We start from the raw sequence: 53,857 nt of genomic DNA, 5'->3' as shown, positions 1-53,857 counted from the left end.
CACCGCGCTCGACACCCAGCCGGCCTTGCCGCCACGGTAAAGCTCGCCGCCGCCTTCGTCGCCGTCGGGCGAACCGTGTTCCAGTAGCTGTACCAGGGCGCGGATCGTGGTGCCGCCCTGGCTGTGGCCGATCAGGTGGACCGGGTGCGCCGCATCCCATTGTGGATAGAAGGCGAGGGGATAATCGTGCGGATTGTTGTCCGGATCGGCGGCCCAGCACTTGCCGGCCGGCTTTTGCGGCTGGCCGGGATAGCCGTGGCGGGCGACGTGGGTGGCGCCGTAGTCGACGCAGCCGCCCTTGATCTGGGCGTACAGTTCGGCGGCGCGGTCCCAGTTCGAACTGATCGCGCCGACGCCGGCCGTGTAGACCGCATGCGGCCCCTTGTAGCGCTGCATGCGGGCCGCGATGTCGTGGTAGCCGCCCCAGTACAGGAAGCGACTGAAGGGAAAGGTATCCGGCCCGAAGCCGAGGAAGCCGTGCACCAGTACGACAGGATGGTTGTTGGCGGCCCCGGCCGTTGCACTGCCCAGCAGGCAGGCCAGGGCCAGCAGCGCTCGGGTGCTTGTTGTGTTAAACGACGGCATGTAGCTCTCCCTTGGTGGCGGACGCTACATTGTCGAATTGGTATTGGGTAGGGGGTTTGCGCGGTACCAAACGTCGGCCTGCGCCCTCAAACGTCGTCCCCGCGAAGGCGGGCACGGCGTTTGCACTTAATTCGCTACAACCGCGGTACCACCCATCTGCGCAGTACCCGCCGAATCGGCCGCGGGCGCCGGCACCGGCGTATTCGATGCCGTGACCGCGGCCTTCTCGGCCAGGTCCGGATTCCACACCACGTGCTCGTCGACGGAATACAGGCGGCACGGCTTGTCGCTCTTGGCCGAGCAGGTGGCAAGGGCGCGCGCTTCCGGCGCTTCGCCTTCCTCGGCCCAGCACCAGGCGCCGCTCGGCGACACCGCGAAGGCGCGCGGGGTCATCTTGGTCAGGTATTCGGCATAGGCGCGCTTGCCGTTCTCGCTGAGGAAAGGCACGGCCTCGACGTCCTCGATCTTTGCGAAATTGGTTGCCTGCGGCATCGGTGGCTGGGGCACCTTGTAGACCACCTTGGTCGGCATGCCGACGCGCTCCAGGAACTGCATGGTGTCGGCCAGCCAGACTTTCTCGCCGTCGCGGCTGGCCAGCATGCCGTGCGCATCGCGCTTGAACGCCGCGTACTCGACCAGCTGGGCCTTGCCGCCGGCCTGTTCGAAGGCGTCGTGCATGCGCGCCACCAGTTCCGGGCCGAACAGCGAATCGTTCTGGCCGTACATCCACAGGCTCGGAATCTTGTTCTGCGAACCGTATTCGGCAAAGGCCGAGACCAGGGCCGAGCGCCAGCCGCAACCGTTGCTGTCGTCGCGCAGGCCGCCGGCAAAATTGATCAGGCCGCGCACGCCCGGCAGTTCCCGGGTGCCCAGCGCCATGGTCGCGAGGCCGCCGTAGGACTGCCCGGCCACCACGATGCGGTCGGCGTCGATCCATTTCTGCTCGCGGGCGTATGCCAGGGTGTCCATGATGTCCTCGGCCTGGATGTAGCCGTTGGCCGTCATGTCGCAGCCGCGGTCGCGGTAGCGGCCGGTCGAGTTGGCGAAGCCCTGGCGCATCGGCACCATCACCGCGTAGCCGCGGGCAACGAAGGCATGGGCCATGTGATAGAAGCGGTCGCGCGGCTGCAGGTTCGGGTGCCCCGGATCCTTGCCGTGGTTGATGATGATCAGCGGGAAGGGGCCCGGGCCATTCGGCGAGAACACCGTCGTTTCCAGGCGCGCCTGATGATTCTTGCCGGCCGGGATCAGGATGATGTGCTCGTTGATCCGGTAGTCGAGTTGCAACTCCTGCTCGACGGAAAAGCCCGGCAGCATGGCCAGCCCGATGATCAGTGCGGACGTAAGGTGGCGAACAAAAGCGCGTACTCTAAACATGGAAGACTCTGGGAACAGCGGCCTTACGGATGCATCCGGCAAGAACCAATTGCTTAGGGGAATAAATTGATTCTAAGCACTGTAATTTCTCAGAGCAATATCCGAATAACCAATTCGCGCATTAAATCTTTGTGTGTGGCCAGATTTGTCAGAACAGGCAGATAATTAGAATGTCCAACGATTGGGTGGCCCCATGGTTACTTTCGATGAACGGCTCAATGACCGCCTTGGCGAATTGTTCACCCAGGCCCTGCAAGGCGGTGGACGCGCATGGAACAAGGCGCTGGAACGCCAGTTGAAGCCTTACGGTCTGACGGTGGCCGGCTGGAGCGCCATCGCCGCGCTGGCGGAGCTTCGGCGTGGCGTCGGCGAGCATGAGGCACCAGGACCCTCGCAGACGGCCCTGGCGCAGCAGCTCGGCGTCGATGGCGCCACCCTCGTGACGACCATCGACCGCCTGACCGCCGCCGGCCTGATCGAGCGGGTCCCGAGCCAGCAGGACCGGCGGGTCAAGCTGGTCGTGCTCACGCAGGAGGGCCGGGAGATGGAGGACAAGCTCAGGGAGCACGCCGATGCCATGCGGCGCGAGGCACTGGCGCATCTCAACCCCGGTGAAGTGGCGATGGCCGTGAACGTGCTCGAGCAGTGGCAGCAGGTGCTGGAGAGTGCATGAGCGATAAATATGCGCCGCGCGAATGGCACCCGGACGAACGGCCGACCATGCCTGGCGGCCCATCCTTCCCCAGGCATTCCACGCCGCGCCGCATCGCCTATTTCCTGGTCGGCAGCCTGGTCAGCCTGACCGGCGGTCTCGGTAATGCGCTGGTGACGGTCAACCTGGTCAACCTGCAGGGCGCGCTGGGCGCCTTTGCCGCCGAGACCAACTGGCTGCCGACCGCCTATGTCATGACGAATGTCTCGATGAACCTGCTGCTGGTGAAGTTCCGCCAGCAGTTCGGCCTGCGCGCCTTCACCGAATTCTTCCTGGTGCTGTACGCGCTGGTGACCTTCGCCCACCTGTTCGTGAACGACCTCGGTTCGGCGATCGCGGTGCGGGCGGCGCACGGCATGGTGGGCGCCGCGCTGTCCACCCTGGGCCTGTACTACACCCTGCAGTCATTCAAGAAGGAGTGGCGGCCGCGAGGCATCATCATCTCGACCGGCATCTCGCAGCTGGCGCAGCCGATCGCCTACCTGTTCTCGACCCGGCTGCTGGAAGTGGCCGAATGGCGCGGCCTCTATTTGTTCGAGCTGGGCCTGACCCTGGTGACCCTGGGCGCCGTGCTGTGGCTCAAGCTGCCGCCGGGCGACCGCTTCCGGGCCTTCCGCCCGACCGACTTTCTCACCTTCGCGCTGTTCGCACCCGGCATGGCGCTGCTGTGCGCGGTCCTGACCTTCGGCCGGGTGCTGTGGTGGACCCAGGAGCCCTGGGTCGGCGTGGCGCTCGCCGTGTCGGTGGTCCTGCTGCTGGCGGCCGTCGCCGTCGAGCACAACCGCAAGAATCCGCTGCTGAACCTGCGCTGGCTGACCAACGGCATGATCGCGCGCCTGTTCATCGCGATGGTGCTGGTGCGCGTGGTGCTGTCCGAGCAGAGCATCGGCGCGGTCGGCTTCCTGCGCATGGTCGGCCTGAACAACGACCAGCTGCAGACCCTGTTCCTGGTGGTGCTGGTCTGCACCCTGCTCGGCATCGCCATGTCGGCCCTGGTCTACAACCCCAGGCACCTGATGGCGCCCCAGGTGGTTGCCCTCCTGATCATGGCCATGGGGGCCTGGATCGACTCGCACGCGACCAGCCTGACACGCCCCGAAGAGATGTACGTCAGCCAGGGCCTGCTGGCCTTCGGCGGCGTGTTCTTCCTCGGGCCGCTGCTGCTCACCCTGCTGGGTACGGTGATCACGAATCCGGCCAACCTGATCACCTTCTCGGTGCTGTTCGGCCTGACCCAGAACCTCGGCGGCCTGCTCGGTTCCTCGCTGCTCGGCACCTGGCAGGTGATGCGCGAAAAATTCCACTCCTCGAACCTGGCCGATGAGCTCAGCAGCCTCGACCCGCTGGTGGCGGCCCGCATCCAGCAGGGCGCGGCGGCCTATGGACGGGTGCTGGCCGATCCGTCCTCGCGCACGCGGCAGGGCATTGCGGTGCTGGGCCAGACCGTCACCCGCGAAGCCAACATCCTCGCCTACAACGACGTGTTCCTGGCGATCTCCATCCTCGCCGCGTTGCTGGCGGCCTGGATCTTCGGACGCGCGCTGTGGCTGACCTATGTGGCGCCGCCCGCCGCGGCGCCGCCGCCGTCGTCCACCCCCGAGACGGTGACCGACTCGCCGATCGCCAACGCCGCCGGCGAACCGCCCGAGCCGACCGCCGACGGCACCATCCGCCCGACCTGATCCTTTGAATACGACGACAATATGGCCGAGACCACTACCAACGCTTCCCAGGACAAATCGAACCGCCACGTGATCGCCAGCGGCGCCGTGTTCGCGCTGATCGCCCTGATCGGCGTCCTCATCGTCCTGTACGCCTGGGACCTGCCGCCCTTCCGCAGCACCATCCAGAGTACCGAGAACGCCACCGTGCGCGGGCAGGTGACCATCATCAGCCCGCAGCTGTCCGGCTACATCGTCGAGGTCGACGTCCAGGACTTCCAGCATGTGCGCCAGGGCCAGCTCCTGATGCGCATCGACGACCGCATCTACAACCAGCGCCTGGAGCAGGCGCGCGCCCAGCTGGCGACCCAGCGCGCGGCGCTCGCCAACTTCGCCCAGAGCCAGCAGAGCGCGCGCGCCACCATCTCCCAGAACCAGGCGGCGGTGGCGAATGCGGCGGCCCAGGCCCAGCGCGCCCAGGCCGACCTGCGCCGGGTCGAGGAACTGGCCGCCGACGGTTCGCTGTCGGCGCGCGAGCGCGACGCCGCCCGCGCCGCCCACGCCCAGGCGGTGGCGCAGACCGCGCAATCGCGCGCCGCGCTCGAGATCTCGCGCCAGAGCCTCAAGACCGTGGACGTCAACCGCGCCTCGCTGGAAGCGGCGGTGGCCAACGCCGAGGCGGCCGTGCGCCTGGCCGAGATCGACCTCGCCAACACCCGCATCCTGGCGCCGCGCGACGGCCAGCTGGGCCAGGTGACGGTGCGCCTGGGCGCCTTCGTCAACGCCGGCGCCCAATTGACCGCCCTGGTGCCGCAGACCATGTGGGTGGTGGCCAACATGAAGGAAACGCAGATGGCCGACGTGCGCCTGGGCCAGCCTGTCAGCTTCACCGTCGACGCCCTCAACCACGCGAAGATGCGCGGCCACGTCGAGCAGATCTCGCCGGCCACCGGCTCCGAGTTCTCGGTGATCACGCCGGACAACGCGACCGGCAACTTCGTCAAGATCGCCCAGCGCATCCCGGTGCGGATCAGCATCGACCCCAACCAGGAACTGGCGGCGCGCCTGCGGCCGGGCATGTCGGTGGTGGCCAGCATCGATACCGGCGCCCCCGCCGCCGCGCCGAAAGGGCAGCAGCGATGAAGAGGGCCGTGCGCGCATCGTTCGCCTACGGCGCTGCCATGCTGCTGCTGGCCGGCTGCCGCATCCCGGTGCAGGACCGCCCGGGCTCCACGCTCGAGGTGCCGGCGGCCTGGCGCGCGCCCCTGCAGGTGGGGCCGAACGCCGCCGTCGAGCAGGAATGGTGGCGGGCCTTCGGCGACCCGGCGCTGGACGCCCTGGTGGCCCAGGCGCTGGCGCGCAACGGCGACATCCGCAGCGCGCGCTCGCGCCTGCAGGAATACCAGGCCCGCATCGGGATCGCGCGCTCGGCCTTGGCCCCGAACCTGTCCGTCAGCGCGGGGCCGACCCGGGCGCGCAGCATCGGGCCCTTCGGTACGCCGATCGAATCGACCAGCATCACCGGTAATGTGCAGGCGGCCTACGAGATCGATCCCTGGGGCCGGCTGGAGGCCGCGACCCGGGCGGCGCGCTTCGATTACGCGGCCCAGCAGGCGGCGGCCGAGGCGACCGCGCTGTCGGTGGCGGCCAGCACCGCGTCCGGCTACCTGAACCTGCGCGGCCTGGATGCCCAGCTGGCGCTGGCGCGCCAGACCCTGGCCTCGCGCGAGCAGTCGCTGGCGCTGGCGAAGCGTCAGTTCGAGGTCGGCTACAGCTCGCGCCTGGAACTGTCCCAGGCCGAGGCCGAGTACCGCGCCACGGCCGCCGTGGTGCCCCAGCTGGAACGCTCGATCACCCAGCAGGAGAATGCCCTGGCCCTGCTGGCCGGCGCCAATCCGGGACCGGTGGCGCGCGGCGCCGGCCTGGTCGCGCTGCGGGCGCCGGGCATCGCGCCGGGCCTGCCGTCCGAACTGCTGCGCCGCCGGCCCGACATCGCCCAGGCGGAAGCGGCCATCGCCGCCGCCGACGCCAGCCTGGCCGCCGCCCGCGACCAGATGCTGCCCTCGCTGCGCCTGACGGCATCGGTCGGCGGCTATGCGCACACGCTGCCCGACCTGCTGGGCGCCGGCACCACCTTGTGGAGCGTGGGCGGCAGCGTGCTGGCGCCGCTGTTCGACGCCGGCCGCCTGCGCGCCCAGGCCGAGATCTCGGCCTCGCTGCGCGACCGCGCCGTGTTCGCCTACGAATCGGTGGTGCGCAACGCCTTCGCCGAGACCGAGAATGCGCTGACGGCCGTGCAGCGCCTGCGCGAGCAGCTCGACCAGACCGAGGCGCGCCGGGTTGCCACCGCCGAGGCCCTGCGCATCGCCCACAACCGCTACCGCAACGGCTACTCCTCCTACCTGGAAGAGCTGGACGCCCAGCGCAACGCCTTCAGCGCCGAAACCGCCGTGCTGCAGTTGCGCGCCAGCTGGCTGGCGGCGCACGTGGACCTGTACCGGGCGCTGGGGGGAGGCTGGCGCGTGGCACCATGAATCACCAATCGCATGGATGGAGGGGAGCATGATCAATGTGGGAATCATCGTGGGCAGCACCCGCCCCGGACGCAAGGCGCCCGACGTGGCGCGCTGGGTGATGGAATGCGCGGCCGCGCGCGGCGACGCCGCCTTCGAACTGGTCGACATCGCGGACTTCGGCCTGCCGCTGCTGGACGAGCCGGTGCCGCCGTCGATGGGCCAGTATTCGCAGCCGCATACGAAGGCCTGGGCGGCGAAGATCGCCGGGTTCGACGGCTTCGTGTTCGTCACGCCGGAGTACAACCACGGGACGTCCGGCGCGCTGAAGAACGCCATCGACTACCTGTACAAGGAGTGGAACAACAAGGCGGCCGGCTTCGTCGGCTACGGCAGCGCGGGCGGCGCGCGCGCGATCGAGAACCTGCGCCTGGTGATGGGCGAGCTGATGGTGGCCGACGTGCGCGCCCAGGTGATGCTGTCGCTGTTCACCGACTTCGAGAATTTCACCACCTTCAACCCGGCCGAGCACCACGAGCGCGCGGTCGAGACCATGCTCGACCAGGTGGTGCGGTGGAGCGGGGCGCTCAAGCCCCTGCGCAAGGACGATCCCCCGGTGCCGGAGCCGGACAATATGCCGCCGCGCGGGGAGCGGGTGGGCGGCAGTTTTTGATGTTTCGTCCGCCGGGCGGAGAGTACAATCGCCGCCCATGACACCTTCAGCTTCCCGGCGCGCCACCTGCGCCGCCTGCCTGCGCGCGCGGAGCGCCTGCATCTGCGGCTTCGCGGCGCCGCTCGCCAGCCGTGTCGAGCTGCTGGTCCTGCAACATCCGCTCGAGGTGCATCACGCCAAGAACAGCGCGCGGCTGCTGCACCTGTCCCTGCCGTCGAGCCGGCTGCTGGTCGGCGAGGCGTTTGCCGCCGCCGAGCTGGACGCGGCCCTGAATGCGGACGGACGCAGGCCGCTGCTGCTGTACCCGCACACCCCCGGCGAAGCCGCGCTCGGCCTGCCGGCGCCGCCGCCGCTCGATCCTGCCGGCTTGGCGCAGCCGGAGGCGCTGCGCCTGGTGCTGCTCGACGCCACCTGGCGCAAGAGTCGCAAGATGCTCTACCTGAACCCTGCGCTGCAGTGCCTGCCGCGCCTGGCTCTGCAGGAACTGCCGCCTTCGGCTTATCGGATTCGCAAGGCCCATGCGCCGGACCAGCTGTCGTCGCTGGAAGCGGCCGTGCATGCGCTGTCCCGCCTCGAAAACCGGCCTGAACACTACACTTCGTTGCTCGACGGATTCGATCGGTTTGTGGAACAACAATCCCGTCTATTTCGCGCTTGAACCAACAATAAAGCAGGTGTACGATACTGTATATCCATACAGTACTCGGGAGCGCCATAGTGAATCGCCAACAAGCTTGGGCAGAAGACGTGGAATTGCAAGGCCAGGTCATGATCCCCCCGCGGCCGCTCGCGCCGCACAAGGGCCGTGGCGCCGTGTCGAACCTTCAGGGCCGTTACGAAGTCCACGGCCGCGAGCGTTTCGACGACGGCTGGACGGTCCCGGGGCTGAAGGATGAAGGACCGGCCGCGCCGAAGACCATTGTCACGGATGAGTTTGCCAAAACCATCCTGACCCGCAATGCATCGCCGGACATTCCCTTCAATGTCTCGCTCAATCCCTACCGGGGATGCGAGCACGGCTGCATCTATTGCTTCGCACGTCCCTCGCACAGCTATCTCGGCCTGTCGCCCGGCCTCGACTTCGAAAGCCGCATCTTCGCCAAGGTGAATGCGGCCGACCTGCTGCGCCGCGAACTGGCCCGCCCCGGCTATGTGCCCGAAAGCATCGCCATCGGCGTCAACACGGACGCCTATCAGCCTTGCGAGCGCGAACGCGGCATCACGCGCGAAGTGCTGCAGGTGCTGGCCGAGTGCAAGCACCCCTATGGCCTGATCACCAAGTCGGCGCTGATCGAGCGCGACGTCGACCTGATCGCGCCGATGGCGGAGAAGGGCCTGGCGGCGGCCGCGATCACGCTCACGACCCTGGACGGCGAGATCGCGCGCACCCTCGAGCCGCGCGCGGCCGCGCCGGCACGCCGCCTGCGCGCGATCCGCACGCTCACCGAAGCCGGCATCCCGGTCAGCGTCAGCGTGGCGCCCATCATTCCCTTCATCACGGAACCGGAGATCGAGCGCATCCTCGAGGCCGCCAGGGACGCCGGCGCGGTCGGCGCCCACTACGTCGTGCTACGCATGCCGTGGGAAGTCAACCCGCTGTTTCATCAATGGTTGTACGCTCATTTTCCAGACCGGGCTCAACGCGTCCTGAATCGCATGAAAGATATGCGCGGCGGCAAGGAATACGATAGCGATTTCGGCAAGCGCATGACGGGCGAAGGCGTGTGGGCCGACCTGATCCGCCAGCGCTTCACCAAGGCGGTCAAGCGGCTCGGCATGGACGGCTTTAATGGCCGCTTCAGCAAGATGGACGGCACGCAGTTCCGCCGCCCGCTGGTGGTGCCCTCGGCCGCGGCCTGCCAGCGCCGCGACGAGGACGTTACCCAGCTCGACCTGTTCGGCGGCGTGCCGGCGGCCGAGGCGGGCGGCAAGCCGCAGGGCGGGAAGGCCAAGGCGAGCCCGCAGATGGACCTGTTTTGAGTTAGGATGGCGCCTCGCATCTTTCTGGGATGCAAGTAATTCATTACGATCACGGGATTCATATGGAAGAGCAGGGCAGCGCAGCAGGCCGGATCAGGCGGGTGGTGTTTGTCGGTGCGGAATCGACCGGCAAATCGACCTTGTGCGAATACCTGGCGCGCCAGTACGGCAGCGTGGCCGTGCCCGAGATCGGCCGCTACATCTGGGAAGACAAGGAAGGCCAGCTGGATGCCGGCGATTATGTCGACATCGCCCTGCGCCACCGCGAGGCCGAGGACGAGCAGATGCCCTACGCCAGGTGCTACCTGTTCGTCGACACGAATGCCCTGACCACCTTGCTGCTGGGCCTGGAATTCGGCCAGGTCGGCAAGCCGGTCCCGCCCGAGCTGCTGCGCTGCGCCGACGAATGCCGCGAGCGCTATGCGCATACCTTCGTCTGTGCCGACGACATCCCCTATGAGGAGCAGGCCGCGCGCGAGAACGAAGCCTGGCGCGGGCGCATCCACCAGCTCGTCCTGGAGGACCTGGAGGCGCGCGGCATTCCGTATACCCTGGTGAGCGGCAGCGTCGAGGAACGCGGGCTGCAGGTACGCCGGGTGATCGAGGGCGTGGTCTGACTGCGGGCCGCTGTAAACGAACAAATCCGCCCGAGGGCGGATTTGCTTTATTGGCGTGTCAACTTATTTCTTCACGCATTCCATACTTACGATGCCATCTCGAATTTCAACTTTGATGTTCCTGTTGACGCTGTTTCGAGCGTCATCCATGGACTGAATTGTGTTGTTCGCGGCTTCGCAGGAGTCCTTGCACGTGAACTCCTGCATAAAACGCCACCGTACACAACGGGACGATAGCTATCCTGAATACCAAGTTTGCGTGATCGCATCAAGCACGAGGACCAAGCCGAGTGTTGTTGCGCCGTCATTCGGAATGCATATTTGATAAAAAAAGTTTCCCTTTTTATACAATTTTTCTCAGGATCCTTGTATGTTTGTGTTGCTGATGCATTCCGATACACAGACCAGGTCCCATGCCAAGCAACGTCCCGCTCTACAAATACCGTGCGCTGTTGTTGTCGCAGAGTTTCTTCATCAAGGACAACGCTGCCGAGTTGCGGCTCCACGCCCACAAATATGACTTCGACATGGCTTTCTTCAGCGAAGTCAGCGAGTTCGTGGCGGCGGTGGAGGGCGATGCCGGCAACGGCCTGTTCGTGATCGATCTCGATGCCCTGCACAATATGCAGGCCGACATGCAGGACAGGCGCAAGACCCTGATGCTGGGCGAGCTGCTGCAGCGCCTGCCGCCGGGGCGCGAATACGTCTACCTGCAGAGCTCGCGCCAGGGCGGCCGCTACCTGCTGCAGCAGAAACTGGTCGACTCCCACTGCCTGGCCTATGCCGAAAAGCCGATCGCCAACGACGTACTGGTCGACAAGCTGTTCAATCTCTTCGTCCAGCAAAAGCGCGGCGAGCTGGTACGCCTGCTCCACCTGGGAGAAGCCGGCGGATTCGACGAGGATTGCCTGCGCCAGGCGCGCATCGAGCTGATCCCGCACGATCAGGCCCAGACCCTGCACCTGCGGGTGCGCGAGCTGCAGCCCGACCTGGTGCTGGTCAGCGATGCCGAGTTCGCGCGCACCGATTCCCTGGCGCGCGTACTCAAGAAAAACATCGAAGCCGACCCGGTGCGCGAGATCGTGCTGCTGCAGCGCCAGCCGGACGCCGCCCTGATGCAGCGCGCCCTGGCGAACGGCTTCGACGCGGTGTTGCCGGCAGGCGACCCCGGCCTGCTGTGCGCCCAGCTGGTCAACCGGGCCAGCAAGATCCGCATCAGCAAGGACCTGATTGCCAAGGACCGCGCGACCGGCCTGCTGAACAAGGTCGGCCTGCAGAAGAAGGCCCAGGAACTGATCCGCCAGGCGGCGCGCGAGGAGTGTCCGATGGCCTTCGGCGTGATCGACATCGACAAGTTCAAGACCATCAACGATAGCTGGGGCCATTATTTTGGCGACATCGTCATCAAGCGCCTGGCGGTCTGCCTGGCATCCCACCTGGGCGAGCGCGACCTGCTCAGCCGTTTCGGCGGCGAGGAATTCGTGATCGTGTTCTGGGATTGCACACTGGAGCGCGGCTGGCACCGGCTGAATGCGATGCGCCAGGCCTTCGGTCTGCTGCCTTTCGAGGTGCGTTCGGGCGACGTGCGGCGCTTTTCCTTCAGCGGCGGGATGGCCGCCTATCCGGCCTGCCAGACGGAGAACGCGCTGTTCCTGCGCGCGGACGCCATGCTGTACGAGGCCAAGCAGGGCGGGCGCGATCGTATCTGTCCGATGCCTTCGGCCTGATTATCTTTCGTTGGTGCTTGCGGCCATCAGCTCCATGGTGTCGGCGGCCCCCATCCTGCGCGCCGCGTCGAGCATGGAATTGCCGTCGGCATCCAGCCGGAAGGGATCGGCGCCGCGCGCCAGCAGCAGCCGGGCGATGTCGGCGCGGTTGAACATGGCGGCGAACATCAGCGCCGTCTTGCCGTTCGGGCCGGCGGTGTCGACCTGGGCGCCATGGCTGAGCAGCAGGATGGCGATCCGCAGATCTCCCTTGAAGGCGGCGCCGTGCAGCGGGGCCTGGCCGACATCGTTCATGAGGTCCGGATCGGCGCCGTGGTCCAGCAGGACTTTCGCGGCATCGTGGTGGCCGTGGTAGCAGGCCAGCATCAGGAGGCTGTCGCCGCGCTCGTTGCGCAGGTTCGGCGGCAGGCCCTGGCCCAGCAGGGTGGCGAGTTCCGCGGCCTCGCCGGCGCGGGCGAAGCCGAATACCCGGCGCACGAAGGCGAGGGTGTCCTCGTCGAGTTCGTCGCTTGACGGCGGCCGTGTCGGTGCTGGTTGCATGCGGCGATTAGACCACAGGCGCCGGAATCGGGGCGCAGGATCAGCCGTGGAACGCTACCAGGTGGCGCTCGATCTCGAACACGTGTTCGTCGGGCTTGCCCAGTTCGCGCAGGGCCCTGGCCAGCTCCAGCAGGTACTCGCTGTTCGGTCCGCTCGGTCCGCGGGCGCCGGCGATCTGGCGCGCGATCTCGCGCTCGCTGGCCGGGCCCAGGTAGGCCGCGTTCTCGTGGGTGGCGATGTAGACCAGGCCCTCGGCCGAGCCGCCGTCCTCGAAATGGATGTCGGTGGCGAGGCGCAGGTAGCCGTTCTTTTCGCGGTAGTCGAGGTGGGCGAATTCCTCCGGCGTGACCAGGTAGGCCATGCCGTGGCAGAGCGCGCCGGCTTCCGGCACCAGGGTCACCACGCGCCCGGGCGCCGTCTCGGTGCCGCGGTGGTCGTGCGAGCCTTGCCAGAAGCGCCTGGTCCAGCCGGCGATGTGGGCCGGACGGCGTTCGAGGAAGGGGAAGTCGGCCTTGAAGATCAGGGAGCCGTAGCCGAACAGCCACACCTTGGCGTGGCTGTCGAAGCGCTTCATGGTCCGGTTGATGTCGATGGTGTTATGGGACATCCCGCCATTCTAGCGCTTACCGGGGCAAGCCCTTGCCGACGTAATCGAGGAAGAAGGCGACGAAGGCCTCGGCCGCCGGCGACAGCGAGCGCTGTCCGCGCGTATAGATGAAGAAGCGGCGTGTCAGCACCGGCTCGGCCAGCGGCCGGGTCAGCAGGCCGTGGCGCCGCACCAGGGCCGACGCATAAGGCATGCAGATCGTCACGCCGAGGCCGGCCGCCACCATCGCCAGCGCGGTCGTCATGAAGGTCACCTCGTGCTCGGGCTTGAGGGTCGCTTCGCGCAGGGACCCGTCCATATCGGCCAGCAGGCGCTCGGTGAACTGGCCGCGCAGCGAGATGAAGGGATAGCCGGCCAGGTCGTTCCAGGTCAGCTGCCCGCGGCTCTCGAGCGGATGGCCGGGCGGCAGCACGGCTTCGAAAGGCATCTCGAGCAGCGGCCGCGCTTCGAGTTCCGGGGTGTCGTCGCGCTCGGGACCGATGCCGCAGTCGACCTCGCCGGACAGCACCCGCGCGCCGACCTGCTCGACCCCGCTGTCGGCCAGGCTGACCTTGATTTCGGGGTGGCGCACTCGCCAGGCGGCGATGGCCTGGGGCAACAGGGTACATGCCATCAGCTGGGGCGCCGCGACTCGGACGATACCCTTCCTGAGTTGTGTATGATCCGCAACGTTAGCAAGCGCACGGTCGAGATCGTCGATCATCTGGCTGAATAGGGGGTAGAGCTCCTTGCCCATTTCCGTCAGTGCGATTCGACGCGTACTGCGATCAATCACCCTCGCGCCAAGTGTTTGTTCTAGTTCTTTGATCAAACCGGACAAAGCTGACTGTGTCACGTGCATGTATTGAGCAGCAAGCGTAAAGTTACCAGTCTTGGCCACAGCGACGAAGGCGCGCATCTGGCGCAGGGTGGGATTCATCAGATAGTCCGATAAATAGGTCGAAAAATATTGTTTGTATGATAGTACGTTTTCATTTTTAATTACGGCAATATTTGTCGCTGAGGAATCTCATGAAATTTGCCACTCTGAAAACCGGCGGCCGCGACGGCACTCTCGTCGTCGTCAGCCGTGACCTCGTCACCTGCCAGGCCGTCCCCGGCATCGCGCCCACCCTGCAGGCCGCGCTGGACGACTGGGACCGCGTCGCGCCGCAACTGCAGCGGGTGTACCAAGAGCTGAACCAGGGCACGGCCCAGGACGCCGTCTCCTTCCTGGAAGAGGAATGCGCCTCGCCGCTGCCGCGCGCCTACCAGTGGGCCGACGGCTCGGCCTACATCAACCACGTCGAGCTGGTGCGCAAGGCCCGCGGCGCCGAGGTGCCGCCGTCCTTCTACAACGATCCGCTGATGTACCAGGGCGGTTCGGATTCCTTCGTCGGCCCCTGCGACCCGATCGCGGTGCTGTCCGAGGACTGGGGCGTCGACCTGGAAGCGGAAGTGGCGGTCGTCACCGGCGACGTGCCGATGGGTGCGAGCCCGGAACAGGCTGCGCAGGCGATCCGCCTGGTGATGCTGGTGAACGACGTCTCGCTGCGCAACCTGATCCCGAAGGAGCTGGAGAAGGGCTTCGGCTTCTTCCAGTCGAAGCCGGCCAGCGCCTTCTCGCCGGTGGCCGTGACGCCGGACGAGCTGGGCGAGGCCTGGCGCGACAGCAAGCTCTGCCTGCCGCTGCTGGTGACCCTGAACGGCCAGTCCTTCGGCCGCCCGAACGCGGGCGAGGACATGACCTTCAGCTTCGCCCAGCTGGTCGCGCATGCCGCCAGGACGCGCGAGCTGGCGGCCGGCAGCATCATCGGCTCCGGCACGGTGTCGAACAAGCAGGGCGGCCTGCACGGCTCGAGCATCGCCAACGGCGGCGTCGGCTACTGCTGCCTGGCCGAGCTGCGCATGTATGAAACGATCGAACAGGGCGCGCCCCAGACGCCGTTCCTGCGCTACGGCGACACGGTCCGCATCGAAATGCAGGATGCGGCCGGCGCGAGCATTTTCGGGGCGATCGACCAGGAGGTCGCCCACTATCACGGGAGGAAGGAATGAAGCTCTATACCTATTTTCGCAGCTCGGCCGCCTACAGGGTGCGTATCGCGCTGAATCTGAAGGGGCTCCAGTACGATGCTATCCCGGTGCATCTGCTGCGCGGCGGCGGCGAACAGCTGCAGGAGCAGTACCGCGCCATCAATCCGAGCGGCCTGGTGCCGGCTTTTCAGGACGACTACATCACGCTGACGCAATCGATGGCCATCCTCGAGTACCTCGAAGATGCCCATCCGAAGATGCCGATCATGCCGAAGGACGCCACCGAGCGCGCCCGCGTGCGCGAGCTGGCCCAGATCATCGCCTGCGACATCCATCCCGTGAACAACCTGCGCGTGCTGCGCTACCTGGTGCACGATCTCGGCGTGACGGAAGAGAAGAAGGCGGAGTGGTACCGTCACTGGCTGGTCGGCGGCCTCGAGGTGCTCGAAAAGCACCTGGCGCGCGACCCCAGCGCCGGTCCGCTGTGCCATGGCCACAAGCCGACCATCGCCGATTGCTTCCTGGTGCCGCAGGTCTTCAATGCGCAGCGCCACGGCATCGATGTCTCGATCTATCCGAACATCTCGCGCATCAATGCGCTGTGCGTGCAGATTCCCGCCTTCGTGGCGGCGCATCCTTCGAACCAGCCGGACGCGGAGTAATCCCGCGCCGGCCGGCGATTGACGGCTCAGTGCCGGGTCTGCGATCCGGCCGTCGAGCGGTCCGGTCTCGACGGCTTCGATACCTCTTCCAGGGCGTGGTCGACGCCGGCCGAGTGCTTGGTCGCCATATCCCCCAACGACACGATCCCGACCACCTCATGCGAGGCCTGGTCGACCACCGGCACGCGGCGGATCTGCACGTCGCCCATCTGGCCGAGCACCTCGTCGACGGTCTGGTGCGGCGAGCAGGTGCGCACGTCGGTGCTCATCACGTCGCCGACGCGGGTGCTGCCCGGCGCCTGGCCGGCGGCGGTGGCGCGCACGGTGATGTCGCGGTCGGTGATCATGCCGACCAGCTTCTGGCCGTCGAGCACCGGGATCGAGCCGACGTTCAGTTCATCCATCATCTGGGCGGCGCGCTGTATCGTTTCCTGCGGCGAGATGCTTTGCACGTCGCGGGTCATCACATCCTGGATCGTTTGCATGGGGGGTCTCCCTGGGTTGCGAAATGCTGCCGATGATGCACCGATTTGCGAAACCCGGACGCCAGGTTGACGCGCGGAACGGCCCGTAAAAAAGCTACAATCTGAGCCCTTTTCAGCTTGCCGAGCCCAGCCATGCCGAATACCGCGATCCCCGCGCCCATCCTCGATGCCTTCGACCTTGCCGACCCCTCGTGGCGGCCGCACCTGGAAGCCGGCCTGCGCGCCATGATGGCGCTCGACCCGGCCTATCTGCCGGCGCTCGCTGCCGACGACTACCTGCCGACCGGCGGGCGGCTGTTCGCGGCCTTTTCCCTGCCGCTGGGGCAGGTGCGCTACGTGCTGGTGGGCGAGGGGCCGTACCCGCGCCCCGAGAGCGCGACCGGCGTGTGCTTCATGGACGGCGCGGTGGGCGGGCTGTGGTCGGACACCGGCCTGTCGAAGCCGGTCAACCGCGCGACCTCGCTGCGCAACTTCATGAAGATGCTGCTGGTGGCCGACGGCCAGCTGAGCATGGCCGACACCGGCGGCGCGGCCCTGGCGCCGATCGCCAAAGCGGCTCGCGAAGGGGCTTTCATCCAGACGCTGCCGGCGCTGCAGGACAAGCTGGTCGCGCGGGGCTTCCTGCTGCTGAACGCTTCGCTGGTATTCCGCAAGCACGTCGCCCCGGTGGTCGACGCCCGCGCCTGGCTACCGTTCCAGCGCGCCGTCTTCGCCACGCTCGGGCAGTGCGAGCCGAAGCCGACCCTGGTCCTGTGGGGCAAGATCGCCGAGCAACTGAAGAAAGTACCGGAAACCGAAGGCTTCCCCCAGATCCACGCCGAACACCCCTACAACCTGAGCTTCATCGGCCACGAAGGCATGCACAAGCTGTTCGGCCCGATGCAACTGCTGCGTCCCTAATTCGGGGTCAGAGCACTTTTTCGATCAAATGTTCTCTGGAACCGTCGTTGCGCGATTGCGCCGGTATCAGCGCGGAAGTGCCGGGGACACGGGGGGCGATTGCCTGTGAGCTTTTGTCGGGAAAAGTGCTCTGACCCCGAATTTTGGGAGTGTGGTGGTTTTGGGGCCGCCAAGACAAAGGCTGCCGAATGCGCTATACTTGACTAATTCAATCAACTAATCAGGTTTTTATTCTTGCTAATGCGGGAAAGGAACTTGAGGCGTTGAAGAGAAGCAAGATTTTAACACTGTTTGGATACCAACCCGGGGTTGTGATGCGTCTGACCACCAAAGGCCGTTTTGCTGTTACCGCGATGATCGATCTTGCCCTGCGCCAGGGCAATGGTCCCGTCACGCTGTCGGGCATCAGCCAGCGCCAGGCCATTTCGCTGTCCTATCTGGAGCAGCTGTTCGGCAAGTTGCGCCGGCACGAGATCGTCGAGTCGGTGCGCGGCCCGGGCGGCGGCTACAGCCTGGCGCGCAGCGCCGACAAGGTGACCGTGGCCGACATCATCATCGCCGTCGACGAGCCGCTCGATGCGACCCAGTGCGGCGGCAAGGAAAATTGCCACGGCGCCGATGCCGCCAGCGGCACGCGCTGCATGACCCATGAACTCTGGGCCACGCTGAACGCGAAGATGGTCGATTACCTCGATTCGGTCACCCTGCATGACCTGGTCGAGCAGCAGAAACAAAAAGAATCGAAGGAACAGAACGTGGTGGTGATGCACCGCCACGCGTCGCCGGACAACACCGAAGCAAAGCATATTGGAGTGAACTGATGAACGCGCCCCTGGACAAAAAAATCGAGCAGAGCTTCCAGACTGCACCGCATTTCCCGATCTACATGGACTATTCGGCGACCACGCCGATCGATCCACGCGTCGCCGACGCCATGATTCCCTTCCTGCGCGAGCAGTTCGGCAATCCGGCCTCGCGCAGCCACGCCTACGGCTGGAGCGCCGAGGCGGCGGTCGAGGAAGCGCGCGCCAATGTCGCCGCCCTGGTCGGCGCCGATCCGCGCGAGATCATCTGGACCTCGGGTGCGACCGAATCGAACAACCTGGCCCTGAAGGGCGCCGCCAACTTCTATAAAACGAAGGGCAAGCACATCATCACCGTGAAGACCGAGCACAAGTCGGTGCTCGACACCGTGCGCGAACTGGAGCGCGTCGGCTTCGAGGCGACCTACCTGGAGCCGCAGGACAACGGCCTGGTCTCGCTGGAACAGCTGGAAGCGGCGATCCGCCCGGACACCATCCTGGTCTCCGTCATGCTGGTGAATAACGAGATCGGCGTGATCCAGCCGATCAAGGAAATCGGCGAACTGTGCCGCAAGAAGGGCGTGATCTTCCACTGCGACGCCGCCCAGGCCACCGGCAAGGTCCACATCAACCTGGAAGACCTGAAGGTCGACCTGATGACCTTCACCGCGCACAAGACCTACGGCCCGAAAGGCGTGGGCGCCCTGTATGTCCGTCGCAAGCCGCGCGTGCGCCTGGAAGCGCAGATGCACGGCGGCGGCCACGAGCGCGGCCTGCGTTCGGGCACCCTGCCGACCCACCAGATCGTGGGTATGGGCGAAGCCTTCCGCATCGCCAAGGAAGAGATGGATGCGGAGATCGTGAAAGTGAAGGCGCTGCGCGACCGCCTGGCCAAGGGCCTGATGGAGATCGAAGAGGTCTACATCAACGGCGACATGGAACACCGCGTGCCGCACAACCTGAACGTCTCGTTCAACTTCGTCGAAGGCGAGTCGCTGATCATGGCGGTCAAGGATCTCGCCGTGTCGTCGGGTTCGGCCTGCACCTCGGCCTCGCTGGAGCCGTCCTACGTGCTGCGCGCCCTGGGCCGCAGCGACGAACTGGCGCACAGCTCGATCCGCTTCACCATCGGCCGCTTCACGACCGAGGAAGACATCGACTTCGCGGTCAACCTGCTGAAGTCGAAAGTCGGCAAGCTGCGCGAACTGTCGCCGCTGTGGGAAATGCACAAGGACGGGATCGACCTGAATTCGATCCAATGGGCCGCACACTAATCACCGCATACGAATACAAGGAGCACTGACATGGCATATTCCGACAAAGTCCTCGACCACTACGAAAACCCGCGCAACGTCGGCTCGTTCGACAAGAACTCCGACGACGTCGGCACCGGCATGGTCGGCGCCCCGGCCTGCGGCGACGTGATGAAGCTGCAGATCAAGGTCAACGAAGCCGGCGTGATCGAAGACGCGAAGTTCAAGACCTACGGCTGCGGTTCGGCGATCGCTTCGAGCTCGCTGGTGACCGAATGGGTGAAGGGCAAGTCGCTGGACGAAGCGCTGTCCATCAAGAACACCCAGATCGCCGAAGAACTGGCGCTGCCGCCGGTGAAGATCCACTGCTCGATCCTGGCAGAGGATGCGATCAAGGCCGCCGTGGCCGATTACAAGCACAAGCACGCTACCGAACAGGCGTAAATCCGTAGGGTGGGCGCGGCGTGCCCACCCTGCCGAAGCAGCAAACGTAATTCAAGCTGGAGAATACTGATGGCAATCACCCTGACCGAAAAAGCCGCGAAGCACATCAACCGTTACCTCGAACGCCGGGGCAAGGGTGTCGGCTTGCGTTTCGGTGTGCGCACGACCGGCTGCTCCGGCCTGGCCTACAAGCTGGAGTATGTCGACGAGCCGGCGGACGAAGACAATATCTTCGAATCGCACGGCGTGAGGGTCTTCGTCGATCCGAAGAGCCTGCCCTATATCGACGGCACCGAACTGGACTTCGCCCGCGAAGGCCTGAACGAAGGCTTCCGCTTCAACAACCCGAACGTCAAGGACAACTGCGGCTGCGGCGAATCCTTCCGCATCTGAGGCAAGCAGACCCGCGATGCAGAACCACTTCGAGCTGTTCCAACTCCCGGCCAGGTTCGACGTCGACATGGACGCCCTGGATGCGGCCTACCGCGAAGTCCAGGGCCGGGTCCACCCGGACCGCTTCGTCAACGCCAGCGACGCCGAGAAGCGCGTCGCGATGCAGTGGGCGACCCGCGCCAACGAGGCCTACCAGACCCTGCGCAAGCCGATGCTGCGCGCGCGCTACCTGTGCGAGCTGAACGGCGTCGACCTGCAGACCGAGTCCAACACGGCGATGCCGATGGACTTCCTGATGCAGCAGATGGAACTGCGCGAGGCCCTCGGCGATGCGAGAGCAAGCAAGGATGCCGAGGCGCTGGACGAACTGGACGCTCAGGTACGCAGCGAGAAGAAGAGCCGGCTGGCCCAGGTCGGCAAGCTGCTCGACGCCGGCGACTACGGCCAGGCCGCGCAGGGCGTGCGCGCGCTGATGTTCCTCGATAAGTTCGCCGACGAATTGCATTACGCGTTCGAAGCGCTCGAATCATAACGTGGGCACGAAGCGCCACACCAAGTGGCCCGGCAGGCCAGCGCAGCGCGGTACATAAAAACAAACAGGTAACACGACCATGGCACTACTGCAGATTTCCGAACCCGGCATGTCGACCGCACCGCACCAGCACCGGCTGGCGGTGGGCATCGACCTGGGCACCACCAACTCCCTCGTCGCGACCGTCCGCTCCAGCATTCCCGAAGTGCTGAGCGACGAAGACGGCCGCGCGCTGCTGCCATCGATCGTTCGCTACCTGCCGAACGGCCACGCCAACATCGGCTACAAAGCGATGGCGGCCCGCACCACCGATCCGAAGAACACCATCGTCTCCGTGAAGCGCTTCATGGGCCGCGGCCTGAAGGACATCGCGCACGTCGAGAACCTGCCGTATGACTTCGTCGATGCTCCTGGTATGGTGCAGGTCAAGACCGTGGCCGGCGTGAAAAGCCCGGTGGAAGTCTCGGCACAGATCCTGGCGACCCTGCGCCAGACCGCCGAAGACGCCCTCGGCGACGAACTGGTCGGCGCCGTGATCACCGTGCCGGCCTACTTCGACGACGCCCAGCGCCAGGCGACCAAGGATGCGGCCCAGCTGGCCGGCCTGAACGTGCTGCGCCTGCTGTCCGAGCCGACCGCGGCCGCCATCGCCTATGGCCTGGACCACGGCAAGGAAGGCGTGTTCGCGGTCTACGACCTGGGCGGCGGCACCTTCGACATCTCGATCCTCAAGCTCTCGAAAGGCGTGTTCGAAGTGCTGTCGACCGGCGGCGATTCGGCCCTGGGCGGCGACGACTTCGACCAGCGCCTGTTCTGCCACATCACCCAGCAGGCCGGCCTCGCGCCGCTGTCCGACGAAGACACGGCGACCCTGATGGTCAAGGCGCGCCAGGCCAAGGAACTGTTGTCGACCAACGAAGAGACGACTGTCGAGGCGATCCTGAAGTCGGGCGAGATCGTGCAGGTATTGGTGAGCGCCAGGACCTTTGCCGAGATCACCCAGCCGCTGATCGCCAAGACCATGAACGCGGTGCGCAAGGCCATGCGCGATGCGAACGTCAGCGTCGAAGACGTCGACGGCGTCGTGATGGTGGGCGGCGCGACCCGCATGCCGCACGTGCGCCGCGCGGTGGGCGACTTCTTCAAGACCATCCCGCACGCGAACATCGACCCGGACAAGGTGGTGGCGCTGGGCGCCGCGATCCAGGCCAATCTGCTGGCCGGCAACCGCGCGGCGGGCGACGACTGGCTGCTGCTGGACGTGATCCCGCTGTCGCTGGGCATCGAGACCATGGGCGGCCTGGTCGAGAAGATCATCCCGCGCAACTCGACGATTCCCTGCGCCCGCGCCCAGGAGTTCACGACCTTCAAGGACGGCCAGACGGCCCTCGCCGTGCACGTGGTGCAGGGCGAGCGCGAGCTGGTGCTAGATACCCGTTCGCTGGCGCGCTTCGAGCTGCGCGGCATCCCGCCGATGGCGGCCGGCGCGGCGCGCATCCGCGTGACCTACCAGGTCGATGCGGACGGCCTGCTGTCGGTGTCGGCGCGCGAGACCCGCTCGGGCGTCGAGGCGCACATCACCGTCAAGCCGTCCTACGGCCTGGGTGACGACGAAGTCGCGCGCATGCTGCAGGATTCGTACAACTCCGCGCAAGTCGACATGGTGGCGCGCGCGCTGCGCGAAGAACAGGTCGAGGCCGAGCGCATCCTGCTGGCCACGCAGTCGGCGCTGGACGCCGACGCCGACCTGCTGAACGACGAGGAACGCGCCGCGGTGGCGACCCTGGAGCAGGGCGTGCGCGACGCGCTGGCCCGCTCGGCCGACGAGGCGCTCGGCGTGGACGAGCGCCAGCACAAGCTGCACGACGCCGTACAGGCGCTGGCCCACGGCACCGAGGAATTCGCGGCGCGGCGCATGGACAAGAGTGTGCGCAAGGTGCTGGCCGGTAAATCGCTGGATCAGGTGTGATGGATCGTGGGCACCCCGTGCCCACGTCAAGCAATAAAACAAACGAGGTAAAAGAAGTGCCACAAATCGTCATCCTCCCCCATCCCGTCTTCTGCCCCGAAGGCGCCGTGCTCGAAGGCCAGAGCGGCAAGTCGATCTGCGACACGCTGCTCGAAAACGACATCGAGATCGAGCACGCCTGCGACCGCGTGTGCGCCTGCACCACCTGCCACGTGATCGTGCGCGAAGGCTTCGACTCGCTGAACGAGCAGGAAGAAAAGGAAGAGGACATGCTGGACAAGGCCTGGGGCCTGGAGCCGAACTCGCGCCTGTCCTGCCAGGCCATCATCGCCGATGAGGACCTGGTGGTCGAGATCCCGAAATACACGATCAACCACGCCGCAGAGAATCACTGATCGCCTGAACTGGAGATTGCCATGAAGTGGACCGACGTCGCCGCCATCGCCGAGGCCTTGTACGAGACCTACCCGGACGTCGACCCGCGCACGGTGCGCTTCGTGGATCTGCACAACTGGGTCGTCGGGCTGGAAGGCTTCGACGACGACCGCGCGCGCGGCGGCGAGCGCGTGCTGGAAGCCATACAAACGGCCTGGATAGATGAAGCAAGCTAAAAAAGAAGGCGCCCCGAAGAAGCCGGCGCCGGCCGCGCAGTCGGTTTATGAACTCCTCCCCGAGGTCAAGCCCGGGCAGTCGATCGAGCTGCTCAAGGAGCTGCACATCCTCACCCGCGACGGCAAGCTGAATCAGGACAGCCGCCGCAAGCTCAAGCAGGTCTACCACCTGGTCCAGTTCATCGAGCCGCTGGTCGGCGACGTACTGGAAAAGCAGGGCGAGAGCAAGCATGGCGTGAGCCTGGTCGACCATGGCGCCGGCAAGTCCTACCTCGGCTTCATCCTGTACGACCTTCTCTTTAAAAACAAGGCGGCGGGCGAGGGCGGCCACATCTACGGCATCGAAACCCGCGAAGAGCTGGTGCAGAAATCGACCGAGCTGGCGGCGAGACTCCAGTTCGGGGGCATGTCCTTCCTGAACCTGTCGGTGGCCGAGTCGACCGACTCGGGCAAGCTGCCCGCGGCCATCGACGTGGTCACCGCGCTGCACGCCTGTAATACCGCGACCGACGACGCGATCGACTTCGCCTTGAAGAAGAAGGCGAAGCACATCGTGCTGGTGCCCTGCTGCCAGGCCGAAGTGGCATCCGTGCTGCGCAAGAACAAGGGCAAGGACCTGGGCCGCAGCGCGCTGACCGAGATCTGGCGCCACCCGATCCACACCCGCGAGTTCGGCAGCCAGATCACCAACGTGCTGCGCTGCCTGCAGCTGGAGGCGCACGGCTACCAGGTGACGGTGACGGAACTGGTGGGCTGGGAGCACTCGATGAAGAACGAGCTGATCGTCGCCACGTATAAAAACCTGCCGCGCAAGCGGCCCGCCGAGCGCCTGCAGCAGGTGCTGGCCGAAGTGGGCCTGGACGAGATGGCCCAGCGCTTCTATACCGGCGAACCCGCCGTCTCCACCAACGACTGATAGCCAGAGACTCATGAGCGACCGACACGAACACTGGATCGACCTGCGCAGCGACACCGTCACCCAACCATCCAGCGCGATGCGGGCCGCAATGGCTGCGGCCGCCGTCGGCGACGACGTGTATGCCGACGACCCGACCGTCAACCGCCTGCAGGACTTCGCGGCCGAGCTGTTCGGCTACGAGGCCGGCCTGTTCGCAGCCTCCGGCACCCAGACCAACCTGATCGCGCTGATGACCCACTGCGGCCGCGGCGACGAATACCTGGTCGGCCAGGAAGCGCACACCTACAAGTACGAAGGCGGCGGCGCCGCGGTGCTGGGCAGTATCCAGCCGCAGCCGATCGCCAACCAGGCGGACGGTTCGATCGCCTTGTCCGACATCGCGGCCTACATCAAGCCGGACGATATGCACTTCGCGCGCACGCGCCTGCTGGCGCTCGAGAACACCATCGGCGGCCGCGTGCTGTCCCAGGATTACGTGCTCGCCGCAACCAGGCTGGCCCACGACAAGGGCCTGGCCACCCACCTGGACGGCGCCCGCGTCTGCAACGCCGCCGTCAAGAACGGCATCAGCCTGCGCGCAGCAGTCGAAGGCTTCGACACCGTCTCGGTCTGCCTGTCGAAGGGACTCGGCGCGCCGGTCGGTTCGGTGCTGCTGGGCCCCAAGGCCTTCATCGAGCAGGGCAAGCGCTGGCGCAAGATGCTGGGCGGCGGCATGCGCCAGGCCGGCGTGATCGCCGCCGCGGGCCAGTACGCGCTCGAGCACAACGTCGAGCGCCTGGCGGACGACCACCAGAATGCCGCCGACCTCTCGAGCGGCCTGGCCGGGATCGAACAGCTGCGTGTCACCACGCCGCAAACCAATATCTTCTACGTCGAGATTCCGGAAGCCGCCGTGGCCGGGCTGCGCGAGCACCTGGCCAGGCAAGGCATCCGCGCCTCGATCGGCACCCACACTCGCCTGGTAACCCACCTGGACATCAGCAAAGAGGACGTGCAAAAGACCATCGCCGCGTTCAAGGACTTCTTCCAATGACCGAAGACGGCATCCGCCTCGCCAAGCGCGTGGCCGAAATCCTTCCCTGCTCGCGCGGGGAAGCCGAGCGCTACATCGCCGGCGGCTGGGTCAGCGTCGACGGTGAAACGGTCGACGACCCGGCCACGCGCGTGACGTCCGCCCAGCAGGTCGTGCTGCTGCCGGGCGCGACGCCGGTCGAGCCGCCGCCGGTCACCATCCTGCTGCACAAGCCGGCCGGCCTGCACGGCAAGGCGGCGCTCGATTCCCTGCAGCTGGACACCGTGTTCGACGCCGGGAAGGGCCAGCGCGTGCTCAAGCGCCACCTCACCAAGCTGACGCCGGCGATGCCGCTCGAAGCCATGGCGAGCGGCCTGGTCGTGTTCAGCCAGGACTGGCGCGTGCTGCGCAAGCTGGGCGAGGACGGCGACCGCATCGAACAGGAATACGTGGCCGAGGTCACCGGCGCCATCGCCGAGGATGGCCTGGCGCGCCTGAACCGGGGCGGCCGCCCGAACGCGCCGATCAAGGCCAGCTGGCAGAGCGAGGCGCGGCTGCGCTTCGCCGGCAAGGGCATCGTCCCGGGCCAGATCGAGGCACTGTGCGGGGAAGTCGGCCTGCAGGTGACGGCCCTGCGCCGCCTGCGCATCGGCCGCGTGGCGCTCAGCAGCCTGCCGCTGGGGCAGTGGCGTTACCTGAAGGATAGCGAGAAGTTTTAGAGCGTCCGACAAACGCCCCCATGGCTGCGTTGCATCGTCTCGCCGTACTAGCGTACTGTCTTCGACGGTGTGCCTTGCCCTGAGGGGTTTGTTGGACGCTCTTAAGCGCCCGCGGCCTGGGCCGTATCGGCGGCCGGCTTGGCGTTCGCTTTCGGCAGCTGCACCAGGCGGGTGCCGGCCAGGCGGTCGTGCAGGAACTGGCGGTCCTTGTCGAGGAAGGCCGTGAGGCCCCAGGCGACGACGCCCACGGCGATCGCGGCCGAGATTTCGGTCTTCCCGTGCAGGCCGAAGGCGGCGCAGACCATCAGCGCCGGCAGGAACCAGCCCCAGGCCAGCAGGTAGCGCAGCACGGCTGTGCGCAGCGGCACGCGGGCCTGGCCGTCGCTGGTGAGGCGCAGGCGCCAGGTCTTCATCGCCAGCGTATGGCCGCTGTCGGTCCAGCACCAGACGAAGTAGGCGCCGGTCACCAGGAACAGGAAGAGCTTGAGGCCGTGCTGGGCCAGCGGCGCGTGGCTGTTGCGCGTGACGAGCAGGTAGAGGGCGACGGCCAGCATCTCGATGGCCAGCAGGAGGAAGGTCTCGTAGACCATGACGATCAGGCGGCGCTTGACGGTCGGGGTGCTGCTGGCGGTGTCGCTCATCGGATCGGGCTCGAAGCTGGACTCAGGCGTTGTTCGGAGTAATGCCCCAGTTGGCCGGCACCGGCTTTTCCTGCTGGGGCGGATTGGCCGGCTGGGCGGGCTGGGCCGGTTGCGGCGTCGCCGGTGCGGGCACCGGCTGCTGCTGCGTCGCCGGCACCGCCACGCAGGGCGGGGTCGCGGAAACGGCGTTCTTGACGGTCCCGGCAGGACAGGAGGTCGCGCCCTGGCCGAGCGGCGCCACGGCCTTGCCGCTGGTCTGGCTCGGCACCACCGAGGTCGACTTGCGGCCGGCGGCCGAGGCGGCCAGTTTCTTCTTCTGGTCGTCGGGCAGTTGCTGGTAGCTTTCCCAGCTCGCGGTTTTCTGTTCCGGCGCGATCTTGCGCGCACGCGCATAGGTTTCGCGCGCCAGTTCGCGCTGGGCGGGCGTGAGCTTGGCCCATTCGCGCATGCGATCATGTACGCGCTGCTGTTCTTCCGGTTTCATGCTGGCAAAGCGGTTGGCCAGCTGCAGCCATTTCTGCTTGCGCACGCCGTCCATCTGGTCCCATTCGCCCTGCAGCGGCTGCAATGCCACCTGCTGGGCCGGGCTCAGCGAGCGCCACAGCGGCTTGTCGCCGGTCTTGTGGGCGTTGACAGTCCCGGGCTTGGCGGGATGGGCGGTGGCATCGGCGGCGGCGCTAGCAGGCGTGGCGTTGCCCGCGTCCGGCGTGCCGAACAGTTCGTGCTGATGGCTGAACAGCAGCACGATGGCGGCGAATGCGGCGGCGGCGCCGGCGGCAGCGACTTTACCCTTGTTTGCCGTCATCAAAGCTGGGCCTTACTGTGCGCGTTGCGGCGCTTGCTGCTGTTGCTGGGCCAGGTAGGCGTTGAAGCCGTGGTCGGTGTAGGCGGTGAGCGGCAGGTCGTCGGACAGCACGGCGGCGTCCAGGTCCGCCAGCTCGGCCACGCGCTGCTCGCGCTCGACGTGGTAGACGCCGACCATGCCGGCAACCATCGCCAGCAGCGGGGCGACCACGGCGGCGCGCGCCACCCATTGCATCGAGAACAGCGAGCGGACATCGAACAGCGGACGCTTCTGCTGACCGCGAACCGGCGCCTGCGCGTCGGCCTTCTTGCGCGACAGGGCAAGGGCGCGTGCAGCCGCCAGCCGATCGGTGGTCGAGGCCGGCAGGTTATCGAGGTTTTCGTTCAGCGCATGGCGGATTTTGTACGCCAGGTTGATGTCGTCGGTGTTCATAGTTTAATTCCCTTGGCCCCCAGGGCTTTCTGCAGGGCATGCGTGGCGCGAGAACAATGTGTCTTTACACTGCCCTCGGAGCACCCCATCGCTTCGGCCGTTTCGGCCACGTCCATGTCCTGCCAGTAACGCATGAGGAAGGCTTCCCGTTGACGCGCCGGGAGCTTTTGTATCTCCTCGTCGATCAGGCGCAGGGTTTCGGCGCGTTCGACCTGGTCCGCGCTCGACTCGGCGGCGGCGGTCCCTTCCTCGGCCTCGTAAGAGGCGAGTATATCAAAGTCTTCATCGTCCTCATCCCGCCGCCCGAGGCTTCCGAACAGACTGATCCAGGTGTTGCGGACCTTCTCGCGGCGGAAATAATCGAGGATGGTGTTCTGCAGGATGCGCTGGAACAGCATCGGCAGTTCGGCCAGCGGCTTGTCGCCGTATTTTTCGGCCAGCTTGATCATGGCGTCCTGAACGATGTCCAGCGCTGCCTCGTCCTTGCGGACCGCGTACGCAGCCTGCTTGAAGGCGCGCCGCTCGACACTCTCGAGGAAGTCGTTTAGTTCTTTGTCAGTGGCCATGCGATGAAGGGTCGGAAAACCTTCGAATGCTAGCAAAAATTACGGCTGAGCGCACTGTAAAATAGAAGAATGAACACATTGCGCGTCCTGGGAAAGGCAAGCTCGATCAATGTTCGCAAGGTCTTGTGGACCTGCGCCGAACTGGATCTTCCATTCATCCGCGAAGACTGGGGCAGCGGTTTCCAGTCCACCCAGCAGGCGGAATTCCTCGCCATGAACCCGAATGCCATGGTGCCAGTGATCGTCGATGCGGACCTGGTCCTGTGGGAATCGAACACGATCTGCCGCTACCTCGCCGGGCGTTACGGCAAGAACGAGTCGCTGCTGCCTGCGGAACCAGCCGCGCGGGCCAGGGTCGAGCAGTGGATGGATTGGCAGGCGACCGATCTCAACAACGCCTGGCGCTACGCCTTCATGGCCCTGGTGCGCAACAGCCCGGCCCACGCCGATGCGCCCCAGGTCGAGGCCAGCGTGGCGCAATGGCACCGGCACATGGGCATCCTCGAGCGCCAGCTCGACAAGACTGGCGCCTTTGCCGCCGGCCCGGAATTCACGCTGGCCGACGTGGTGCTGGGGCTGTCCACCAACCGCTGGCTGATGACGCCGATGGCACGTCCCGATTATCCCGCCATCGAAGCGTATGTGGCGCGCCTGCGCGAGCGGGCGGGATGCCGCGAGTTCGGCATGAACGGGGTTGCCTGACCCCGGACGGCCCGTGGATACGCTTGGGCAGGATCGTCAGGGAGACGCAACTGCGAGGTGTAAAAGTCTGCGCGGGAGCATGACGTTTATGAGGCCTTGCCCGCATCGACATACGCTTCCAGTTTTACGTTGATCCAGTCGACTGGCTTGCCATATTCTTCGCATTTTTTCGACGAGAGCCCGAAACGGAAGAGTTTTCCGATAAAGCCATACTTTTGATAATCCTCTGCGGCTTCCAGATTCTTCTGGCCAAGCTTATCTGGTTCCGCTTCAATTTCTCGTCTTCTTGCCAAGGCCCTTGCTTCGAACCTTGCCGGCCTCAAGACGAGATGATGAAGAGGTCTCTTCGCTACCGCGGTCGGGTGCTTGCCTTACCAATTGCCACCGGCTGCGGCGCTGGAATACGTCGGCGGCTGCCGCCCCTATCCGGAATCTGGAGCGCGCGACCTGGAAGGTTGCAGGGGGCAGCAGTTCGTCCCTTGCAAACCATCGGGTGCCGTCGAGCGCTTCTGTATCCTCGCAACGCCACCAACCGCTTGCCGCACAGGGAGCGCCGGTGGCGGCGAAGTTCCCGACCGGCGTCGTGGGAGCAGTTTGGCTTGTGGCAGCCACATGGATGCTTCCTTTTGAAAGCCCCGGCTCCGCCAGCTGGATTGCCGGTACTACCCGTGCCTGATTTCTTCGATCGAGGAGCGTCCAGCAGGTAGGCTGGTCAAGTTGGTAGCTCGACTGTTCCCTGCGGAGCTTGTCCCACAGCTTCTGCGGTTGCAGCAGCAGCGCCTGTGGGATGCGTTGTCCTTTTTTCAGGAACTGGCGCTGGCCTCCTGCCACTTCAGCACGTTTTCTGCCATCCTTGCATTGCCACCAGCCGGTTTCGGGACAAATGTCTCCTGCAGATGCCGTATCGCCCGGCTTGGAGCCGGGTGCTTGTTCAGGTTTCGCCGTCGGCGCGGTACTGGTCGGACGCACCCGGATACTGGACGAGATCTTGTCCCATAGCTGGATCAGGGCTTCTTCGCCCAGGAAGCTGATGACGGGCCGGGCGCCTGCATTGACGGGGTGGCCGGTCGACATTTCGAGGTGCATGAATGGGACGAAGACGTTATCGCTGGTGCCATTCACTTCCCAGTTGAAGCCGAAGGTATGTACAAAATTCAGCTCTGTCCATTTTTCCGCTACTTCATCGCCTTCAATCCCGCTGATACTTCGCTTGCCCTTCCTTAATTTATTCATGAGCGGCTTCTGCCACAAAGGCATTTCCGCGTCCACAGCCGTGTCGCGCTCGAGGCGTCCTTCCTTATCCGGTTTTGTTCCTGCGCGAGTATTCAATGCCAAGGCTAGATCCGGATGATCCTTGAAGCCCGCAAACATCACCACGCCTTCGGTATAGTCGGCTGGTAAGGGGTCCAGCAAGATGCCGGGACCGAAGCAGAATCCGGCGGCAGTGGGTATTTCGTTCGCCGGTACCAGCCTCAGCTGGTCGAGAAGCATTGGTAGGTTGCCGATCTTACTGGGATCGTAATCATCGGCGATGAAGTCGAAGCTCGTTCCCTTGGCGTGAACATAGGCTTCCAGTTTGACGTTGATCCAATCGACCGGTTTGCCGTTTTCTTGGCCTTTCGTCAAATTTCGTCCGAACCGGAAGAGCTTTCCGGTAAAACCATTTTTCTGATAATCCTCTGCGGCTTCCAGATTCTTCTGGCCGAGCTGGTTTGGCTCGGCTTCTATTTCTTTTTGTCTTGCCAAGACCCGTGCTTCAAACTCCTGTTGGGTTTCCTCCTGGGCTGAAATCCAGAATCCTTTCATGTATGCGCGGCCGTAGGAAAAGTCCATGGACTGCGGCAGATCGATCAGGAACCTGCCGATGCAGGCCGTCTTCATCTGTTGCGTCAGTTTTGCCACCGAATAGCGGTCCATCATTGCAGCCCCTATGCCGTAAAGAAGATAAATCCCGTAGAGTGTCGCCAGGACACCGATCAATGGATGCGTCTTCTTGCGCGTTTTATCCATTCTTTCCGAGTTCCTGGACAACTTTGGCGATGCAATAGCAGGTCAGCAGAATAGCGTCGTGATGCCTGTAGCTTTCCTGGTGGCGGTAGCCCTGGGTGGCGAACAACTGCCTGACCTTGCCGCCCGGGCCCGCGCCGGACTGTTGCGATACCGTGTCGTCACCGGCCGACTCCTGTTGCTCGACCGAGAAGGTGAGGGTGCGTTTGCCTTCGACCTGTACGGTCCGTGCGCCGTCCGGCGCATGGCCCAGGTATTTTGCCGTTCGAATATTCGACATCGTTACCGGCCCATGTGGCCCGTTGGACGGCTCATGCGCCACCCAGCGGATCTGGCCATATGCAGGATGAGCCTGGTCCGCGCCGTAAAAGGCAAAGCTTGTGGGATGGTAGTAATCCGCCAGCCAGTCGTGAAATTTTTCTGCGGTGTCGATGGCGTCACGGACTCTTTTTCCAACTCCGCCAAACAAGTCTTGGTACAGATCAGCGGGGTTAGTGAGAGCAGGATTGATCAATCCGTACCATGAATCCATGTCGCGATACAGATCGTAGGGATTCGGCTGCGATTCGTTCGGCAGGCTCAGGCAATCGTTGGTCGCCTCGCGCCGCGCGTTCGGTGCGGGAGTCCGGGCCACCCGGACATGTAGCCAGGGCCGCGGGTAGAGCTTGTTCGGCAACAGCTCGAGAGCCCCCGGCGCAACCGACAACACAGGCGTCGTATCCTCGGGCCGCCTGCCGGCGATGTCGGCGAATTTACCCGCCTTGTAGTTGTCGAGCGTATCGTTCGCCGGGTTGTCGCATTCCGTGCCGCAGGCCAGGCGGCGGTAAGCCAGGGGCGCGCCCAAGGCCGGCATGACGCCGTGGATCACACCCAGGATCTTGTCCGGAATGCGCTTGGCGCAGGCACGCCCGACCAGGCCGCCCATGGAATGGGTAACCAGGATCACCTTGTCGCATTCGTGCTTGCGGGTTCGCCACCATTTGACGATCTCGTCGATGCGCCGCTCGAGACGTCTGGCCGATTTGCCGCAGGACTGGAGCCAGTTGTAGCCGCAGGCGTAGATCGGGTACTGGTACCCGGCGTATGTTTCGAGTTCGCTTTCCGTCAGGGGCGCTACCGAGCGCACGCCCCAGCGCCGGAGCGGCTCGCTCTGCATGGCCTGCATGACTTCCTTCCAGCGGGTACGGATGTGTCGCTGGTTGAGCGCATCGAATCGAAAGGTCATTTCAAGGTGGCTCTGCAGTTCGAACAGCAGGTTCCCGTACGAACCATTGAAGATCTCGCCCCAGCCGCGCTCGCGCATGACGCTCTGCTCGAGATGGCAGTGAGGGATATCCAGGTCGCCGGTATCGTCGACTTCTACATAGTCTGGATGCAGGAGGAGTTGGCGTGCTCTCGGGCTTCGCTTCTTCCATTCGTTCGCATACAGCAAAGCAGCCGCATCATTGTTCGGCGGCCGCCAGGCCGGCTCCCCCGGCTTGAGCGGGTAACCCGGCGGCAGCTTCACATCGCGCCTGACACGCAGATTCGTTCCCATCGTTCCTGGAATAAATATGACTGGAACAACCTTGTTCGAACCTTTGTACACCAGGCCGCGCGTCTTGAAACTGGTCGGCGTCAGGACAGTGCGCACACTGAGGCTGCCGTCCTCGTTGATTACGGGATCTTTCAAACGACGCAATGGATCTGTCATCTTTGGCTTCACATAAAAATGCTGTAATGCTGGCATGACCAACGGGCGGCACTTCTGCTCGATTCCGACTGCGGCGGGACACACGATAGATCGCCAGCAAAGGAACGATCGGCGCAATGTGCATCGCACAAGTTCATTGCGTCGCGTACCTTTTTCTTTCGAAACTTTGAGGAGATAAGTGCAGTAGGGAATCTAAAAGAGGGATAAATCCGGGCATTGGCCCTGTGCAAGACAAGCTGGCAACTCGTCATCTAGGGATCGCTTGTATTGCTGGGTAAGGGATGAATGCCTGAGCACGGCAACATTTCACGCGCCGCGTGTCGATATGAAAATTTCGAAAAAGAAAATCCTTTTTTAACTTGACCAGAATGGTGCAACGCAGTAATGTAACTAACGCTTTGCAACCCCGAAGCCCACGGTCAGGCAGGACCGGCACACAAGGCCGCTCCCGCATGACGCGCTTTCACATGTAGGCAGTTTGCTCCAACCCGCGCCAAAAGCGCGAGAGACACGCATTCCGCACACAGAAACTCACGCTGAACGAGTTTGCGCCCAGCGCCGGTTCGTAAGTCATCTACGGGTGGCTGAAAGATCGACGTGACCGCAGGAAGAAGGGAAGCATGAGCACTGTTGCGTGACACGTATCTCGTCAGGAACGAGCATCCGATCAATCTCCCTATGGGTCTTGAAAGGAAACGTAATGAGTCACGATTCGGCAGTTCCCATCACGGGCGCTGAGATACTGGTCCGTTGTCTGGCGGAGGAGGGCGTGAAACACGTCTTCGGCTATCCGGGCGGCGCGGTCCTGTATATCTACGACGCCATCTTCAAGCAGGACAAATTCCAGCACATCCTGGTACGCCACGAACAGGCGGCCATCCATGCGGCCGACGCCTATTCGCGGAGCTCGAACCAGGTCGGCGTGGCCCTCGTCACGTCCGGTCCGGGCGTCACGAATGCCGTCACCGGCCTCTCGACCGCCTATATGGACTCGATCCCGATGGTGGTGATTTCCGGCCAGGTGCCGACCCACGCGATCGGCCAGGACGCGTTCCAGGAGTGCGACACGGTCGGCATCACCCGGCCTGTGGTCAAGCACAACTTCCTCGTCAAGGACGTGCGCGACGTCGCCGCGACCATCAAGAAAGCCTTCTATATCGCCCGTACCGGCCGTCCCGGTCCCGTGCTGGTCGATATCCCGAAGGACATCAGCATGCAGAAGGCCCTGTACGAGTATCCGCGCGAGATCGAGATGCGCTCGTACAAGCCGGTCGACAAGGGCCATGCGGGCCAGATCCGCAAGGCCGTGCAACTGCTGCTGTCCGCCGAGCGCCCGATGATCTATACGGGCGGCGGCGTGATCCTGGCGAACGCCTCGAACGAGCTGAACCGCCTGGTCGACAAGCTCGGCTATCCGGTCACCAACACGCTGATGGGCCTGGGCGCCTACCGCGCCTCCAGCGGCCACTTCGTCGGCATGCCTGGCATGCACGGCACCTATGAAGCGAACATGGCGATGCAGCATTGCGACGTCCTGATCGCGATCGGCGCCCGCTTCGACGACCGCGTGATCGGCAACCCGAAACACTTCGCCAGCAACCCGCGCAAGATCATCCACATCGACATCGACCCGTCGTCGATCTCGAAGCGGGTGAAGGTCGACATTCCCATCGTCGGCAACGTCAAGGACGTGCTGGTCGAGCTGCTGTCCCAGCTCGACGCCGCCGAACAGAAGCCGAATGAGCAGGCGCTGCAGAAGTGGTGGGGCCAGATCGGCGAATGGCGCTCGCGCGAATGCCTGCGCTATACGCCGTCCGACGAAGTCATCAAGCCGCAATCGGTGGTCGAGACCCTTTGGCAGGTGACCGGGGGCGACGCCTTCGTCACCTCGGACGTCGGCCAGCACCAGATGTGGGCTGCCCAGTACTACCCGTTCAACCAGCCGCGCCGCTGGATCAACTCGGGCGGTCTCGGCACCATGGGTGTGGGCCTGCCGTACGCGATGGGCGTGCAGATGGCGAACCCGGGTTCCACCGTCGCCTGCATCACGGGCGAGGGCTCGATCCAGATGAACATCCAGGAGCTGGCGACCTGCAAGCAGTATCACCTGACGCCGAAGATCATCCTCCTGAACAACCGCTTCCTGGGCATGGTGCGCCAGTGGCAGGAACTCGACTACAACTCGCGCTATGCCGAGTCGTACATGGATGCGCTGCCCGATTTCGAGAAGCTCGCCGAGGCCTACGGCCACGTCGGCGTGCGCATCGAGAAGCCGGGCGACGTCGAGGGAGCCCTGCGCGACGCCTTCGCCATGAAGGACCGCCTGGTGTTCATGAACTTCATCACCGACCGCAGCGAGAACGTCTGGCCGATGGTCAAGACGGGCAAGGGCCTGTCGGAGATGCTGCTGAGCTCGGAGGACCTGTAATGCGCCACATTATTTCCGTCCTGCTCGAGAACGAAGCGGGCGCCCTGTCGCGCGTGGTCGGTCTGTTCTCCGCACGCGGCTACAACATCGAGACGCTGACCGTGGCGCCGACCGAAGACCCGACGCTGTCGCGCATGACCATCGTGACCACCGGCTCCGACGACATCATCGAGCAGATCACCAAGCACCTGAACCGCCTGATCGAGGTGGTGAAGGTGGTCGACCTGACCGAAGGCCAGCACATCGAGCGCGAGCTCATGCTGATCAAGGTGAGGGCGGTCGGCAAGGAGCGCGAAGAGATGAAGCGCACCGCCGACATCTTCCGTGGCCGCATCATCGACGTGACCGAGAAGACCTACACGATCGAGCTGACCGGCGCCAAGAGCAAGCTCGACGCCTTCATCGATGCCATCGACCGCGCTTCCATTCTGGAGACCGTGCGTACGGGCGGCAGCGGCATCGGGCGCGGCGAACGGATTTTGAAAGTTTAAACGTCAAGGCGTGGGCGGAGTGCCCACCCTGCGGTAGGGTGGGTACTCCGTGCCCACGCACTACATACCACACACCAAAACACAGGACACAAAAATGAAAGTTTTCTACGACAAAGACTGCGACCTCTCCCTCATCAAAGGCAAGAACGTCGCCATCATCGGCTACGGCTCGCAGGGCCACGCCCACGCCCAGAACCTGTCGGAATCCGGTGTCAACGTCACCGTCGGCCTGCGCCGCGGCGGCGCTTCCTGGACCAAGGTCGAACAGGCCGGCCTGAAGGTCGCGGAAGTCAACGAGGCAGTCAAGGCTGCCGACGTCATCATGATCCTGCTGCCGGACGAGAACATCGCCCAGGTCTACAAGGAAAACGTCGAGCCGAACGCCAAGCAGGGCGCCGTGCTGGCCTTCGCCCACGGCTTCAACGTCCACTACGGCCAGGTCGTGCCGCGCGCCGACCTCGACGTGATCATGGTCGCACCGAAGGCCCCGGGCCATACCGTGCGCGGCACCTACACCCAGGGTGGCGGCGTGCCGCACCTGGTTGCCGTCTACCAGGACAAGTCCGGCGCCGCGCGCGACATCGCGCTGTCGTATGCGATGGCCAACGGCGGCGGCCGCGCCGGCATCATCGAAACCAACTTCCGTGAAGAGACCGAGACCGACCTGTTCGGCGAGCAGGCCGTGCTGTGCGGCGGCGCCGTCGAGCTGATCAAGGCCGGTTTCGAGACCCTGACCGAAGCGGGCTACGCACCGGAGATGGCCTATTTCGAGTGCCTGCACGAGCTGAAGCTGATCGTCGACCTGATCTACGAAGGCGGCATCGCCAACATGAACTACTCGATCTCGAACAACGCGGAATACGGCGAGTACGTGACCGGCCCGCGCATCGTGACCGAAGACACCAAGAACGCGATGCGCCAGTGCCTGAAGGACATCCAGACCGGCGAGTACGCCAAGTCCTTCATCCTCGAGAACAAGGCCGGCGCCCCGACCCTGATCTCGCGCCGCCGCCTGAACGCCGAGCACCAGATCGAGCAGGTGGGCAGCAAGCTGCGCGCGATGATGCCGTGGATTGCGAAGAACAAGCTGGTGGATCAGTCGAAGAACTAAGTCAGCCAGGAAGGTCATCCCCGCTTTCGCGGGGATGACGCTACTGTCCGCATGAACGACGGTAATGAATTGCAACCGTTTGCAATATTCCATTACATAAATACGCGCCCACCCCAAAACACGCTATCGTTCCGCCTGTAACCAATCAGGAGAACAACAATGCGTCCGTCCCCCCTCATTCTCGCCATCAGCATCGCACTGGCTACCGTCCCGGCCCTGAACGCCCAGGCCCAGAACGCACCCGCCGCAGTCGCGACCACCAGCGGCACCCTGGTCATCGTCCCCGCCTACGGCGAAGTCCGTCATGCCAATGACGAAGCCACCGTCACCTTCTCGGTCGAAGAGCAGGACAAGGACCGCGCCGCCGCCACCGCCCGCGTGAACCAGAAGATGAAGCAGGGCACCGAGATCGTGCGCCGCGAGGATCCGCGTGCGGAGCTCAAGACCGTCAACTACTACAGCTATCCGGTGTATCCGGAAGTGTCGGACACGCCGCGTCCGATGGCCAACCAGCAGGCCGCGCGCCGGGTGCCGATCGGCTGGCGCGTCGGCCAGTACCTGGAAGTGAAGACCCGTAGCCTCGACAACCTGCCGAAGACCGCCGCCGCGGCCCAGAAGGTGCTGGGCATCACCAACATCGACTACCACCTGAGCCCGGAGCTGACTCGCAAGCTGGACGACGAGCGCATCGCCGCCACCTACCGCAACCTGAACGAGCGCGTCGCCTCGATCGCGCGCGCGATGGGACGCAACGTCAACGATGCCGTCATCGATACCGTCGACTTCGAAGGCAGCGGCAATTACGTGGGCGGGCAGGGCGATGTGGCCGCCGCGCCGATGACCATGATGCGCGCCAAGCACGCGGAAGCCGCAGAGATGCCCGAGCCCAGCTTCGAGCCGGGCGAGACCCGTCTGCAGATGCGCCTGGTGGGCAAAGTGAAGTTCAGGTAAGAACCGATCCCGGCAGGCAGGAGCGACTCCTGCCTGCTGGGACAGGTTCCAAGCGTATCGGTTCGCTAACACCCGTGCGCGGCCATATAATGGCGTGGTCCGCGCCCGCGCGCGCTGTTACCGAATAACAATACTTATGCCAACATTTCCACGCCGCAGAAAGAGCGGCGCACCCAAGACCTCGCGCTTCGGCCGTTTCAGCCGCTTCAGCCGCGCTCCGCGCAAGACGGACGCGGCGGCCCGCCCGCGGCGCGGCATCTACCTGCTGCCGAATGCCTTCACGACCGCCGCCCTGTTCGGCGGTTTCTACGCGATCGTGATGGCGATGAACCAGCGCTTCGACCAGGCTTGCTGGGCCGTGTTCATCGCCATGGTCCTCGACGGCCTGGATGGCCGCGTGGCCCGCCTGACGAACACCCAGTCGGAATTCGGCGCCCAGTACGATTCGCTGTCCGACATGGTGTCCTTCGGCGCCGCGCCGGCCCTGGTGATCTACGAATGGTCGCTGCGCGGCCTGGGCAAGCTGGGCTGGATCGCCGCCTTCGTCTACTGCGCCGGCGCCGCGTTGCGCCTGGCCCGCTTCAACACCAACATCGAAGTCGTCGACAAGCGCTTCTTCCAGGGCTTGCCCAGCCCGGCCGCGGCGGCGCTGGTGGTCGGCTTCGTGATGATGATGACCGATCCCGAGATCAACATCAGCCCGCGCCAGGCCGACTGGATCTCCTGGTGCATCGCGCTGTTCGCCGGCCTCACCATGGTCACCAACGTGCCGTTCTACAGCTTCAAGGACGTCAACTTCCGCAAGTCGGTGCCCTTCATCGTCGTGTTCCTCGTCGCGCTGGGACTGGCCCTGCTGGCGATCGACCCGCCGAAGGTGCTGTGGCCGCTGTTCGTGCTGTACGGCCTGTCCGGCTATGCCGTGTACCTGTGGCGCCTGGCCAAGGGCAAGCCGGTCAGCATCGTGCAGACCGAGGAAGAGCCGCTGGATCCGAGCGAGCGACGCTGATCCGCGCGCCCGATGGTATGCTGAAGCCATGACTACCGATTCCGACATTGAGCTGTCCGGCCCTTTCCAGGCCAAGGACGGCAACGGCCGTACCCTCGACGTGAAAGCGATCCGCATCTTCGACGAGGGCTACGGGATCATCGACGTGTACGTGGAGTTCAAGGCCCAGCTCGAGCCCGGCGCCCACAAGGATCCGGTGCTGCTGCGCCAGATCGTCGAACGCCTGCGCGCGGTCGGCTACAAGGGGCCGGACTTCGGGCTCAGCGATCCCGGCCTGCAGGAAAGCCGCCTGATCGTGCTCGAGGCGCCCGAGGAGTTCGCCGCCTTCGCCAAGAGCCGCGGCTGGAAGAACCTGGCCGAGGATTTCGACGACGAGTAATTTCGGCCCGCCGGCCTAATCCCGCAGCGTGCGCCACTCCTGCTGCGTCGCCGGCTGCTCGTGCTGCGGGCAGCTGGTAATCCTCTGCTTGCCGTGCTTTTCGATCATGTCGATGCTGGTGGCGGGCGAGCGGTCCGTAATGCAGTAGGTGCCGTTGCCGGTGATGACGCGCGAGCGGCGCGCGCCGTCGCCGGTGTCGTTCACCAGCGATTCCACCTTCGGCGCTTCCCAGATCCTGCCGGGCGCCAGCGCGGCGGCTTCCTCCATCTTCCTGCGCATGCGGATCTGCGGGCTGTCCAGCGGGGCGCCGATATACGGCCTGTTTTCCTTGCGCAGCGCCTTGTCGATGCCGCCGATGTCGCGCCTGGCGCGTTCCATGATCTGTTCGGCGCTCGGCTTCGTTGCGGCGGGCCGGGATGGCGCCTCGGCGCTCGTGCTGGATGGCGGAGCCATGCTGTCTGCCGGCGCCGCGAGCGGCGGTGATGCCGGCAAGGGCGGCAGGGTGATGGCGGGGGTGGGGAGATGCGGATGCCGTGCGGGAGCTTCCTTGCGCGGTGGGGCGTCCTCGTCCTTCGACGCAGGCGCCGTCGCGGGCTGCGGTCTCGGCAGCGGAATCCACACGGTGCGGCCGCGCGTCTCGTCATCCGGGCGGGCCGGCGCAGGCAGCGTGCGCAAGGCCTGCCAGCCGATCAGCAGCGCCAGGTGCACGAAGGCTGTCAGCAGCAACCCCAGGCGGCGGTCGGTGGAGGCTGTGTTGTAGGCAAGGTTCATGCAGAAAAAGTATAGCGGCCGCCGGGCGCCGCTTTCTCACACATCCTCACCGTCCGCTTAACCCGGCCTTAAGACTCAGCGGTGCCGGAAGCGGTCGTCGTACATCGGATCCGGCCCGTTCAGCATCTGCCGCACGACACCCTGCTGGTCGAAGTGGACGTTCATCATCGAATTCCACACGCCCGCTTCCTTGTAGCGGTAGGACCAGACTTCGTAGTTGTGGAAGGCCACGCGCGAGATCTCGGCCGGGCGGCCGAAGTTGCGCAGGATGTCGTCCTTGGTCCACTGGTCGACCTTCACCTTGGCGAAATTTTCGCTGGTCAGCACCTGCTCGTAGGAGAGCAGGTGGCCGTCCGGCCCGATGCGCGCCATGTGCTGGAACTGGCCCATCGGCTGGCCGCGGTACTCCAGCACCTGGCCGCCGTCCGGCTCCGGGTAGCTGGCGGCCGGCTGGCCCAGCGCGGCCGTGACCTCGGCCAGCGGCGCGCCGACCGGCGGCGGCTGGCGGAACAGCGGGGCGCAGGCGGACAGGGAGAATGCGAGCGCCGCCGCCAGCGTCATCGTCCCGATCGAATGCTTCATTGCTAGCCTCCTTGTGCAAAGTGCAGCCGGCGCTCACAGACCCTTGTAACGGTCGTCGAGCAGCGGGTCCGGGCTATTGAACACGCGCAGCACCGTGCCGCGCGCATTGAAGTCCACATTCATCACCGAGTTCCACACGCCTTTTTCCTTGTAGCGATAGGACCAGATCTCGCCTTCCTCCAGGCGCGAGCGTACGACCTCGGCCGGGCGGCCGAAGTTGCGCAGGACGTCATCGCGGTTCCAGCGGCCGACCTCGATCCTGGCGAAGTTCTCGCTGGTCAGCACCTGCTCGTAGGAGATCAGCCTGCCGTCGGCGCCGATGCGCGCCATGTGCTGGAACTGGCCCATCGGTTGGCCGCGGTATTCGAGCACCTGGCCGCCGGCCGGGTCGGGGTAGATTGCATCCGGCTTGCCGAGCCTGGCCGTGACTTCGGCCAGCGGCGCGCCGACGGCGGGCGTCCGGCGGATCATCGGGGCGCAGGCGGAGAGCGACAGGATCAGTGCGAGGGTGGCGGCGGTGTTGAGCGTTTTCGTCATCGGTTTATGCATTCAAAGTCCATGGGGCATGCCAAAACGGCAATACCGGTCCCCCACATTGTATAGCGAAGCCGAAGAATTTCTGGCTTCACCCGGCGTTTTCAAATATACTTCCCGGTCTTGGCCTCAAGGCCAGGTTTCTTAACAACTCACGGTGCGCTGGGTTCCGACTCTTGCACCGCATGTGAAAGGTAACATCATGACCGTAGAAAACATCAACAAAGCCGCCATCATCGCGGACAACGCACGTGGCGACAAAGACACCGGTTCGCCGGAAGTCCAGGTTGCACTGCTGACCGCCCGCATCAATGAACTGAACGGCCACTTCAAAGAGCACCAGAAGGACCACCACTCGCGCCGCGGCCTGATCATGATGGTCAACCGTCGTAAGAGCCTGCTGGCTTACCTGAAGCGCAAAGACCTGAACCGCTACCGCGACCTGATCGCCAAGCTCGGTCTGCGTAAGTAATCTACGCATTGAGCCAATCGGCTTGATCACGAAATGCCTGCGTCAGTTCGGCTGCCGCAGGCATTTTGTTTTTCTGAGTTTTGGCGTTTTTCGGGGTCAGAGCCCGGTTCACTCGGGTGGGCCCTGACCCCGAAAAGCGCCAACTGACTTGCAGTAAAGGCTATCGAAGCCAGATGGCCCGTGGTGAGGTGAACGACAGCGCCTGAAAATCTGTCGGCAAATAGAAAGGGATTACCCATGTTTAACAAAGTTACGAAAACCTTCCAGTACGGCGACCATACCGTGACCCTGGAGACCGGCGAGATCGCTCGCCAGGCTTCCGGCGCCGTCCTCGTGTCGGTCGAGGACACCGTCGTCCTGGCAACCGTGGTGGCGAAGAAAGACGCCAAGCCGGGTCAGGACTTCTTCCCCCTGACGGTCGACTACATCGAGAAGAGCTACGCCGCCGGCAAGATCCCGGGCGGCTTCTTCAAGCGCGAAGGCCGTCCGTCGGAGAAGGAGACCCTGACGTCGCGCCTGATCGACCGTCCGATCCGCCCGCTGTTCCCGGAAGGCTACCTGAACGAAGTCCAGGTCATCATCCACGTGCTGTCCGTGAATCCTGAGATCGATCCGGACATTCCGTCGATGATCGGCGCCTCGGCCGCCCTGTGCGTGGCCGGCATCCCGTTCAGCGGCCCGATCGGCGCCGCCCGCGTCGGCTACGCCAACGGCCAGTACATCCTGAACCCGACCACCACCCAGCTGAAGACCTCGCAGATGGACCTGGTCGTCGCCGGCACCGAACACGCCGTGCTGATGGTCGAATCCGAAGCCCAGCAGCTGTCGGAAGAAATCATGCTGGGCGCGGTCGTCTACGGCCACGAGCAGATGAAGGCAGTCATCGACGCCATCCACGCCCTGGTCGAAGAAGGCGGCAAGCCGGAAGTCGAGTGGAGCCCGGCACCGAAGAACGAGACCCTGATCGCACAAGTCGCGCAACTGGCAGAAGCCAAGGTCCGCGACGCCTACCAGACCCGCGAAAAATCGGCGCGCCAGCAGAAGCTGAAGTCGCTGTCGGGCGAAGTGATGGCCGGCCTGTCCGAGCAAGGTATCGAAGCGGATGCGGCCGAAGTCGGCAACATCCTGTTCGACATGGAAGCCAAGGTCGTGCGTTCGCAGATCCTGGACGGCGAGCCGCGCATCGACGGCCGCGACACCCGCACCGTGCGTCCGATCTCGATCCGCACCAGCGTCCTGCCGCGTACCCACGGTTCGGCCCTGTTCACCCGCGGCGAAACCCAGGCCCTGGTGATCGCCACCCTGGGCACCGGCCGCGACAGCCAGAAGATCGACGCGCTGATGGGCGAGTACACCGACGACTTCATGATGCACTACAACATGCCTCCGTTCGCCACCGGCGAAACCGGCCGTGTCGGCACCCCGAAGCGCCGCGAAATCGGCCACGGCCGCCTGGCCAAGCGCGCGCTGGTCGCCGCACTGCCGGCGCCTGAAGAGTTCAGCTACTCGGTGCGCCTGGTCTCGGAAATCACCGAGTCGAACGGTTCGTCGTCGATGGCTTCGGTCTGCGGCGGCTGCCTGGCGCTGATGGACGCCGGCGTGCCGATGAAGGCCCACGTGGCCGGCATCGCCATGGGCCTGATCAAGGAAGGCGGCAAGTTCGCCGTCCTGACCGACATTCTGGGCGATGAAGACCACCTGGGCGACATGGACTTCAAGGTGGCCGGTACCGCCAACGGCATCACCGCGCTGCAGATGGACATCAAGATCCAGGGCATCACCAAGGAAATCATGCAGGTGGCGCTGGCACAAGCCAAGGACGGCCGTCAGCACATCCTGGCCGAGATGCAGAAGGCCATGCCGACCGTGAAGACCGAGTTGTCGGACTTCGCACCGCGCCTGATCACCATCCGCATCAACCCGGAAAAGATCCGTGACGTGATCGGCAAGGGCGGCGCAGTCATCCGTGCGTTGACCGAAGAAACCGGCACCCAGATCGACATCACCGACGAAGGCATCGTGACCATCGCCTCGGTCGACGCCGCCGCCGGCCAGGAAGCCAAGCGCCGCATCGAAGAGCTGACCGCATCGGTCGAAGTGGGCAAGACCTACGACGGCACCGTGCTGAAGCTGCTGGACTTCGGCGCCATCGTCCAGGTCATGCCGGGCAAGGACGGCCTGCTGCACATCTCGCAGATCGCCAACGAGCGCGTCAACGCCGTTGCCGACTACCTGAAGGAAGGCCAGCAAGTGCGCGTGAAGGTCCTCGAGACCGACGAGCGCGGCCGTCTGAAGCTGTCGATGAAGGCTGCCGCCGCGGATGACGCGGCGGCGGGTGCGGCGCAGTAAGCTGCGTGCTCCCTCGGCCGCTTCCGCGGCCTGCCAAATGAAAACCGCCAGTGCGTGAGCCTGGCGGTTTTTTCTTTCTGCGCTGTTTGATGCGTTTCAACTCCGCACAGGAAATCCGGCGTAAGAATGCCTCGCATTGCCCGACGATTGCGCATTATGCGCCAGGGGGCACTGCGAGGAGCGCCACATGGCTGACAGCACCGTTTACGATCAATTCGAGCAGCTTACTCCGGACGAAAAGTCGTATATCCTTAGTCATCCGCATCATGCCGTCGCCATCAGGGAATCGAGATATCTGGCGTTTATCGAAACCAAGCGGTGGTTTGGGCGTAATGGTCGTAACGATAAGTCGGATGCGTTTCGCCATTGCTTCTGGTCAGCACTATTGGCGCGCGAAATAGGATACGAGAACGCGTTGAAATTCACGACCGCACACGAATCCTCTCTTGCTAACGATCCCGCCGAAAAAGCCATGGATTTGCACAACAACCGCGTTGGCCTTGGCATAGGGAAAGGTAATCGCACGGACCAGCAGCTTGCGGCCATGTGCCTGTCTGCCTTGAGGGCGGGCAGGCTGAGGGTGTTAAGCGGAGGCTGAACCATGCGCTTGTTCCTGATCGCCAGCCTGTTGTCGCTCGCCGTGGCCGGCTGCTCCGGTCATTCGGTCGAGAAGCAGGCAAAGCAGCTAGGAAACCGCGAATTTACCGCACAGGCGTGGCAAGGCGCCACCCAGGAAGAGCGCGGTGAAATGCTGGCTTCGCTGCTCGACAAACATCGGCTCGTAGGACACCCGGCCAAGGAAGCAGTGGCTCTATTGGGGAAGCCGACAGGTTATTACGAATACGACGAAAATCCCGCCTATTTCGTCGGTCCCGGAACGGTCAAGAGTGAGTTCGGAGACGGCTACCTGCTGGTCTTCCTGACCGACAAGGCAAGTGGGCGCATCACCGATATCCGCCTGATTCCACGGACTTAGCGTCCAGTCGATAGGCCACTCCGGCGGCCGGCCACATGAAAACCGCCAGTGCGTGAGTGAACTGACCCCGCCATTGCGGCGGAATGATCAGGTCTCCGCCTTCGTCTCCGCGAAGTAGGGAGGCTAAACCCGGGTCGCCTTGCACCCCGATTTGCATGGGTTTGGTCTTCCATTCCGCGTTCTCGGCTCCCGTCTCGACCCAGGTCATGGCCTTGATAACCTTCCAGTCGAGAGGGTGGAATCCAGGGCGGCAGCCTAGATGGCGATTGTATTCATCGACTGCCGTTTTGATTGGAGTCCTTGACGGCGCGCTGCAGACCGCTTTTCCACTTTCCGAGCGCTGTCATCGATGCTTGCTCTGCCATGTGCTTCTCCTTTTGAAGGCGACAACGCACGATGATGGCGTGACAACGCGTGGTTTGAGTTGTTGCCGGGCAAGCGAAGGCAATTCGTGGGTTTTTCTTCGGCGCTTAGGATTTTATTGGCGCTCAGGCCAGTTCCGGATGATGCTCCCTGAGCCAGCCCCTGACGTGCGCGAGCAGCGCCTTCGCCTGCGCCTGGGCGTCCTCGACCGCGCCGGCGCTGACGGGAACGCCTTCATAGTCATCGCAGTTGCGCAGCTGCCGCAAATCGTCGAGTTCGACCATGGTGCCCTTGTCGAGGCCGACGGCGACCGGCAGGGACTGGATCGCGGTCTGGTGATGCCCGGGCTTGCCGGTCGAGGTACGATAGCCGTTCGCCAGCAGCCCAACGATCGCGCATTGCATGACGCACTTGTAGGCGGCGTCGAAGCGGTTTTCGTTGCTGATCGCGGTGACGGCGGCATCGTCCAGGTTGCGCTCGGCTGCCGCCAGCAGGCGCTGGATGTCGCCGCGGTCGGGGCGGGCTTGGTCGAGGCTGCCGATTTCCAGCAGATTTTGTAAACTCATCTTTATTGTCCGATTGAAATAATCTGGTCCGGCAGAACCGGCTCGTAATGCTTGAGCATTCGCGACTGTAGCACCCCCGGCAGGCGCTCCCGATTCGGTACGCAATCGTGTCGTGTCGCAAAGGCAAGGAATGGTATAGTTAGTCATTTATTTAACAGAATGCCCTTGCTGTGACATAAAGGGGCTCAATCTTCCAAAGCCAAAGGAACCAATGATGACCACTCAGGACTACGCGAACCGCATCAGCCAGCTCATCCAGGAACACGAGGCCGATATCGGTGCGGAGTGGATGGCGCAGCTGGAAGCGCTGACGGTCCGCTCCAACGTGGTCTCGAAGGAGCAGCTGCGCAGGCACTGCCAGCAATTCCTCACCGCCTTCAGCAACGGCACCCGCGGCGGCGAGCTGAACAATATCGAGCACCGTTCCTGGGACGAGGTGCGCGACCTGCTGGCCGAGATCTCCTCGACCCGCGCCAGGAACGGCTCGACCCCGAGCGAGACCGCAACCTTCGTGTTCTCGCTCAAGCAGCCGCTGTTCGCGCGCCTGAACGCGGGCTTCGCCAACGACCCGGCGGCCCTGGCCAACGCTTCCTGGACCATCAGCTCGCTGCTCGACAAATTCGGCCTGTACACCATCGAGGTGTTCCAGCGTGCCCGCGACCAGATCATCGTGCGCCAGCAGCAGGAACTGCTGGAGCTGTCGACCCCGGTGGTCAAGCTGTGGAACGGCATCCTGGCGCTGCCGCTGATCGGCACCCTGGATTCGGCGCGCACCCAGGTGGTCATGGAAAACATCCTGCAGAAGATCGTCGACACCGGCGCCGCCATCGCGATCATCGACATCACCGGCGTGCCGACCGTCGACACCCTGGTCGCCCAGCACCTGATGAAGACCATCGCCGCGGCCCGCCTGATGGGCGCCGACTGCATCATCAGCGGCATCCGCCCGCAGATTGCCCAGACCATCGTCCACCTCGGCGTCAACCTGGAAGACGTGACCACCAAGGCCAGCCTGGCGGACGCCTTCGTGGTGGCGCTCGAGCGCACCGGCACCTCGATCGTGAAGAAGGGCTGAGATCCCCATGGAACGCATCCCGATTCTCCGCATGGGCGACCTGCTGCTGGTGACGATCCAGGTCGACATGCATGACCGCCTGGCGATGACGCTGCAGGACGACCTGACCGAGCGCATCGTGCGCGATAATGCGAAGGGCGTGCTGATCGACATCTCGGCGCTGGACCTGGTCGACTCCTTCATCGGACGCATGATCAGCAATACCGCCGCGATGGCGCGCGTGCTGGACGCCCAGACCGTGGTGGTCGGCATGCAGCCGGCGGTGGCGATCACGCTGGTGGAGCTGGGCCTGACCCTGCACGGCGTGAAGACGGCACTCAACGTGGAAAAGGGCATGACCCTGTTAGGAAAGACGCACTTTTGATGAGCGCAGCTCTCAATCACGCAGTGACTTTCGAGACCGCGCTCCTGGAGCGCGACAGCCGGCTGCGTACCGCGCGCACCACGCTTCCGCTGCGTTCCGACGAGGACGTGGTGGGCTTGCGCAAGCAGGTGCGCGAGCGCGCGGTGGCGATCGCGCTGTCGCTGGTCGACCAGACCAAGCTGGTGACGGCCGCCAGCGAACTGGCGCGCAACACGATCAAGTACGGCGGTGGCGGCGAAGTCCACCTCGACGCGCTGGAAGACGGTTTCAAGCTTGGGATCGGCCTGATCTTCGTGGATAATGGGCCGGGCATTCCCGACCTCGACCAGGCGCTGCGCGACGGTTTCACGACCGGCGGCGGCCTGGGCCTCGGACTGGGCGGTTCGAAACGCCTGGTCGACGAGTTCGCAATCGATTCCCGCGCAGGAGAGGGCACCGCAGTGTCTGTGGTCAAATGGAAACGCTGATCAGTTCGCTGTTACCGCAGCTCGTCTTCCCGATCAATCACGCCAGTGACATCGCGGCCGCCCGCCGCGCGGGCCAGAAGCTTGCCGGCGAGCTGGCCTTCGACGAGGTTCAGGCGGGCCGGCTGGCGATCGTGGTCACCGAGGCCTGCACCAATATCCTCAAGCACGCGGGCGAGGGGACCCTCTACCTCATGCGCGCGCAGTCCGGCGCTTCGATGCCGGGCATCGACGTGCTGGCGGTCGACAACGGTCCCGGCATCCATGACTTTTCCAGCAGCCTGCGCGACGGCGTGTCCACCGCCGGCACGGCCGGCACCGGCCTGGGCGCGCTGCAGCGCCAGTCGGACGAGTTCGACGTCTGGTCGATGCCCGGCCGCGGCGCCGCCTTCTTCATGCGCCTGTGGCGCGGCAGTCCGCCGCCGCGTCCCTGCGGGGTCGAGGTCGGCGCGTTGTGCGTGCCGATGGGTGGCGAGGAAGCCTGCGGCGACGGCTGGGCCGTGAGCTGCGACCTCGACGGCGCCACCCTGCTCGGGGTCGACGGCCTGGGCCACGGTCCGGAAGCGGCCAAGGCCGCGCACGCGGCCGTGCATGCCCTCGAGCGCAAGCCGGCCTCGGCGCCGTCCGAGGTGCTGCACACGGCCCACGAGGCGCTGCGCATCACGCGCGGCGCGGCGCTGTCGGTGGCGCGCATCGACTACAGCGGCAACGACATACGCTTCGCCGGCATCGGCAACGTCAGCTGCGTGGTCCACGACGGAGCGGCGCGGCGCGCACTGGTGTCGCACAACGGCATCGTCGGCGCCAATATGCGCAAGGTGCAGGAGTTCACCGCCGACTGCCCGCCGGGCGCGATCGTGATCCTGCATTCGGACGGCGTGCAGACCCAGTGGGACCTGAGCGATTATCCCGGCCTGTATGCGCGCACGCCGGTGCTGGTGGCCGGCATCCTGATGCGCGACTTCATCCGCCGCCGCGACGACGCCATGGTGCTGGTCGGCCGGCGCCGGGGAGAACACACATGAACAACCAGCGCATCCTCGGCGTCAGCCTGTCCGCCGACCAGGACGTGGTGCTGGTGCGCCAGCGCGCGCGCCAGCTGTCGGCGCTGCTCGGCTTCTCGCAGCAGGACCAGGTGCGCATCGCCACCGCCGTGTCGGAAGTGGCGCGCGGCGCCTGCCAGCTCGCCTTCGGCGGGCGCGCCACCTTCCAGATGCGCGAATGCGGCGGCCGCCAGTGCCTGCAGATGATGATTTCGGCAGGCGGCGACACGCCTGCCGGCGCCTCCCTGCCGGACGACGCGGTGGTGACGGCGCACCGCCTGATGGACGAGTGCACGATCGCGAAGGACGCGCGCGGCATCCCGACGGTCACGATGTGCAAGGCCTTGCCGTCCCAGGTCCGGGTCGACGCGGCCCGGCTGGCCGAGTTGGGCGCCCAGCTCGCCAAGGACAGCCCGGTCGCCAACAGCTACCTCGAGGTGCACCAGCAGAACCAGGAACTGGTGGCTACCCTGGCCGAGCTGCGCGAGCGCCAGGAAGACCTGCTGGAGCTGACCCGCGAGCTGGAGGACACCAACCGCGGCATCGTCGCGCTGTACGCCGAGATCGAGGACAAGGCCGAGCGCCTGCGCCGCGCCGACGAGATGAAGTCGCGCTTCCTGTCGAACACCAGCCACGAGCTGCGCACGCCGCTGTCCTCGATCCGGGCCCTGGCCCAGCTGTTGCTGGCCCGCCTGGATGGCGACCTGACGCTGGAACAGGAGCGCCAGGTGAAGTTCATCGAGAAGGCCGCCAACGACCTGTCCGAGCTGGTCAACGACCTGCTCGACCTGGCCAAGATCGAGGCCGGCAAGGTCGAGGTGCAGCTGGCGCCGGTGGTGGCCGACAACCTGTTCCGCGCGCTCAAGGGCATGCTGCGGCCGCTGGTCGACGAGGCCCGGGTCGAGCTGGTGTTCGAGGCGCCGGACTTCGACGAGCCCTTCGAATCGGACGAGGGCAAGATTGCCCAGGTGCTGCGCAACTTCATTTCGAACGCCCTCAAGTTCACGGAACAGGGCCAGGTCCGCGTCCGCGCGGTCCGCGACCTGGAATGCGATACCATCACCTTCGCGGTGGCCGACACCGGGATCGGCATCAGCCCGGACAACCTGCAGCTGATCTTCGAGGAATTCAGCCAGATCGAACACCCGCTGCAGCGCCGCAGCAAGGGAACGGGCCTCGGCCTGCCGCTGTGCCGCAAGCTGGCCGATCTGCTCGGCGGCCGGGTCGAAGTGGAGAGCGAGGTCGGTATCGGCTCGACCTTCAGCCTGGTACTGCCGCGGCGCTTCCCGCAAATCGATGGATAGACGATGACGAACTCCACCCTGATCCTGAATGTCGACGACAACGACGGCGCCCGCTACGCCAAGACGCGGATCCTGCAGAGCGCCGGATTCGAGGTCGTCGAAGCCACCAACGGCACCGACGCGCTGGCGGCCGTCAAGCGCGGCGGGATCGCGCTGGTCCTGCTGGACGTCAAGCTCCCCGACATCAACGGCATCGAGGTCTGCCGCCGCATCAAGGCCGACCCCGACAGTGCCCTGGTGCTGGTGCTGCAGACCTCGGCCGCGCTGACCGGGCGCGCCGACAAGATCCGCGGCCTCGAGGGCGGCGCCGACAACTACCTGGCGGCGCCGATCGAAGCCGACGAGCTGATCGCCAACGTCAAGGCGCTGCTGCGCATGCGCCGCACCCAGAGCGCGCTGCGCGACAGCGAGGAGCGCTTCCGCCAGCTGACCGACAACATCGAGGACGTGTTCTGGATGTTCTCGGTGCCCGAGGGGGCGCTCGAATACGTGAGCCCGGCCTATGCCGCGATCTGGGGCCGCAGCATCGAGTCGCTGGAACGCGAGCCGGGCAGCTGGAGGGATTCGGTGCATCCCGACGACCGCAGCCATATCGACAGCCTGTGGCGCGGCCTGCAGGGCAATCCGCATTACGAGGCCGAGTTCCGTATCGTGCTGGAGGACGGTTCGCTGCGCTGGGTGCGCGACCGCCTGTTCCCGGTGCGCGACGGCCGCGACGAGGTCTACCGCGTGGCGCGCGTCACCAGCGACATCACGCGGCGCAAGGAGATGGAAGGCCTGCTGCGCGCGGCCGACAGCAACAAGAACGAATTCCTGGCGACCCTGGCGCACGAGCTGCGCAATCCGCTGTCGCCGATCCGCAATGCGGCCGCGCTGCTGGGCTCCACCGGCTCCGCCGCCGCCGAGCTCCAGGCGCGCGCGCGCGAAGTCATCACGCGCCAGGTCGACCACCTGGCCCACCTGGTCGACGACCTGCTGGACGTGGCGCGCATCTCGGAAGGCAAGATCGCGCTGCGCAGGGAAGAAGTCGACATCAAGGGCGTGATCGCGCAGGCGATCGAGACCGCCGGTCCGCTGATCGCGGCGCGCGCGCACCGCCTCGAGGTGGTCCAGCCCGAGCGCCAGGTCTGGGTCTCGGGCGATCCGGTGCGCCTGGCCCAGTCGATGGGCAACCTGCTGCACAACGCCGCCAAGTTCACGCCGAAGGGCGGACTGATCCACGTCGAGGTCCAGCTGGACGGCGATACCGTGCGTATCGCGGTGCAGGACAACGGCATCGGCATCGCCGAGGACAACCTGCCGCGCATCTTCGGCATGTTCGCCCAGGCCGCCGTGCCGCCGGACCGCGCGCCGGAAGGGCTGGGGATCGGCCTGTCGCTGGTCTCGCGCCTGCTCGAGATGCACGGCGGCCGCCTGACCGCCAGCAGCCCCGGGATCGGCATGGGCAGCACCTTCACGGTCGAGCTGCCGGTGCTGCGCACCTCGATGCCGGAACAGGCCGCGCCGGCCGCGGAGGAGGGCGGTCAGGCGGGAACGAAGGGGCGCCGCGTGCTGCTGGTCGACGACAATGTCGACGCCATGGAGATGATGGCCTTCCTGCTGACCGAGATGGGCTACGAAGCCCATACCACGGCCGACGCCAGCGGCATCGTCGAGCTGGCTTCGGCCCTCCGCCCAGAGGTGATCGTGCTCGACATCGGCCTGCCGAACGTCGACGGCTACGAGGTGGCGCGCATGCTCAAGCAGCACCCGGAACTGAAGTCGATCCGGCTGGTGGCCCACACCGGCTACGGTTCGCCGGAAGACCGCCGCAAGGCGCAGGAGGCGGGTTTCGATGCACACCTGGTGAAGCCGGCGGAGCTGGACGACCTCGAAAAAGCCCTGCAGGGCTGATCGAACGATGCGTGGGGTCTTGAGGCCGGGGCCTCAAGACGGGCGTGCCCACGCATTGCGTTCGCCAACGCACGGAATCGCACTGGCCGACGTCCTATTCTGGCGGCATCGCCACCACACGGAGGTCATCATGCCCAAGGGAGCCAGCCCGAAACGCGAGCGCGAGTACAAGAAGCTCGAGACCGAGTTCAAGAAGGAACACCGCTACCCCGGCCGCGAGGAGGAAGTCGCCTCGCGCATCGTCAACAAGCAGCGCGCCGAGCACGGCGAGACCAAGCAGTCGTCGAGCGGCGGCAGCAAGCAGTCGGCCAAGAAGTGATCCGCGGATGAAAAAAGCCTCCCGGGCTCGCACCCGGGAGGCTCTTGCTCGTCCTTGCGAGGGATTACTTGTCGGTGACGGTGAAGTCGCCGAAAGCCTTCAACTGCTCACCCACGGACTTGCTGTCGCCGACCACGACGATCGACTGGTGCTCGGGGTTGAAGTACTTCTTCGAGACGTCGCGCACCTGTTCCGGCGTGACCTTCTGGATCAGCGGCACGTACTGGGACAGGAACTCGGGCGGCAGGCCGACCAGCCAGTTCATCGCCAGGGTGGCGGCCACCGCGCGCTGCATCTGGTTGGACAGCACGTAGCCGCCGGCCACGTAGCGCTTGTGCATCTCCATTTCCTGCGGCGAGATCAGCTCGCCGCCGATGCGCTTGTACTCGTTGAAGTACTCGCTCAGGGCCGCGCCGGTGACTTCGTTGCGTACGTCGGCGCCGCCGACGATGCTGCCGCCTTCGCGCATCATGCGCGCGCCGGCCGAGGCGCCGTAGGTGTAGCCCTTTTCCTCGCGCAGGTTGATGTTGACGCGGCTCGAGAAGCCGCCGCCCAGGATGGTGCTGGCCAGGCGCAGCGGCACCTGGTCGCCGGCGGTGGCGGCGATGCCGGAGCCGGCCACGCGGATGGTCGACTGCACGCTGCCCGGACGCTCCAGCAGGATGTGGACCGGCTTGGCGGCGGCCGGCGCCGTTGCGCTTGCCGCCGGGGCGGAGCCTTCGGCCTTCCAGTCGCCGAAGGCATGCTGGGCCAGCTTCATGGCATCAGCCTCCTTGATGCGGCCGGTGATCACCAGCAGCGCCTGGTCCGGACGGAAGCGCTTGGCGTGCTCGGCGCGCAGCAACGCTTCGTCGACCGAATTGATGCCTTCGACGGTCGGCGTGGTGTGGCCGTAGGGGTGCTCGCCGAATACTGCGCGGTTGACGGCGCGCTCGGCGCGGAAGCGCGGCTGGGTTTCCTGCACGCGCAGGGACTGCAGCGCGTTGGCCTTGGCCAGTGCCACTTCCTTGGCCGGGAAGATTGGTGTGCGCGCGACTTCGGCCAGCAGCTGCATCATGGCGCCGGCCTGCGACGCCAGGGCGTTGGCGCTGACGGTGATGCCGTCGGCGCTGGCGCCGCCGCCCACCGAGCCGCCCAGGCCCTGGGCCAGTTCGGCGATGGCGCGCGAATCGTGTTTGGCGGTGCCTTCGTTCAGCAGGCCCGCCAACATGCTGGCGAAGCCCGGGTGGGCGGCGTCGTCGGCGATGAAGCCGGCGCCGCGCACGGCCAGTACCATGTCGACGCGCGGCACGCCGTTGCGCGGCACCACCCAGACCTGCAGGCCGTTGGCCAGGGTCTTCTTGGCGATGTGCGGGGAGGGCAGCGGTTTGTCCTTGCCGTAGGCGGGCATGCCGGCCGGCTTGGCCGGGGCGGCGGCTTCGGCGGCGAAGGCCGGGCTTGCAAACGCCATCGAGATGGCGGAAATGAGCATCAGTTTTTTCATCGTGCTCTCCTTATTTCTTGTCGGTTGGGGCCGGGGCGGTGTCGGCCTTGTTGGCCGGCTGCGGCGCGGCCGCCGGTGCGGGCTTCGCCACCGGCCTGCGGTCGATCACGGTGCGGTTGGCCTTCACCAGGTAGGTGGCGGCGACGCGCTGGACATCCTTCGACGTCACGCCTTCGATCCAGCCCGGCACCTTGTTGACCACGTTGGCGTCGCCCCACAGGGTCTGCAGCTTGGCCAGGGTATCGGCGCGGCTCAGGATGTTTTCGAGACCGTTGTTCCAGTCGGACAGCATGCTGGTCTTGACGCGCTTCAGGGTGGCTTCGTCGACGCCGTCCCTGGCGACCTTGGCGATCTCCTCGTCCATCGCGGCCAGCATG

Annotated in this window: 60 protein-coding genes (2 of these 60 only partly in view); 41 read left to right on the top strand and 19 right to left on the bottom strand. The window is 65.1% G+C overall.

What is annotated here, in order from left to right; translation table 11 throughout:
• Together AB4Z32_RS10835 and AB4Z32_RS10830 are read right to left on the bottom strand one after the other, a co-directional pair.
• Window positions 1–585, bottom strand: partial view of an esterase/lipase family protein gene (locus AB4Z32_RS10835; RefSeq protein ID WP_442121850.1) — the 5' end (the start) only. Its footprint begins 618 nt before the window's first position; the window shows 585 of its 1,203 coding nt (coding positions 1–585); it begins with the start codon at window positions 583–585; its stop codon lies off the left edge, out of view.
• Window positions 586–711: 126 nt separating this feature from the next.
• A complete protein-coding gene (locus tag AB4Z32_RS10830; protein WP_442121849.1) occupies window positions 712–1,962 on the bottom strand; it encodes a dienelactone hydrolase family protein in 1,251 nt (416 codons plus the stop codon).
• A gap of 193 nt (window positions 1,963–2,155) precedes the next feature.
• Here AB4Z32_RS10830 and AB4Z32_RS10825 point away from each other — a divergent pair, with 193 nt between their 5' ends.
• From AB4Z32_RS10825 to AB4Z32_RS10785, 9 genes are all read left to right on the top strand, one after another.
• Window positions 2,156–2,635 (top strand): MarR family winged helix-turn-helix transcriptional regulator, encoded by a 480-nt coding sequence (locus AB4Z32_RS10825; RefSeq protein WP_442121848.1) that lies wholly within the window; start codon window positions 2,156–2,158, stop codon window positions 2,633–2,635.
• A complete protein-coding gene (locus AB4Z32_RS10820; RefSeq protein ID WP_442121847.1) occupies window positions 2,632–4,356 on the top strand; it encodes an MFS transporter in 1,725 nt (574 codons plus the stop codon). Before AB4Z32_RS10825 ends, AB4Z32_RS10820 begins: the two co-directional genes overlap by 4 nt.
• Window positions 4,357–4,377: 21 nt before the next feature.
• Window positions 4,378–5,478, top strand: a complete 1,101-nt coding sequence (locus tag AB4Z32_RS10815) for an HlyD family secretion protein (RefSeq protein WP_442121846.1) — start codon at window positions 4,378–4,380, stop codon at window positions 5,476–5,478.
• An 8-nt stretch (window positions 5,479–5,486) separates the two neighbouring features.
• The gene (locus AB4Z32_RS10810; RefSeq protein ID WP_442121845.1) at window positions 5,487–6,869 is read left to right on the top strand and encodes an efflux transporter outer membrane subunit; all 1,383 of its coding nucleotides are present in this window, start codon (window positions 5,487–5,489) and stop codon (window positions 6,867–6,869) included.
• A gap of 28 nt (window positions 6,870–6,897) precedes the next feature.
• Window positions 6,898–7,521 carry an NADPH-dependent FMN reductase gene (locus tag AB4Z32_RS10805; RefSeq protein WP_442121844.1) on the top strand — a complete coding sequence of 208 codons (624 nt, stop codon included), beginning with the start codon at window positions 6,898–6,900 and terminating at the stop codon, window positions 7,519–7,521.
• 37 nt (window positions 7,522–7,558) lie between these two features.
• Complete coding sequence (locus AB4Z32_RS10800; protein ID WP_442121843.1) at window positions 7,559–8,179, top strand: tRNA-uridine aminocarboxypropyltransferase; 621 nt, start codon at window positions 7,559–7,561, stop codon at window positions 8,177–8,179.
• A gap of 110 nt (window positions 8,180–8,289) precedes the next feature.
• Complete coding sequence (locus AB4Z32_RS10795; protein ID WP_442121842.1) at window positions 8,290–9,501, top strand: PA0069 family radical SAM protein; 1,212 nt, start codon at window positions 8,290–8,292, stop codon at window positions 9,499–9,501.
• Window positions 9,502–9,563: 62 nt separating this feature from the next.
• Window positions 9,564–10,118, top strand: a complete 555-nt coding sequence (locus AB4Z32_RS10790; protein ID WP_442121841.1) for an AAA family ATPase — start codon at window positions 9,564–9,566, stop codon at window positions 10,116–10,118.
• Between the two features lie 413 nt (window positions 10,119–10,531).
• Window positions 10,532–11,845 carry a diguanylate cyclase gene (locus AB4Z32_RS10785; protein WP_442121840.1) on the top strand — a complete coding sequence of 438 codons (1,314 nt, stop codon included), beginning with the start codon at window positions 10,532–10,534 and terminating at the stop codon, window positions 11,843–11,845.
• Here AB4Z32_RS10785 and AB4Z32_RS10780 read toward each other — a convergent pair whose 3' ends face one another.
• Genes AB4Z32_RS10780 through AB4Z32_RS10770 form a run of 3 tightly spaced genes read right to left on the bottom strand, consistent with a single transcriptional unit; the run spans window position 11,846 to window position 13,890 of the window.
• Entirely contained in the window at window positions 11,846–12,385 is a 540-nt protein-coding gene (locus tag AB4Z32_RS10780; RefSeq protein ID WP_442121839.1) for an ankyrin repeat domain-containing protein, read from the bottom strand.
• A gap of 40 nt (window positions 12,386–12,425) precedes the next feature.
• On the bottom strand, window positions 12,426–12,992 hold the full coding sequence (locus AB4Z32_RS10775) for a gamma-glutamylcyclotransferase (protein WP_442121838.1): 567 nt from the start codon (window positions 12,990–12,992) through the stop codon (window positions 12,426–12,428).
• Between the two features lie 16 nt (window positions 12,993–13,008).
• Window positions 13,009–13,890: a LysR family transcriptional regulator gene (locus AB4Z32_RS10770; protein ID WP_442121970.1), complete on the bottom strand. Its 882-nt coding sequence runs from the start codon at window positions 13,888–13,890 to the stop codon at window positions 13,009–13,011.
• 113 nt (window positions 13,891–14,003) lie between these two features.
• Here AB4Z32_RS10770 and AB4Z32_RS10765 point away from each other — a divergent pair, with 113 nt between their 5' ends.
• A complete protein-coding gene (locus AB4Z32_RS10765) occupies window positions 14,004–15,029 on the top strand; it encodes a fumarylacetoacetate hydrolase family protein (protein WP_442121837.1) in 1,026 nt (341 codons plus the stop codon).
• Entirely contained in the window at window positions 15,026–15,670 is a 645-nt protein-coding gene (gene maiA / locus AB4Z32_RS10760) for a maleylacetoacetate isomerase (protein WP_442121836.1), read from the top strand. Before AB4Z32_RS10765 ends, maiA begins: the two co-directional genes overlap by 4 nt.
• A 26-nt stretch (window positions 15,671–15,696) precedes the next feature.
• Here the strand turns inward: maiA and AB4Z32_RS10755 are convergent, their stop codons facing one another.
• The gene (locus AB4Z32_RS10755) at window positions 15,697–16,155 is read right to left on the bottom strand and encodes a CBS domain-containing protein (RefSeq protein ID WP_442121835.1); all 459 of its coding nucleotides are present in this window, start codon (window positions 16,153–16,155) and stop codon (window positions 15,697–15,699) included.
• Between the two features lie 132 nt (window positions 16,156–16,287).
• Between AB4Z32_RS10755 and AB4Z32_RS10750 the strand changes: the two genes are divergently transcribed.
• The 12 genes from AB4Z32_RS10750 (at window position 16,288) to AB4Z32_RS10695 (ending at window position 25,710) form a co-directional block, all read left to right on the top strand.
• Window positions 16,288–17,055, top strand: a complete 768-nt coding sequence (locus AB4Z32_RS10750; RefSeq protein ID WP_442121834.1) for a uracil-DNA glycosylase — start codon at window positions 16,288–16,290, stop codon at window positions 17,053–17,055.
• A 314-nt stretch (window positions 17,056–17,369) separates the two neighbouring features.
• Window positions 17,370–17,876 carry a Fe-S cluster assembly transcriptional regulator IscR gene (gene iscR, locus AB4Z32_RS10745; RefSeq protein WP_442121833.1) on the top strand — a complete coding sequence of 169 codons (507 nt, stop codon included), beginning with the start codon at window positions 17,370–17,372 and terminating at the stop codon, window positions 17,874–17,876.
• Window positions 17,876–19,132, top strand: coding sequence for an IscS subfamily cysteine desulfurase (locus AB4Z32_RS10740; protein WP_442121832.1), 1,257 nt, complete (start codon window positions 17,876–17,878; stop codon window positions 19,130–19,132). The genes iscR and AB4Z32_RS10740 overlap by 1 nt, the downstream gene beginning before the upstream one ends.
• 30 nt (window positions 19,133–19,162) lie before the next feature.
• Window positions 19,163–19,555 (top strand): Fe-S cluster assembly scaffold IscU, encoded by a 393-nt coding sequence (iscU, locus tag AB4Z32_RS10735; protein ID WP_060567023.1) that lies wholly within the window; start codon window positions 19,163–19,165, stop codon window positions 19,553–19,555.
• A gap of 69 nt (window positions 19,556–19,624) precedes the next feature.
• Window positions 19,625–19,948 carry an iron-sulfur cluster assembly protein IscA gene (gene iscA / locus AB4Z32_RS10730; RefSeq protein WP_442121831.1) on the top strand — a complete coding sequence of 108 codons (324 nt, stop codon included), beginning with the start codon at window positions 19,625–19,627 and terminating at the stop codon, window positions 19,946–19,948.
• 16 nt (window positions 19,949–19,964) lie between these two features.
• Window positions 19,965–20,480: a Fe-S protein assembly co-chaperone HscB gene (hscB, locus tag AB4Z32_RS10725; RefSeq protein WP_442121830.1), complete on the top strand. Its 516-nt coding sequence runs from the start codon at window positions 19,965–19,967 to the stop codon at window positions 20,478–20,480.
• A 79-nt stretch (window positions 20,481–20,559) separates the two neighbouring features.
• Window positions 20,560–22,449, top strand: coding sequence for a Fe-S protein assembly chaperone HscA (gene hscA, locus AB4Z32_RS10720; RefSeq protein ID WP_442121829.1), 1,890 nt, complete (start codon window positions 20,560–20,562; stop codon window positions 22,447–22,449).
• A 56-nt stretch (window positions 22,450–22,505) separates the two neighbouring features.
• Complete coding sequence (gene fdx / locus AB4Z32_RS10715) at window positions 22,506–22,844, top strand: ISC system 2Fe-2S type ferredoxin (protein WP_166858900.1); 339 nt, start codon at window positions 22,506–22,508, stop codon at window positions 22,842–22,844.
• A 21-nt stretch (window positions 22,845–22,865) separates the two neighbouring features.
• Complete coding sequence (gene iscX, locus AB4Z32_RS10710) at window positions 22,866–23,060, top strand: Fe-S cluster assembly protein IscX (RefSeq protein WP_442121828.1); 195 nt, start codon at window positions 22,866–22,868, stop codon at window positions 23,058–23,060.
• Entirely contained in the window at window positions 23,047–23,976 is a 930-nt protein-coding gene (locus tag AB4Z32_RS10705; RefSeq protein ID WP_442121827.1) for a class I SAM-dependent methyltransferase, read from the top strand. The genes iscX and AB4Z32_RS10705 overlap by 14 nt, the downstream gene beginning before the upstream one ends.
• A gap of 13 nt (window positions 23,977–23,989) precedes the next feature.
• Window positions 23,990–25,012 carry a low-specificity L-threonine aldolase gene (gene ltaE / locus AB4Z32_RS10700; protein WP_442121826.1) on the top strand — a complete coding sequence of 341 codons (1,023 nt, stop codon included), beginning with the start codon at window positions 23,990–23,992 and terminating at the stop codon, window positions 25,010–25,012.
• On the top strand, window positions 25,009–25,710 hold the full coding sequence (locus AB4Z32_RS10695) for an RNA pseudouridine synthase (RefSeq protein WP_442121825.1): 702 nt from the start codon (window positions 25,009–25,011) through the stop codon (window positions 25,708–25,710). The genes ltaE and AB4Z32_RS10695 overlap by 4 nt, the downstream gene beginning before the upstream one ends.
• 101 nt (window positions 25,711–25,811) lie before the next feature.
• Here AB4Z32_RS10695 and AB4Z32_RS10690 read toward each other — a convergent pair whose 3' ends face one another.
• From AB4Z32_RS10690 to AB4Z32_RS10675, 4 genes are read right to left on the bottom strand one after another with little or no spacing between them, the layout of a single operon-like run.
• Window positions 25,812–26,351: an RDD family protein gene (locus AB4Z32_RS10690; protein ID WP_442121824.1), complete on the bottom strand. Its 540-nt coding sequence runs from the start codon at window positions 26,349–26,351 to the stop codon at window positions 25,812–25,814.
• 22 nt (window positions 26,352–26,373) lie between these two features.
• The gene (locus AB4Z32_RS10685; protein ID WP_442121823.1) at window positions 26,374–27,156 is read right to left on the bottom strand and encodes a DUF3106 domain-containing protein; all 783 of its coding nucleotides are present in this window, start codon (window positions 27,154–27,156) and stop codon (window positions 26,374–26,376) included.
• Window positions 27,157–27,168: 12 nt separating this feature from the next.
• Window positions 27,169–27,588 (bottom strand): DUF3619 family protein, encoded by a 420-nt coding sequence (locus AB4Z32_RS10680; RefSeq protein WP_442121822.1) that lies wholly within the window; start codon window positions 27,586–27,588, stop codon window positions 27,169–27,171.
• Entirely contained in the window at window positions 27,585–28,154 is a 570-nt protein-coding gene (locus AB4Z32_RS10675) for an RNA polymerase sigma factor (protein WP_442121821.1), read from the bottom strand. Before AB4Z32_RS10675 ends, AB4Z32_RS10680 begins: the two co-directional genes overlap by 4 nt.
• 69 nt (window positions 28,155–28,223) lie before the next feature.
• Here AB4Z32_RS10675 and AB4Z32_RS10670 point away from each other — a divergent pair, with 69 nt between their 5' ends.
• Complete coding sequence (locus tag AB4Z32_RS10670; RefSeq protein WP_442121820.1) at window positions 28,224–28,856, top strand: glutathione S-transferase family protein; 633 nt, start codon at window positions 28,224–28,226, stop codon at window positions 28,854–28,856.
• Between the two features lie 86 nt (window positions 28,857–28,942).
• Here AB4Z32_RS10670 and AB4Z32_RS10665 read toward each other — a convergent pair whose 3' ends face one another.
• The 3 genes from AB4Z32_RS10665 to AB4Z32_RS10655 are packed head-to-tail and all read right to left on the bottom strand — an operon-like array spanning window position 28,943 to window position 32,592.
• A complete protein-coding gene (locus AB4Z32_RS10665) occupies window positions 28,943–29,149 on the bottom strand; it encodes a hypothetical protein (RefSeq protein WP_442121819.1) in 207 nt (68 codons plus the stop codon).
• Entirely contained in the window at window positions 29,127–30,866 is a 1,740-nt protein-coding gene (locus AB4Z32_RS10660) for a T6SS immunity protein Tli4 family protein (RefSeq protein WP_442121818.1), read from the bottom strand. The genes AB4Z32_RS10665 and AB4Z32_RS10660 overlap by 23 nt, the downstream gene beginning before the upstream one ends.
• On the bottom strand, window positions 30,859–32,592 hold the full coding sequence (locus AB4Z32_RS10655) for an esterase/lipase family protein (protein WP_442121817.1): 1,734 nt from the start codon (window positions 32,590–32,592) through the stop codon (window positions 30,859–30,861). Before AB4Z32_RS10655 ends, AB4Z32_RS10660 begins: the two co-directional genes overlap by 8 nt.
• Before the next feature lie 664 nt (window positions 32,593–33,256).
• On the opposite strand from AB4Z32_RS10655, the gene AB4Z32_RS10650 reads away from it, so the two are divergent.
• From AB4Z32_RS10650 to AB4Z32_RS10625, 6 genes are all read left to right on the top strand, one after another.
• Window positions 33,257–34,984, top strand: a complete 1,728-nt coding sequence (locus tag AB4Z32_RS10650) for an acetolactate synthase 3 catalytic subunit (protein ID WP_442121816.1) — start codon at window positions 33,257–33,259, stop codon at window positions 34,982–34,984.
• Window positions 34,984–35,475 carry an acetolactate synthase small subunit gene (gene ilvN / locus AB4Z32_RS10645; RefSeq protein WP_442121815.1) on the top strand — a complete coding sequence of 164 codons (492 nt, stop codon included), beginning with the start codon at window positions 34,984–34,986 and terminating at the stop codon, window positions 35,473–35,475. Before AB4Z32_RS10650 ends, ilvN begins: the two co-directional genes overlap by 1 nt.
• 94 nt (window positions 35,476–35,569) lie before the next feature.
• A complete protein-coding gene (ilvC, locus tag AB4Z32_RS10640) occupies window positions 35,570–36,586 on the top strand; it encodes a ketol-acid reductoisomerase (protein WP_047826307.1) in 1,017 nt (338 codons plus the stop codon).
• A gap of 159 nt (window positions 36,587–36,745) precedes the next feature.
• Window positions 36,746–37,537 carry an SIMPL domain-containing protein gene (locus AB4Z32_RS10635; RefSeq protein WP_442121814.1) on the top strand — a complete coding sequence of 264 codons (792 nt, stop codon included), beginning with the start codon at window positions 36,746–36,748 and terminating at the stop codon, window positions 37,535–37,537.
• Between the two features lie 136 nt (window positions 37,538–37,673).
• Window positions 37,674–38,543, top strand: coding sequence for a CDP-diacylglycerol--serine O-phosphatidyltransferase (gene pssA, locus AB4Z32_RS10630; RefSeq protein ID WP_442121813.1), 870 nt, complete (start codon window positions 37,674–37,676; stop codon window positions 38,541–38,543).
• Between the two features lie 28 nt (window positions 38,544–38,571).
• Window positions 38,572–38,922: a hypothetical protein gene (locus AB4Z32_RS10625; RefSeq protein ID WP_442121812.1), complete on the top strand. Its 351-nt coding sequence runs from the start codon at window positions 38,572–38,574 to the stop codon at window positions 38,920–38,922.
• Window positions 38,923–38,937: 15 nt separating this feature from the next.
• Here AB4Z32_RS10625 and AB4Z32_RS10620 read toward each other — a convergent pair whose 3' ends face one another.
• The 3 genes from AB4Z32_RS10620 to AB4Z32_RS10610 all read right to left on the bottom strand — a co-directional run bounded on the left by AB4Z32_RS10620 (window position 38,938) and on the right by AB4Z32_RS10610 (window position 40,812).
• Entirely contained in the window at window positions 38,938–39,693 is a 756-nt protein-coding gene (locus AB4Z32_RS10620) for a hypothetical protein (RefSeq protein ID WP_442121811.1), read from the bottom strand.
• Window positions 39,694–39,768: 75 nt separating this feature from the next.
• Window positions 39,769–40,275: a hypothetical protein gene (locus AB4Z32_RS10615; RefSeq protein WP_442121810.1), complete on the bottom strand. Its 507-nt coding sequence runs from the start codon at window positions 40,273–40,275 to the stop codon at window positions 39,769–39,771.
• Between the two features lie 33 nt (window positions 40,276–40,308).
• Entirely contained in the window at window positions 40,309–40,812 is a 504-nt protein-coding gene (locus AB4Z32_RS10610) for a hypothetical protein (RefSeq protein ID WP_442121809.1), read from the bottom strand.
• 199 nt (window positions 40,813–41,011) lie between these two features.
• Here AB4Z32_RS10610 and rpsO point away from each other — a divergent pair, with 199 nt between their 5' ends.
• The 4 genes from rpsO to AB4Z32_RS10590 all read left to right on the top strand — a co-directional run bounded on the left by rpsO (window position 41,012) and on the right by AB4Z32_RS10590 (window position 44,606).
• Entirely contained in the window at window positions 41,012–41,281 is a 270-nt protein-coding gene (rpsO, locus tag AB4Z32_RS10605) for a 30S ribosomal protein S15 (RefSeq protein ID WP_036175277.1), read from the top strand.
• Window positions 41,282–41,518: 237 nt separating this feature from the next.
• On the top strand, window positions 41,519–43,630 hold the full coding sequence (gene pnp / locus AB4Z32_RS10600; RefSeq protein WP_442121808.1) for a polyribonucleotide nucleotidyltransferase: 2,112 nt from the start codon (window positions 41,519–41,521) through the stop codon (window positions 43,628–43,630).
• A 187-nt stretch (window positions 43,631–43,817) separates the two neighbouring features.
• On the top strand, window positions 43,818–44,228 hold the full coding sequence (locus AB4Z32_RS10595; RefSeq protein ID WP_442121807.1) for a DUF6973 domain-containing protein: 411 nt from the start codon (window positions 43,818–43,820) through the stop codon (window positions 44,226–44,228).
• 3 nt (window positions 44,229–44,231) lie between these two features.
• Window positions 44,232–44,606 carry a hypothetical protein gene (locus AB4Z32_RS10590; RefSeq protein ID WP_442121806.1) on the top strand — a complete coding sequence of 125 codons (375 nt, stop codon included), beginning with the start codon at window positions 44,232–44,234 and terminating at the stop codon, window positions 44,604–44,606.
• A gap of 488 nt (window positions 44,607–45,094) precedes the next feature.
• Here the strand turns inward: AB4Z32_RS10590 and AB4Z32_RS10585 are convergent, their stop codons facing one another.
• Entirely contained in the window at window positions 45,095–45,535 is a 441-nt protein-coding gene (locus AB4Z32_RS10585) for a DNA-binding protein (protein WP_442121805.1), read from the bottom strand.
• 214 nt (window positions 45,536–45,749) lie between these two features.
• Here AB4Z32_RS10585 and AB4Z32_RS10580 point away from each other — a divergent pair, with 214 nt between their 5' ends.
• The 7 genes from AB4Z32_RS10580 to AB4Z32_RS10550 all read left to right on the top strand — a co-directional run bounded on the left by AB4Z32_RS10580 (window position 45,750) and on the right by AB4Z32_RS10550 (window position 51,997).
• Complete coding sequence (locus AB4Z32_RS10580; protein ID WP_442121969.1) at window positions 45,750–46,610, top strand: STAS domain-containing protein; 861 nt, start codon at window positions 45,750–45,752, stop codon at window positions 46,608–46,610.
• A gap of 7 nt (window positions 46,611–46,617) precedes the next feature.
• Window positions 46,618–46,974 carry an STAS domain-containing protein gene (locus AB4Z32_RS10575; RefSeq protein ID WP_230029853.1) on the top strand — a complete coding sequence of 119 codons (357 nt, stop codon included), beginning with the start codon at window positions 46,618–46,620 and terminating at the stop codon, window positions 46,972–46,974.
• Window positions 46,974–47,441, top strand: coding sequence for an anti-sigma regulatory factor (locus AB4Z32_RS10570; protein ID WP_442121804.1), 468 nt, complete (start codon window positions 46,974–46,976; stop codon window positions 47,439–47,441). Before AB4Z32_RS10575 ends, AB4Z32_RS10570 begins: the two co-directional genes overlap by 1 nt.
• Entirely contained in the window at window positions 47,429–48,463 is a 1,035-nt protein-coding gene (locus AB4Z32_RS10565) for an ATP-binding SpoIIE family protein phosphatase (protein ID WP_442121803.1), read from the top strand. The genes AB4Z32_RS10570 and AB4Z32_RS10565 overlap by 13 nt, the downstream gene beginning before the upstream one ends.
• The gene (locus AB4Z32_RS10560; protein WP_442121802.1) at window positions 48,460–49,785 is read left to right on the top strand and encodes an ATP-binding protein; all 1,326 of its coding nucleotides are present in this window, start codon (window positions 48,460–48,462) and stop codon (window positions 49,783–49,785) included. Before AB4Z32_RS10565 ends, AB4Z32_RS10560 begins: the two co-directional genes overlap by 4 nt.
• A gap of 3 nt (window positions 49,786–49,788) precedes the next feature.
• Window positions 49,789–51,678, top strand: coding sequence for a hybrid sensor histidine kinase/response regulator (locus AB4Z32_RS10555; RefSeq protein ID WP_442121801.1), 1,890 nt, complete (start codon window positions 49,789–49,791; stop codon window positions 51,676–51,678).
• A 130-nt stretch (window positions 51,679–51,808) separates the two neighbouring features.
• The gene (locus AB4Z32_RS10550) at window positions 51,809–51,997 is read left to right on the top strand and encodes a hypothetical protein (protein WP_075796307.1); all 189 of its coding nucleotides are present in this window, start codon (window positions 51,809–51,811) and stop codon (window positions 51,995–51,997) included.
• A gap of 64 nt (window positions 51,998–52,061) precedes the next feature.
• Here AB4Z32_RS10550 and AB4Z32_RS10545 read toward each other — a convergent pair whose 3' ends face one another.
• The gene (locus AB4Z32_RS10545; protein WP_442121800.1) at window positions 52,062–53,480 is read right to left on the bottom strand and encodes a M16 family metallopeptidase; all 1,419 of its coding nucleotides are present in this window, start codon (window positions 53,478–53,480) and stop codon (window positions 52,062–52,064) included.
• 10 nt (window positions 53,481–53,490) lie between these two features.
• A protein-coding gene (locus AB4Z32_RS10540) for a M16 family metallopeptidase (RefSeq protein ID WP_442121799.1) crosses the window boundary here: on the bottom strand, window positions 53,491–53,857 show its 3' portion. Its footprint extends 1,046 nt past the window's final position; the window shows 367 of its 1,413 coding nt (coding positions 1,047–1,413); the start codon falls outside the window, past its right edge; the stop codon is at window positions 53,491–53,493.

Source organism: Massilia sp. 2TAF26 (assembly GCF_052115005.1).
Taxonomy (GTDB): Bacteria; Pseudomonadota; Gammaproteobacteria; order Burkholderiales; family Burkholderiaceae_D; genus Telluria.
This window is presented reverse-complemented; position numbering and strand designations above follow the sequence as displayed.

Bases quoted from the DNA above. Each gene is read 5' to 3' on its own strand.
- AB4Z32_RS10830 (WP_442121849.1), bottom strand. From the start codon at position 1,962: ATGTTTAGAGTACGCGCTTTTGTTCGCCACCTTACGTCCGCACTGATC.
- AB4Z32_RS10825 (WP_442121848.1), top strand. From the start codon at position 2,156: ATGGTTACTTTCGATGAACGGCTCAATGACCGCCTTGGCGAATTGTTC.
- AB4Z32_RS10820 (WP_442121847.1), top strand. From the start codon at position 2,632: ATGAGCGATAAATATGCGCCGCGCGAATGGCACCCGGACGAACGGCCG.
- AB4Z32_RS10815 (WP_442121846.1), top strand. From the start codon at position 4,378: ATGGCCGAGACCACTACCAACGCTTCCCAGGACAAATCGAACCGCCAC.
- AB4Z32_RS10805 (WP_442121844.1), top strand. From the start codon at position 6,898: ATGATCAATGTGGGAATCATCGTGGGCAGCACCCGCCCCGGACGCAAG.
- AB4Z32_RS10800 (WP_442121843.1), top strand. From the start codon at position 7,559: ATGACACCTTCAGCTTCCCGGCGCGCCACCTGCGCCGCCTGCCTGCGC.
- AB4Z32_RS10795 (WP_442121842.1), top strand. From the start codon at position 8,290: ATGATCCCCCCGCGGCCGCTCGCGCCGCACAAGGGCCGTGGCGCCGTG.
- AB4Z32_RS10790 (WP_442121841.1), top strand. From the start codon at position 9,564: ATGGAAGAGCAGGGCAGCGCAGCAGGCCGGATCAGGCGGGTGGTGTTT.
- AB4Z32_RS10785 (WP_442121840.1), top strand. From the start codon at position 10,532: ATGCCAAGCAACGTCCCGCTCTACAAATACCGTGCGCTGTTGTTGTCG.
- AB4Z32_RS10780 (WP_442121839.1), bottom strand. From the start codon at position 12,385: ATGCAACCAGCACCGACACGGCCGCCGTCAAGCGACGAACTCGACGAG.
- AB4Z32_RS10775 (WP_442121838.1), bottom strand. From the start codon at position 12,992: ATGTCCCATAACACCATCGACATCAACCGGACCATGAAGCGCTTCGAC.
- AB4Z32_RS10770 (WP_442121970.1), bottom strand. From the start codon at position 13,890: ATGCGCGCCTTCGTCGCTGTGGCCAAGACTGGTAACTTTACGCTTGCT.
- AB4Z32_RS10765 (WP_442121837.1), top strand. From the start codon at position 14,004: ATGAAATTTGCCACTCTGAAAACCGGCGGCCGCGACGGCACTCTCGTC.
- maiA (WP_442121836.1), top strand. From the start codon at position 15,026: ATGAAGCTCTATACCTATTTTCGCAGCTCGGCCGCCTACAGGGTGCGT.
- AB4Z32_RS10755 (WP_442121835.1), bottom strand. From the start codon at position 16,155: ATGCAAACGATCCAGGATGTGATGACCCGCGACGTGCAAAGCATCTCG.
- AB4Z32_RS10750 (WP_442121834.1), top strand. From the start codon at position 16,288: ATGCCGAATACCGCGATCCCCGCGCCCATCCTCGATGCCTTCGACCTT.
- iscR (WP_442121833.1), top strand. From the start codon at position 17,370: ATGCGTCTGACCACCAAAGGCCGTTTTGCTGTTACCGCGATGATCGAT.
- AB4Z32_RS10740 (WP_442121832.1), top strand. From the start codon at position 17,876: ATGAACGCGCCCCTGGACAAAAAAATCGAGCAGAGCTTCCAGACTGCA.
- iscU (WP_060567023.1), top strand. From the start codon at position 19,163: ATGGCATATTCCGACAAAGTCCTCGACCACTACGAAAACCCGCGCAAC.
- iscA (WP_442121831.1), top strand. From the start codon at position 19,625: ATGGCAATCACCCTGACCGAAAAAGCCGCGAAGCACATCAACCGTTAC.
- hscB (WP_442121830.1), top strand. From the start codon at position 19,965: ATGCAGAACCACTTCGAGCTGTTCCAACTCCCGGCCAGGTTCGACGTC.
- hscA (WP_442121829.1), top strand. From the start codon at position 20,560: ATGGCACTACTGCAGATTTCCGAACCCGGCATGTCGACCGCACCGCAC.
- iscX (WP_442121828.1), top strand. From the start codon at position 22,866: ATGAAGTGGACCGACGTCGCCGCCATCGCCGAGGCCTTGTACGAGACC.
- AB4Z32_RS10705 (WP_442121827.1), top strand. From the start codon at position 23,047: ATGAAGCAAGCTAAAAAAGAAGGCGCCCCGAAGAAGCCGGCGCCGGCC.
- ltaE (WP_442121826.1), top strand. From the start codon at position 23,990: ATGAGCGACCGACACGAACACTGGATCGACCTGCGCAGCGACACCGTC.
- AB4Z32_RS10695 (WP_442121825.1), top strand. From the start codon at position 25,009: ATGACCGAAGACGGCATCCGCCTCGCCAAGCGCGTGGCCGAAATCCTT.
- AB4Z32_RS10690 (WP_442121824.1), bottom strand. From the start codon at position 26,351: ATGAGCGACACCGCCAGCAGCACCCCGACCGTCAAGCGCCGCCTGATC.
- AB4Z32_RS10685 (WP_442121823.1), bottom strand. From the start codon at position 27,156: ATGACGGCAAACAAGGGTAAAGTCGCTGCCGCCGGCGCCGCCGCCGCA.
- AB4Z32_RS10680 (WP_442121822.1), bottom strand. From the start codon at position 27,588: ATGAACACCGACGACATCAACCTGGCGTACAAAATCCGCCATGCGCTG.
- AB4Z32_RS10675 (WP_442121821.1), bottom strand. From the start codon at position 28,154: ATGGCCACTGACAAAGAACTAAACGACTTCCTCGAGAGTGTCGAGCGG.
- AB4Z32_RS10670 (WP_442121820.1), top strand. From the start codon at position 28,224: ATGAACACATTGCGCGTCCTGGGAAAGGCAAGCTCGATCAATGTTCGC.
- AB4Z32_RS10660 (WP_442121818.1), bottom strand. From the start codon at position 30,866: ATGGATAAAACGCGCAAGAAGACGCATCCATTGATCGGTGTCCTGGCG.
- AB4Z32_RS10655 (WP_442121817.1), bottom strand. From the start codon at position 32,592: ATGCCAGCATTACAGCATTTTTATGTGAAGCCAAAGATGACAGATCCA.
- AB4Z32_RS10650 (WP_442121816.1), top strand. From the start codon at position 33,257: ATGAGTCACGATTCGGCAGTTCCCATCACGGGCGCTGAGATACTGGTC.
- ilvN (WP_442121815.1), top strand. From the start codon at position 34,984: ATGCGCCACATTATTTCCGTCCTGCTCGAGAACGAAGCGGGCGCCCTG.
- ilvC (WP_047826307.1), top strand. From the start codon at position 35,570: ATGAAAGTTTTCTACGACAAAGACTGCGACCTCTCCCTCATCAAAGGC.
- AB4Z32_RS10635 (WP_442121814.1), top strand. From the start codon at position 36,746: ATGCGTCCGTCCCCCCTCATTCTCGCCATCAGCATCGCACTGGCTACC.
- pssA (WP_442121813.1), top strand. From the start codon at position 37,674: ATGCCAACATTTCCACGCCGCAGAAAGAGCGGCGCACCCAAGACCTCG.
- AB4Z32_RS10625 (WP_442121812.1), top strand. From the start codon at position 38,572: ATGACTACCGATTCCGACATTGAGCTGTCCGGCCCTTTCCAGGCCAAG.
- AB4Z32_RS10620 (WP_442121811.1), bottom strand. From the start codon at position 39,693: ATGAACCTTGCCTACAACACAGCCTCCACCGACCGCCGCCTGGGGTTG.
- AB4Z32_RS10615 (WP_442121810.1), bottom strand. From the start codon at position 40,275: ATGAAGCATTCGATCGGGACGATGACGCTGGCGGCGGCGCTCGCATTC.
- AB4Z32_RS10610 (WP_442121809.1), bottom strand. From the start codon at position 40,812: ATGACGAAAACGCTCAACACCGCCGCCACCCTCGCACTGATCCTGTCG.
- rpsO (WP_036175277.1), top strand. From the start codon at position 41,012: ATGACCGTAGAAAACATCAACAAAGCCGCCATCATCGCGGACAACGCA.
- pnp (WP_442121808.1), top strand. From the start codon at position 41,519: ATGTTTAACAAAGTTACGAAAACCTTCCAGTACGGCGACCATACCGTG.
- AB4Z32_RS10595 (WP_442121807.1), top strand. From the start codon at position 43,818: ATGGCTGACAGCACCGTTTACGATCAATTCGAGCAGCTTACTCCGGAC.
- AB4Z32_RS10590 (WP_442121806.1), top strand. From the start codon at position 44,232: ATGCGCTTGTTCCTGATCGCCAGCCTGTTGTCGCTCGCCGTGGCCGGC.
- AB4Z32_RS10585 (WP_442121805.1), bottom strand. From the start codon at position 45,535: ATGAGTTTACAAAATCTGCTGGAAATCGGCAGCCTCGACCAAGCCCGC.
- AB4Z32_RS10580 (WP_442121969.1), top strand. From the start codon at position 45,750: ATGACCACTCAGGACTACGCGAACCGCATCAGCCAGCTCATCCAGGAA.
- AB4Z32_RS10575 (WP_230029853.1), top strand. From the start codon at position 46,618: ATGGAACGCATCCCGATTCTCCGCATGGGCGACCTGCTGCTGGTGACG.
- AB4Z32_RS10570 (WP_442121804.1), top strand. From the start codon at position 46,974: ATGAGCGCAGCTCTCAATCACGCAGTGACTTTCGAGACCGCGCTCCTG.
- AB4Z32_RS10565 (WP_442121803.1), top strand. From the start codon at position 47,429: ATGGAAACGCTGATCAGTTCGCTGTTACCGCAGCTCGTCTTCCCGATC.
- AB4Z32_RS10560 (WP_442121802.1), top strand. From the start codon at position 48,460: ATGAACAACCAGCGCATCCTCGGCGTCAGCCTGTCCGCCGACCAGGAC.
- AB4Z32_RS10555 (WP_442121801.1), top strand. From the start codon at position 49,789: ATGACGAACTCCACCCTGATCCTGAATGTCGACGACAACGACGGCGCC.
- AB4Z32_RS10550 (WP_075796307.1), top strand. From the start codon at position 51,809: ATGCCCAAGGGAGCCAGCCCGAAACGCGAGCGCGAGTACAAGAAGCTC.
- AB4Z32_RS10545 (WP_442121800.1), bottom strand. From the start codon at position 53,480: ATGAAAAAACTGATGCTCATTTCCGCCATCTCGATGGCGTTTGCAAGC.